The organism is Dactylosporangium sp. NPDC049140 (assembly GCF_040648435.1).
Genome location: NZ_JBEZDS010000057.1, coordinates 1 through 55,560, shown reverse-complemented (window position 1 = coordinate 55,560; position 55,560 = coordinate 1). Strand labels below are relative to the sequence as shown.

General features: G+C 74.0%; 60 protein-coding genes and 2 pseudogenes (1 of these 62 only partly in view). 38 read left to right on the top strand and 24 right to left on the bottom strand.

Annotated features, from left to right (window positions below):
• The 8 genes in view from AB0B76_RS50080 to AB0B76_RS50045 are tightly spaced (at most 29 nt apart) and all read right to left on the bottom strand, a layout consistent with a single transcriptional unit that may run on beyond the window.
• Positions 1-1,322: the 5' portion of an MCE family protein gene (locus AB0B76_RS50080; RefSeq protein ID WP_360390553.1), read on the bottom strand. It extends 70 nt beyond the left edge of the window; 1,322 of the gene's 1,392 nt are visible here — the first part of the coding sequence; it begins with the start codon at positions 1,320-1,322; its stop codon lies beyond the left edge, outside the window.
• Positions 1,323-1,351: 29 nt separating this feature from the next.
• A complete protein-coding gene (locus tag AB0B76_RS50075; RefSeq protein WP_360390550.1) occupies positions 1,352-2,509 on the bottom strand; it encodes an MCE family protein in 1,158 nt (385 codons plus the stop codon).
• A gap of 1 nt (position 2,510) precedes the next feature.
• Positions 2,511-3,482: an MCE family protein gene (locus AB0B76_RS50070; RefSeq protein WP_360390547.1), complete on the bottom strand. Its 972-nt coding sequence runs from the start codon at positions 3,480-3,482 to the stop codon at positions 2,511-2,513.
• Entirely contained in the window at positions 3,479-4,498 is a 1,020-nt protein-coding gene (locus tag AB0B76_RS50065) for an MCE family protein (RefSeq protein WP_360390544.1), read from the bottom strand. Before AB0B76_RS50065 ends, AB0B76_RS50070 begins: the two co-directional genes overlap by 4 nt.
• Positions 4,495-5,751, bottom strand: coding sequence for an MCE family protein (locus AB0B76_RS50060; protein ID WP_360390541.1), 1,257 nt, complete (start codon positions 5,749-5,751; stop codon positions 4,495-4,497). The genes AB0B76_RS50065 and AB0B76_RS50060 overlap by 4 nt, the downstream gene beginning before the upstream one ends.
• The gene (locus AB0B76_RS50055) at positions 5,748-6,551 is read right to left on the bottom strand and encodes an ABC transporter permease (protein ID WP_360390538.1); all 804 of its coding nucleotides are present in this window, start codon (positions 6,549-6,551) and stop codon (positions 5,748-5,750) included. Before AB0B76_RS50055 ends, AB0B76_RS50060 begins: the two co-directional genes overlap by 4 nt.
• A 2-nt stretch (positions 6,552-6,553) precedes the next feature.
• Complete coding sequence (locus AB0B76_RS50050) at positions 6,554-7,303, bottom strand: ABC transporter permease (protein WP_360390535.1); 750 nt, start codon at positions 7,301-7,303, stop codon at positions 6,554-6,556.
• A complete protein-coding gene (locus AB0B76_RS50045) occupies positions 7,300-8,235 on the bottom strand; it encodes an ABC transporter ATP-binding protein (RefSeq protein ID WP_360390532.1) in 936 nt (311 codons plus the stop codon). Before AB0B76_RS50045 ends, AB0B76_RS50050 begins: the two co-directional genes overlap by 4 nt.
• A gap of 112 nt (positions 8,236-8,347) precedes the next feature.
• Between AB0B76_RS50045 and shbA the strand changes: the two genes are divergently transcribed.
• From shbA to AB0B76_RS50020, 5 genes are all read left to right on the top strand, one after another.
• Complete coding sequence (shbA, locus tag AB0B76_RS50040) at positions 8,348-8,920, top strand: RNA polymerase sigma factor ShbA (protein ID WP_360390529.1); 573 nt, start codon at positions 8,348-8,350, stop codon at positions 8,918-8,920.
• Positions 8,921-8,966: 46 nt separating this feature from the next.
• A complete protein-coding gene (locus AB0B76_RS50035; RefSeq protein ID WP_360390526.1) occupies positions 8,967-9,860 on the top strand; it encodes a hypothetical protein in 894 nt (297 codons plus the stop codon).
• A gap of 71 nt (positions 9,861-9,931) precedes the next feature.
• Positions 9,932-10,690, top strand: a complete 759-nt coding sequence (locus AB0B76_RS50030) for a GNAT family N-acetyltransferase (protein ID WP_360390524.1) — start codon at positions 9,932-9,934, stop codon at positions 10,688-10,690.
• A complete protein-coding gene (locus AB0B76_RS50025) occupies positions 10,690-11,061 on the top strand; it encodes a VOC family protein (RefSeq protein WP_360390521.1) in 372 nt (123 codons plus the stop codon). Before AB0B76_RS50030 ends, AB0B76_RS50025 begins: the two co-directional genes overlap by 1 nt.
• An 87-nt stretch (positions 11,062-11,148) precedes the next feature.
• Positions 11,149-11,667, top strand: coding sequence for a GNAT family N-acetyltransferase (locus AB0B76_RS50020; protein WP_360390518.1), 519 nt, complete (start codon positions 11,149-11,151; stop codon positions 11,665-11,667).
• On the opposite strand, the gene AB0B76_RS50015 is transcribed toward AB0B76_RS50020, so the two are convergent.
• Positions 11,664-11,819: a hypothetical protein gene (locus AB0B76_RS50015; RefSeq protein WP_360390516.1), complete on the bottom strand. Its 156-nt coding sequence runs from the start codon at positions 11,817-11,819 to the stop codon at positions 11,664-11,666. The genes AB0B76_RS50020 and AB0B76_RS50015 overlap by 4 nt on opposite strands.
• A gap of 231 nt (positions 11,820-12,050) precedes the next feature.
• On the opposite strand from AB0B76_RS50015, the gene AB0B76_RS50010 reads away from it, so the two are divergent.
• Together AB0B76_RS50010 and AB0B76_RS50005 are read left to right on the top strand one after the other, a co-directional pair.
• Entirely contained in the window at positions 12,051-13,274 is a 1,224-nt protein-coding gene (locus AB0B76_RS50010) for a sensor domain-containing protein (RefSeq protein ID WP_360390513.1), read from the top strand.
• Positions 13,262-13,909: a response regulator transcription factor gene (locus AB0B76_RS50005; RefSeq protein ID WP_360390511.1), complete on the top strand. Its 648-nt coding sequence runs from the start codon at positions 13,262-13,264 to the stop codon at positions 13,907-13,909. The genes AB0B76_RS50010 and AB0B76_RS50005 overlap by 13 nt, the downstream gene beginning before the upstream one ends.
• A gap of 6 nt (positions 13,910-13,915) precedes the next feature.
• On the opposite strand, the gene AB0B76_RS50000 is transcribed toward AB0B76_RS50005, so the two are convergent.
• Positions 13,916-15,190: an ATP-binding protein gene (locus AB0B76_RS50000; protein ID WP_360390509.1), complete on the bottom strand. Its 1,275-nt coding sequence runs from the start codon at positions 15,188-15,190 to the stop codon at positions 13,916-13,918.
• 54 nt (positions 15,191-15,244) lie between these two features.
• Between AB0B76_RS50000 and AB0B76_RS49995 the strand changes: the two genes are divergently transcribed.
• From AB0B76_RS49995 to alc, 12 genes are all read left to right on the top strand, one after another.
• Positions 15,245-15,772 carry a SigE family RNA polymerase sigma factor gene (locus AB0B76_RS49995; protein ID WP_360390506.1) on the top strand — a complete coding sequence of 176 codons (528 nt, stop codon included), beginning with the start codon at positions 15,245-15,247 and terminating at the stop codon, positions 15,770-15,772.
• Positions 15,769-16,431: a hypothetical protein gene (locus AB0B76_RS49990; RefSeq protein WP_360390503.1), complete on the top strand. Its 663-nt coding sequence runs from the start codon at positions 15,769-15,771 to the stop codon at positions 16,429-16,431. Before AB0B76_RS49995 ends, AB0B76_RS49990 begins: the two co-directional genes overlap by 4 nt.
• A 129-nt stretch (positions 16,432-16,560) precedes the next feature.
• Complete coding sequence (gene uraD, locus AB0B76_RS49985) at positions 16,561-17,052, top strand: 2-oxo-4-hydroxy-4-carboxy-5-ureidoimidazoline decarboxylase (RefSeq protein ID WP_360390500.1); 492 nt, start codon at positions 16,561-16,563, stop codon at positions 17,050-17,052.
• Positions 17,053-17,131: 79 nt separating this feature from the next.
• Complete coding sequence (gene uraH, locus AB0B76_RS49980) at positions 17,132-17,434, top strand: hydroxyisourate hydrolase (RefSeq protein ID WP_360390497.1); 303 nt, start codon at positions 17,132-17,134, stop codon at positions 17,432-17,434.
• Positions 17,435-17,438: 4 nt separating this feature from the next.
• Positions 17,439-18,296 (top strand): factor-independent urate hydroxylase, encoded by an 858-nt coding sequence (gene pucL / locus AB0B76_RS49975; protein WP_360390494.1) that lies wholly within the window; start codon positions 17,439-17,441, stop codon positions 18,294-18,296.
• Positions 18,284-19,135, top strand: coding sequence for an FAD binding domain-containing protein (locus AB0B76_RS49970; RefSeq protein WP_360390491.1), 852 nt, complete (start codon positions 18,284-18,286; stop codon positions 19,133-19,135). The genes pucL and AB0B76_RS49970 overlap by 13 nt, the downstream gene beginning before the upstream one ends.
• A complete protein-coding gene (locus tag AB0B76_RS49965; protein WP_360390488.1) occupies positions 19,126-19,584 on the top strand; it encodes a (2Fe-2S)-binding protein in 459 nt (152 codons plus the stop codon). The genes AB0B76_RS49970 and AB0B76_RS49965 overlap by 10 nt, the downstream gene beginning before the upstream one ends.
• Positions 19,581-20,918, top strand: coding sequence for an 8-oxoguanine deaminase (locus tag AB0B76_RS49960; RefSeq protein WP_360390486.1), 1,338 nt, complete (start codon positions 19,581-19,583; stop codon positions 20,916-20,918). The genes AB0B76_RS49965 and AB0B76_RS49960 overlap by 4 nt, the downstream gene beginning before the upstream one ends.
• Positions 20,915-23,107 carry a molybdopterin cofactor-binding domain-containing protein gene (locus tag AB0B76_RS49955; RefSeq protein ID WP_360390483.1) on the top strand — a complete coding sequence of 731 codons (2,193 nt, stop codon included), beginning with the start codon at positions 20,915-20,917 and terminating at the stop codon, positions 23,105-23,107. Before AB0B76_RS49960 ends, AB0B76_RS49955 begins: the two co-directional genes overlap by 4 nt.
• Before the next feature lies 1 nt (position 23,108).
• Positions 23,109-24,272 (top strand): hypothetical protein, encoded by a 1,164-nt coding sequence (locus AB0B76_RS49950; RefSeq protein WP_360390480.1) that lies wholly within the window; start codon positions 23,109-23,111, stop codon positions 24,270-24,272.
• On the top strand, positions 24,269-25,576 hold the full coding sequence (gene allB, locus AB0B76_RS49945; RefSeq protein WP_360390478.1) for an allantoinase AllB: 1,308 nt from the start codon (positions 24,269-24,271) through the stop codon (positions 25,574-25,576). The genes AB0B76_RS49950 and allB overlap by 4 nt, the downstream gene beginning before the upstream one ends.
• Positions 25,573-26,526: an allantoicase gene (gene alc / locus AB0B76_RS49940; protein WP_360390476.1), complete on the top strand. Its 954-nt coding sequence runs from the start codon at positions 25,573-25,575 to the stop codon at positions 26,524-26,526. The genes allB and alc overlap by 4 nt, the downstream gene beginning before the upstream one ends.
• A 3-nt stretch (positions 26,527-26,529) precedes the next feature.
• Here the strand turns inward: alc and AB0B76_RS49935 are convergent, their stop codons facing one another.
• The 3 genes from AB0B76_RS49935 to secA2 form a co-directional block, all read right to left on the bottom strand.
• Entirely contained in the window at positions 26,530-27,018 is a 489-nt protein-coding gene (locus AB0B76_RS49935) for a flavin reductase family protein (RefSeq protein ID WP_360390474.1), read from the bottom strand.
• 9 nt (positions 27,019-27,027) lie between these two features.
• Complete coding sequence (locus tag AB0B76_RS49930) at positions 27,028-27,534, bottom strand: GNAT family N-acetyltransferase (RefSeq protein ID WP_360390471.1); 507 nt, start codon at positions 27,532-27,534, stop codon at positions 27,028-27,030.
• 86 nt (positions 27,535-27,620) lie between these two features.
• Positions 27,621-29,948, bottom strand: a complete 2,328-nt coding sequence (gene secA2 / locus AB0B76_RS49925; protein ID WP_360390468.1) for an accessory Sec system translocase SecA2 — start codon at positions 29,946-29,948, stop codon at positions 27,621-27,623.
• A 110-nt stretch (positions 29,949-30,058) separates the two neighbouring features.
• Here secA2 and AB0B76_RS49920 point away from each other — a divergent pair, with 110 nt between their 5' ends.
• Entirely contained in the window at positions 30,059-30,802 is a 744-nt protein-coding gene (locus AB0B76_RS49920) for a phytanoyl-CoA dioxygenase family protein (RefSeq protein WP_360390465.1), read from the top strand.
• A gap of 21 nt (positions 30,803-30,823) precedes the next feature.
• Positions 30,824-31,648, top strand: a complete 825-nt coding sequence (locus tag AB0B76_RS49915; protein WP_360390462.1) for an NAD-dependent protein deacetylase — start codon at positions 30,824-30,826, stop codon at positions 31,646-31,648.
• On the opposite strand, the gene AB0B76_RS49910 is transcribed toward AB0B76_RS49915, so the two are convergent.
• A complete protein-coding gene (locus AB0B76_RS49910) occupies positions 31,637-32,377 on the bottom strand; it encodes a 3-keto-5-aminohexanoate cleavage protein (protein ID WP_360390586.1) in 741 nt (246 codons plus the stop codon). The genes AB0B76_RS49915 and AB0B76_RS49910 overlap by 12 nt on opposite strands.
• A gap of 151 nt (positions 32,378-32,528) precedes the next feature.
• Entirely contained in the window at positions 32,529-32,828 is a 300-nt protein-coding gene (locus tag AB0B76_RS49905; protein WP_360390459.1) for a DUF3040 domain-containing protein, read from the bottom strand.
• A 264-nt stretch (positions 32,829-33,092) separates the two neighbouring features.
• Here AB0B76_RS49905 and AB0B76_RS49900 point away from each other — a divergent pair, with 264 nt between their 5' ends.
• Genes AB0B76_RS49900 through AB0B76_RS49880 form a run of 5 tightly spaced genes read left to right on the top strand, consistent with a single transcriptional unit; the run spans position 33,093 to position 39,241 of the window.
• Positions 33,093-34,019 (top strand): hypothetical protein, encoded by a 927-nt coding sequence (locus AB0B76_RS49900; protein WP_360390457.1) that lies wholly within the window; start codon positions 33,093-33,095, stop codon positions 34,017-34,019.
• A gap of 40 nt (positions 34,020-34,059) precedes the next feature.
• Entirely contained in the window at positions 34,060-35,364 is a 1,305-nt protein-coding gene (locus AB0B76_RS49895) for an AI-2E family transporter (protein ID WP_360390454.1), read from the top strand.
• A 12-nt stretch (positions 35,365-35,376) separates the two neighbouring features.
• The gene (locus AB0B76_RS49890) at positions 35,377-35,814 is read left to right on the top strand and encodes a nitroreductase family deazaflavin-dependent oxidoreductase (RefSeq protein ID WP_360390451.1); all 438 of its coding nucleotides are present in this window, start codon (positions 35,377-35,379) and stop codon (positions 35,812-35,814) included.
• Positions 35,811-36,680: a glycoside hydrolase family 88 protein gene (locus AB0B76_RS49885; RefSeq protein ID WP_360390449.1), complete on the top strand. Its 870-nt coding sequence runs from the start codon at positions 35,811-35,813 to the stop codon at positions 36,678-36,680. Before AB0B76_RS49890 ends, AB0B76_RS49885 begins: the two co-directional genes overlap by 4 nt.
• A 29-nt stretch (positions 36,681-36,709) precedes the next feature.
• Positions 36,710-39,241 carry an Hsp70 family protein gene (locus AB0B76_RS49880; RefSeq protein WP_360390447.1) on the top strand — a complete coding sequence of 844 codons (2,532 nt, stop codon included), beginning with the start codon at positions 36,710-36,712 and terminating at the stop codon, positions 39,239-39,241.
• Here AB0B76_RS49880 and AB0B76_RS49875 read toward each other — a convergent pair.
• Positions 39,234-39,698, bottom strand: coding sequence for a MarR family transcriptional regulator (locus AB0B76_RS49875; protein ID WP_360390445.1), 465 nt, complete (start codon positions 39,696-39,698; stop codon positions 39,234-39,236). The two genes, AB0B76_RS49880 and AB0B76_RS49875, sit on opposite strands and share 8 nt — an antisense overlap.
• A gap of 80 nt (positions 39,699-39,778) precedes the next feature.
• Between AB0B76_RS49875 and AB0B76_RS49870 the strand changes: the two genes are divergently transcribed.
• The 4 genes from AB0B76_RS49870 (at position 39,779) to AB0B76_RS49855 (ending at position 41,605) form a co-directional block, all read left to right on the top strand.
• Positions 39,779-40,576: an NAD(P)H-binding protein gene (locus AB0B76_RS49870; protein ID WP_360390442.1), complete on the top strand. Its 798-nt coding sequence runs from the start codon at positions 39,779-39,781 to the stop codon at positions 40,574-40,576.
• Between the two features lie 66 nt (positions 40,577-40,642).
• Positions 40,643-40,849: a DoxX family protein gene (locus AB0B76_RS49865; protein ID WP_360390440.1), complete on the top strand. Its 207-nt coding sequence runs from the start codon at positions 40,643-40,645 to the stop codon at positions 40,847-40,849.
• Positions 40,846-41,115: a hypothetical protein gene (locus AB0B76_RS49860; RefSeq protein ID WP_360390437.1), complete on the top strand. Its 270-nt coding sequence runs from the start codon at positions 40,846-40,848 to the stop codon at positions 41,113-41,115. The genes AB0B76_RS49865 and AB0B76_RS49860 overlap by 4 nt, the downstream gene beginning before the upstream one ends.
• A 16-nt stretch (positions 41,116-41,131) precedes the next feature.
• Complete coding sequence (locus AB0B76_RS49855; protein ID WP_360390434.1) at positions 41,132-41,605, top strand: TspO/MBR family protein; 474 nt, start codon at positions 41,132-41,134, stop codon at positions 41,603-41,605.
• A gap of 7 nt (positions 41,606-41,612) precedes the next feature.
• Here AB0B76_RS49855 and AB0B76_RS49850 read toward each other — a convergent pair whose 3' ends face one another.
• Together AB0B76_RS49850 and AB0B76_RS49845 are read right to left on the bottom strand one after the other, a co-directional pair.
• Positions 41,613-41,849: a hypothetical protein gene (locus AB0B76_RS49850; RefSeq protein ID WP_360390431.1), complete on the bottom strand. Its 237-nt coding sequence runs from the start codon at positions 41,847-41,849 to the stop codon at positions 41,613-41,615.
• 298 nt (positions 41,850-42,147) lie between these two features.
• The gene (locus AB0B76_RS49845; RefSeq protein ID WP_360390428.1) at positions 42,148-43,935 is read right to left on the bottom strand and encodes an ABC transporter ATP-binding protein; all 1,788 of its coding nucleotides are present in this window, start codon (positions 43,933-43,935) and stop codon (positions 42,148-42,150) included.
• Between the two features lie 79 nt (positions 43,936-44,014).
• Here AB0B76_RS49845 and AB0B76_RS49840 point away from each other — a divergent pair, with 79 nt between their 5' ends.
• The 4 genes and pseudogenes from AB0B76_RS49840 to AB0B76_RS49825 all read left to right on the top strand — a co-directional run.
• Entirely contained in the window at positions 44,015-44,434 is a 420-nt protein-coding gene (locus AB0B76_RS49840; RefSeq protein ID WP_360390426.1) for a MarR family transcriptional regulator, read from the top strand.
• A pseudogene (locus AB0B76_RS49835) lies at positions 44,419-45,651 on the top strand (right-handed parallel beta-helix repeat-containing protein); the annotation flags it as partial. The gene AB0B76_RS49840 and the pseudogene AB0B76_RS49835, both read left to right, overlap by 16 nt.
• A 41-nt stretch (positions 45,652-45,692) precedes the next feature.
• On the top strand, positions 45,693-46,466 hold the full coding sequence (locus AB0B76_RS49830) for a trypsin-like serine protease (RefSeq protein WP_360390423.1): 774 nt from the start codon (positions 45,693-45,695) through the stop codon (positions 46,464-46,466).
• A 294-nt stretch (positions 46,467-46,760) separates the two neighbouring features.
• Positions 46,761-47,027: pseudogene (locus AB0B76_RS49825) on the top strand (methyl-accepting chemotaxis protein); the annotation flags it as partial.
• 72 nt (positions 47,028-47,099) lie between these two features.
• On the opposite strand, the gene AB0B76_RS49820 reads toward AB0B76_RS49825, so the two are convergent.
• The 6 genes from AB0B76_RS49820 to AB0B76_RS49795 form a co-directional block, all read right to left on the bottom strand.
• Positions 47,100-48,362 (bottom strand): aldehyde dehydrogenase family protein, encoded by a 1,263-nt coding sequence (locus AB0B76_RS49820; RefSeq protein WP_360390420.1) that lies wholly within the window; start codon positions 48,360-48,362, stop codon positions 47,100-47,102.
• 16 nt (positions 48,363-48,378) lie between these two features.
• The gene (locus tag AB0B76_RS49815) at positions 48,379-49,212 is read right to left on the bottom strand and encodes a class I SAM-dependent methyltransferase (protein ID WP_360390417.1); all 834 of its coding nucleotides are present in this window, start codon (positions 49,210-49,212) and stop codon (positions 48,379-48,381) included.
• 21 nt (positions 49,213-49,233) lie between these two features.
• The gene (locus tag AB0B76_RS49810; protein WP_360390414.1) at positions 49,234-50,124 is read right to left on the bottom strand and encodes a serine/threonine-protein kinase; all 891 of its coding nucleotides are present in this window, start codon (positions 50,122-50,124) and stop codon (positions 49,234-49,236) included.
• Positions 50,125-50,153: 29 nt separating this feature from the next.
• Positions 50,154-51,389 (bottom strand): RNA polymerase sigma factor, encoded by a 1,236-nt coding sequence (locus AB0B76_RS49805; RefSeq protein WP_360390411.1) that lies wholly within the window; start codon positions 51,387-51,389, stop codon positions 50,154-50,156.
• Between the two features lie 9 nt (positions 51,390-51,398).
• Positions 51,399-51,752: a YciI family protein gene (locus tag AB0B76_RS49800; protein ID WP_360390409.1), complete on the bottom strand. Its 354-nt coding sequence runs from the start codon at positions 51,750-51,752 to the stop codon at positions 51,399-51,401.
• Positions 51,753-51,835: 83 nt separating this feature from the next.
• Positions 51,836-52,690, bottom strand: a complete 855-nt coding sequence (locus AB0B76_RS49795; protein WP_360390406.1) for an aldo/keto reductase — start codon at positions 52,688-52,690, stop codon at positions 51,836-51,838.
• A 168-nt stretch (positions 52,691-52,858) separates the two neighbouring features.
• On the opposite strand from AB0B76_RS49795, the gene AB0B76_RS49790 reads away from it, so the two are divergent.
• The 4 genes from AB0B76_RS49790 to AB0B76_RS49775 form a co-directional block, all read left to right on the top strand.
• On the top strand, positions 52,859-53,062 hold the full coding sequence (locus AB0B76_RS49790; RefSeq protein ID WP_360390404.1) for a hypothetical protein: 204 nt from the start codon (positions 52,859-52,861) through the stop codon (positions 53,060-53,062).
• Positions 53,063-53,157: 95 nt separating this feature from the next.
• The gene (locus tag AB0B76_RS49785; RefSeq protein WP_360390401.1) at positions 53,158-53,826 is read left to right on the top strand and encodes a siderophore-interacting protein; all 669 of its coding nucleotides are present in this window, start codon (positions 53,158-53,160) and stop codon (positions 53,824-53,826) included.
• A 90-nt stretch (positions 53,827-53,916) separates the two neighbouring features.
• Entirely contained in the window at positions 53,917-54,672 is a 756-nt protein-coding gene (locus AB0B76_RS49780) for an SDR family oxidoreductase (RefSeq protein ID WP_360390398.1), read from the top strand.
• The coding region (locus tag AB0B76_RS49775; protein ID WP_360390396.1) for an aldo/keto reductase at positions 54,669-55,560 on the top strand (892 nt) is incomplete at its 3' end. The genes AB0B76_RS49780 and AB0B76_RS49775, both read left to right, overlap by 4 nt.

Genomic DNA, 55,560 nt, shown 5'->3' with positions numbered 1-55,560 from the left:
GGGGGCAGCAGGCAGGCGGGGGACAGGGCGGTGCCCGGCGGCAGCAGCGTGCCGGGCGGGAAGACGGTCCCCGGCGGCACGACGCCGCCGGGCGGGATCAGGCTGCCGGCCGGCGGCTTGCTCCCGGGCGGCACGATCTGGCAGTCCTTCGGCAGCTCGCAGCCCTTGGGCGGAATCCACCCGGGCGGGAGCAGGCCGCCGATCGGCAGGCAGTTCAGCGGCAGCACGCCGATGAGGGGCGGCGGCTTCTGGGTGCCCCCGGAGCCCCCGGTCTTGGGCTGGCCCCCGGACGACCCCGAGGAGCCCGAGGTGGCCTTCGGCGCCGGGGTCGAGGCGACGGGCGGGGCGGTGTTCACCAGCAGGTTGGACAGGATCGTGGTGGCGTCGATGTCCGCGGTCGCGCCGAGGTTCACGTAGTCGCCGACGATCGCGCCGCTGACGCTGGGCGGGAACGGGAACGACAGCAGGAAGTCCAGCGACTTCGGCAGCGCGTCGCCGGCCTTGACCAGCTGCTCCAGCAGCGGCTGGAGCGCCTTGAGCGAGGCCAGCGTGTCGTCGCGGCTCTGCTCGATCACCCGGGTGCCGACCCGGCCCAGGTCGCCGAGCGCGGTCAGGGTCGCGGTGAGCTGCTCGCGCTGCTCCTCGAGCACGGTCAGGCCCGGGGCCAGGGACGACAGTGCGGTACCGATGACGTCCCGTTGCTTCGACAGCGTCACGGTGAGCCGGTCCAGGGCGTCGAGGGCCCGCACGATGTCGGCCTTCTGCGCGTCGAGCCCGCCGACGAACGCGTCGAGCTGGTGCAGCGCGTCCTTCGCGGCCGGCTCGCGGCCCTGCAGCGCGGTCCCCAGCTCGTCGTTGATGGTCTTGAGCTGGGCCAGGCCGCCGCCGTTGAGCAGCAGGCCGAGCGCGGCGAGCACCTCCTCGACCTCGGCCGAGCGCCGGGTGCGGCTCAGCGGCACGACCGAGCCGTCGCCGAGCTTCCCCTGCGGCGCCTCGGTGGCCGGGGCCTCCAGGGCCACGTACTTCTCCCCGAGAAGACTTGTCTGGCGTACCGCGGCCGTGGCGTTGGCCGGCAGGCTCACCTTCGCGTCGACGCGCAGCCGCACGCGGGCCGTCCAGCCGTCGAGCGAGATCCGTTCGACGCTGCCGACGGTCACGTCGTTGACCTTCACGGCGGCCTGCGGGACCAGGTCGAGCACGTCGGAGAACTCGGCGGTGACGTGGTACCCGGGGCCGGACGGCGCGCCGCCCGGAAGCGTGAGGCCGCAGCCGCCGGCGAGGAGGCAGACACCGACGGCCGCGGCGGCCAATGCACTTCTCACGACGACACCTCCGCTGCGCTCCGAACCGCTCACGACAGGCCTCGCAGGATGCCGCCGAGCGTGAGGTCGCGGGGGACTTCGGGCAGGGAGGGCAGTGCCGGGGCGGCCGGCGCCTTGGTGGTGTCGACGGCGGGCGGCGCCGGCTTGAGGCCGCCGATCGTCTGGCCGAGCGCCGTGCACTCCTTCGGCAGCTGCGCCACCGGCACGTTCTGCGCGATCACCGAGCAGACGTAGGTCGCGGCGTCGTAGGGGCCGAGCGCGTCGTCGCGCGTGTCGAGGGTCCCGGAGCGCGGGTTGTACGCGAGGTTGAGATTCGACAGCGCGAGCGGCGCCAGGTCGAGGATCTCGATTATCGCCTTCTGCTGCTTGGCGAGGACCCCGGTCACGTCCGCGAGCGCGTCCACGTTGGACACCAGCTCGTCCTTGTTGTCGCGGATGAACGCGGTCACCTGCGCCAGGGCGGTGGCCAACCCGTGCAGCGCCGCGGCCAGGTCGTCGCGCTCGCCGGCGAGCTGCCCGGCGACCTCGGCCAGGCGCTGGTTGAACGCGCGCACCGCGGCGTCGCTCTGCGCCAGGGCGGTGGTGAACTCCTGCAGGTTGACCAGGGTGCCGAAGAGGTCCTGGCGGCCGTCGGCCAGGGTGGTCAGCGCCTTGTCCAGCCCGTCGATGGTCGTGTGCAGGTTGTCGCCGTTGCCCCGGAGGTTGGCCTGCCCGGCCAGCACGAGCTGCTTGAGCGCGCCGTCGGCGTTGGCGCCGCCGGGGCCGAGCGCCTCGTTGAAGTCGTTGAGGGCCTTGTAGATGTCGTCGATCTCCATCGGCACGGCGGTGCGCCCGACCGGGAGGTCCGCGCGGTCGGCCAGGGCCGCGCCGCCGGTGTAGGCGGGGGTGAGCTGGATGTACCGGTCGCTGACCACGCTGGGCGGGATGATCAGGGCCTGGGCGCCGGCCGGGATCGGCCACTCGGCGTCGTAGGACATCTCGACCCGGACCGTGCGCCCCTGCGGCGTCACCGAGGTCACCTCGCCGATGCGCACGCCGAGCACGCGCACCGACGAGCCGGCGTGGATGCCGACGGTACGGGTGAAGTGGGCCACGAGGTGCCGCTGCGGATGCCCGGTGCCGGCGATGACCAGGGCCACGGCCGCGCCGGCGAGTACGGCGGCGCCGAAGGCGATGAAGCGCTTCACGTCACCGCCCTCCGCTCGGCACGTACGGCTGGAGCAGGCCGGCGAGGTAGGAGTCGAACCAGCGGCCGTTGCCGGTCACGTTGGCGAACGCGGCCACGAACGGGCCCATCCGCTGCAGGGTCAGCTCCAGGTTGTCGCGGTTGCGCTGCAGGATGCCGACGACCCCGCGCAGCTGCTGCAGGGCCGGCTCCAGGCGGTCCTTGTTGTCCGAGACGACACCGGCCAGCTGGGTGGCGAGGGCGTTGGTGCCGACGAGCAGGTCGTGGATCGCGTCGCGCCGCTTGCTCACCTCGGTCAGCAGCGCGTCGCCGTCGGCCACGAGCTTGCGGAACTCCTCGTCGCGCGCGGCCAGCACCCCGGTCACCTCATGGGCCCGGGTCAGCAGTGCCCGCAGCTCGCCGTCGCGGTCGCTCACCGTCTTCGACAGCCGCGACAGCCCGTCCAGGGACGCCTGGACGCTGCCGGGGGTGTCGGCGAAGGCCTGGGCGAGCGTGGTGAACGCGTCGGCGAGCTGGATGCTGTCGATCTGGTCGAGGGTGTCGGCGAGCCCGGTGACCGCCTGCACCACGTCGAACGGGGCGGCGGTGCGGTCGAGGGGGATCTCGGCGTTCTCGGCCAGCCGGCCGGCGCCCGCGGGCTCCAGCGCGAGGTACTTCTGCCCCAGTACCGTCTTGATGCGGATCGTCGCGCGGGTGGCGGTACCGATGCGGACACTGTCGTCCTCGAGGCGGAACGTGACGCGCACGTAGGGGCCGGGGCCGCTGCGGGCCAGCCCGACGCCGGTCACCTTGCCGACCCGCACGCCCGCGACCCGCACCTCGTTGCCCGGCGCCAGCCCGCTCGCGTCGCGGAACGCGGCCCGGTAGCTCGTGGCGGTCAGCCCGGTCAGCGCGTCCATCTTGAACGCGCCGAGCACGAGCGCGACCAGCACAACCAGGCCGGCCGTGCCGACGACGAGCGGGTTGCGTCTCACGCCGCGCCTCCTGTACTGCACCGGGCCGCCGTGGAGCTGAAGCTCGCCGGGTCGAGCCGCTGCCCGGCCAGCGTCACCTGGCCGTCGAAGTCGCAGAGGTAGAAGTTGAACCACGAGCCGTAGGAGGCGACGCGGGTCAGCTGCTCATATCGGCCCGGAAGGTTCTGCAGGGTCTTGTCGATGACCCCCGCGTTGGCGTTCAGCGTGCCCGACAGCGTGCCGAGCTGGTCGATGTCGGCCTGCAGGGAGGGCCGGGCGTCCTGCAGCAGCGCGGCGGTGGCCCCGGTGAGCGCGCCCACGTTGGCCAGCGCGTCGCCGATCGCGGCCCGGTCGCCGGCGAGGCCGGAGACGAACTGCTGCAGCCGCGCGATCGTGGTGTCGAGGTCACCGCGATGGTCATCCAATGTGGACAGTACGGCGTTGAGGTTGGTGACCACCCGGCCGATCACCGCGTCCCGGTCGGCGAGCGTGCCGGTCAGCGACGCGGTGCTGCGCAGCAGGCTCGCGACCGTCCCGCCCTCGCCCTGCAGCACCTGGATGATCTCGTACGCGAGCTGGTTGACGGCCTGCGGGGTGAGCGCGGTGAACAGCGGCCGGAAGCCGTTGAACAGCACCGTGAGGTCCAGCGCCGGGGTGGTCCGCGACTCGGGGATGGTCTGCCCGGCGCTCAGCGGCCGCCCGTCGCCCGGGCCCTCGTTCAGCGCGACGTAACGCTGGCCGACGAGGTTGCGGTACCGGATGGTCGCCCGCACGTCCGTGGTGAGCGGGATGGCGTCGTCGACGGTGAAGGCGACCTCGGCGACCCGGTTGTCGGCGACGCGGATGGCCCCGACCTCCCCGACCTTCACCCCGGCGATGCGCACGTCGTCCCCGGCGAGCAGGCCGGTCACGTCGGTGAAGCGGGCCTTGTACCGCGTGCCGCCGCCGCCGAACGCGCCGAGGGTATGCGCGAGCAGGCCGGTCAGCAGTACCGTCACCGCGGCGAAGAGCGTGAGCTTGAACAGGTCCTTCTTCACTTCGCGTTCACCACCACTCCGCGCAGCAGCGGGCCCCACAGCAGTACCGCGATGTCGGGCACCTCGGCCGGCAGCACGCCCTCGGCCGCGCCGATCAGCGGGTCGAGCAGCTTCTGCTCGTCGGCCGAGCCGGCCTCGCTGGAGGGCGGCGACACGACCGTGCCCACCGGGAGCCTGGCGGGGCCCGGGCGGTTCGCGCCGTAGTCGTAGCCGTCGTTTATCGCCGCGCCGGGCCCGGGCACCTGGGGGCTCGGCAGGCCGCGGCAGTCGGGGCCGTTGCGGGCGCCGTAGACGGGCTGGTCGCCGTTGACGTACTTGCCGTTGTCCCGCGTGATCTCCAGCGTGATGTGCATCCGGCCGCCGGAGAAGACCTGATCGACCCGCGGCTGCAGCGCGACCAGGCCCTGCATCAGGCAGGGGTACTCCGGCGCGTACGCGGCGAGCAGCTCCAGCACCGGCCGGCTCACGTCGCCGACCCGGATGAGCTGGTCGCCGTGGCGCTGCAGGAAGTACTTCGTGCTGTCCGCCGCCGCCGTGGTGTCCGCGTAGAAGCCGGCCAGCTGCTCGCGCTGCTCGACCACCGTGTCCGCGGTGACCGAGACGTCGCGCAGCAGGCCGAGCAGGTCCGGCAGGACGCCGTCGTACACGTCGAGCACCGCGGCGAGCCGCCGCACGTCCTCGGCGATGAGCGGCATGTCCTGGTTGAGCGCCCGCAGGTAGCTGTCGAGGTTCGTCACGTCGCGGCCGACCTGGTCGCCCTTGCCCTCCAGGGCCGTCGCCAGCGCGCCAAGCGTCGCGGCGAGCTTGTCCGGCTGGATCGCCTGCAGCAGCGGCAGGGCGTCGTCGAGGACCCGTTCGAGCTCGAGGGCGCTCGCCGAGCGGTCCTGGCCGATGACGTCGCCGTCGCGGATGGCCCGGCCGCCCGGTCCGGGGACGAGCGCGACGTAGCGCTCCCCGAACAGCGTCTTGGGCAGCAGCCGGGCGCTGACCGTCGCCGGGATCTGGGTCGCCGGTGCGGGGTCGAGGGCCAGGCGCAGCCGCGCGCCCGAGCCGTCGCTGTCCACGCTGCGCACCTCGCCGACGACGACGCCGTAGTACTTGACCTCGGCGCCCGGGCTCAGCTGCATGCCGGTGTGCGCGGCCTTCAGGGTCACCCACGTGACAGGGGTGAAGGCCTTGTCGTACTGCAGCACGGCCAGCCCGAGCGCGGCGCTCAGCAGCACGATGAAGGCGAGGCCCAGGAGTCTTCTCATCCGGCGATCCGCACGGTCGTCGTCGCGCCCCAGATGGCCAGCGACAGGAAGAAGTCCACGACGTTCACCGCGACGATGGCCAGGCGCACCGCGCGCCCCACGGCGACGCCGACCCCGGCCGGGCCGCCGCTCGCGGTGTACCCGTAGTAGCAGTGCACCAGCACGACGATGACGCTGAACACGACCACCTTGACGAACGACCACAGCACGTCGACCGGCGGCAGGAACAGGTGGAAGTAGTAGTCGTACGTGCCCGCGGACTGTCCGAAGTAGACGATGGCCATGGTCCGGGTGGCGAGGTAGCTCGACAGCAGCCCGACCACGTAGAGCGGCACGACCGCGATCAGCCCGGCGATCATCCGCGTGGTGACCAGGAACGGCAGCGACGGTACCGCCATCACCTCGAGCGCGTCGACCTCCTCGGAGATGCGCATCGCGCCGAGCCGCGCGGTGAACCCGCAGCCGACCGTCGCCGAGAGGGCCAGCGCGGCGACGAGCGGGGAGATCTCGCGGGTGTTGAAGTAGGCCGAGACGAACCCGGTGAACGCGCTGGAGCCGATCTGGTCCAGCGCCTGGTAGCCCTGCAGCCCCACCTCGGTGCCGGTGAAGAACGTCATGAAGCAGATGACGCCCACGGTGCCGCCGGCCACGGCGAGCGCGCCGCCGCCGAAGCTGACCTCGGCGAGCAGCCGGACGATCTCGCGCTTGTACCGCCGGACCGTCCGCGGTGCCCACGCGAACGCGCGCAGGTAGAAGGTCAGCTGACCGCCGAGATCGTCGAGCCGGTTCAGGATGGCCATGCTCAGCTCCCCTTCTGCGGCACGATCTGGAAGTACACGGCCGTGATGACGAAGTTGAGCGCGAACAGCAGCATGAAGGTGATGACCACGCTGTGGTTCACCGCGTCCCCGACGCCCTTGGGGCCGCCCTTCGCGGTCATGCCCTTGTACGAGGCCACGAGCGCCGCCACCGCGCCGAACACGAGCGCCTTGATCTCGCCGACGACGAGGTCCGGCAGCTGCCCGAGGGCCTGGAAGCTGGCCAGGTACGCCCCCGGGGTGCCGTGCTGCAGCACCACGTTGAAGAAGTAGCCGCCGGCCACCCCGACCACGCTCACCAGGCCGTTGAGCAGCACCGCGACAAGCATCGTGGCCGCGATCCGGGGCGCGACCAGCCGGTGCAGCGGGTCGATGCCCAGCACCTCCATCGCGTCGAGCTCCTCGCGGATCTTGCGCGCGCCCAGGTCGGCGCAGATCGCCGAGCCGCCGGCGCCGGCGATGATGAGCGCGGTGACGATCGGGCCGGCCTCGCGCACGACCGCGAGCACCGACGCCGCCCCGGTGAACGACTGCGCGCCGAGCTGGCGCACCAGCGAGCCGAGCTGCAGCGCGATGACCGCGCCGAACGGCACCGAGACCAGCGCGGCCGGCATGATCGACACCGAGCTGACGAACCAGGCCTGCTGCACGAACTCGCGCAGCTGCCACGGTCTCCTGAACAGCCCGCGCAGGGCGTCGAGCGAGAAGATGAAGAACAGCCCGACCGCCGTCATGACCGGAACGACCCTTCGGGCGGGGCGATGTTGTTGGCCGCGCACCACTGGCCCGGCGGGCGCTCCGCCCTTCGCGGCTCTCTGTTGGAGGGCGGCAGCTGCAACGGGATCGGCGGCAGCGGCGGCGGCTCGACCCCCGCGTCGGCCTCGGCCTGCAGCTCGTCGGCGTCCTTCTCCTCGGCCATGCCGATCGGGCCGACCCGCTGGGCGTTGAGGAACTGCCGCACGACCGGCTCGGTGCTGGACAACAGCATCTCGCGCGGGCCGAACATGGCCAGGTGCCCGTGGTAGATCAGGCCGATGTTGTCCGGAACCGTGCGCGCGGTGTTGATGTCGTGCGTGACGATCAGGAACGTGGCGTCGATCTGCTGGTTGAGGTCGATGATGAGCTGGTTGAGGTACGCCGTGCGGACCGGGTCGAGACCCGAGTCCGGCTCGTCGAAGAGCACGATCTCCGGGTCGAGCACGAGTGCCCGGGCCAGCCCGGCGCGCTTGCGCATGCCGCCGGAGATCTCGCCGGGCAGCTTGCCCTCGGCACCGTTCAGCCCCACCATGTCGAGCTTCTCGGAGACGATCGCGCGCACCTCGCGCTCCGGCTTGCGGGTGTGCTCGCGCAGCGGGAACGCCACGTTGTCGTAGATGTTCATCGACCCGAACAGCGCGCCGTCCTGGAAGAGCACGCCGAAGAGCTTGCGCACCTCGTACAGCTCCCGCTCGCGCAGTCGCGTGAGGTCGTGCTCGCCGATGAGAATGGCGCCGCGGTCGGGCTTGAGCAGCCCGACGAGCGTCTTGAGGAACACCGACTTGCCCGTGCCGGACGGGCCCAGCAGCACCGAGATCTCCCCGGCGGGCAGGGTCAGCGTGACGTCGGACCACACGGGCTGGGCGCCGAAGGACTTCGTCAGCCCCTCCACGTGCACCTCGACGCCCATATGGTCCTCCCTTCATGGGTGAGATCGCGAACTCCCGGCCGGGCGTAACAGCTTCTCCGGGAAATTTCTCCGGGTGGTGGTTCCGGCCGCAGGCGGTTACCGTGCGTTCACGATGACGGCGACATTCGATCCGGGGCTCGTCGACCGCGCCGTACGGTCCGAGCCGGAGGCCACGGCGGCCCTGCTGGAACAGCTGCGGCCGGGCGTGGTGCGCTACTGCCGCGCCAAGCTCGGGCGCGTCGGCGGGGCCTACACGACCGCGGACGACGTGGCCCAGGAGGTGTGCCTCGCGCTGCTGCGGGCCCTGCCGCGGTACCGCGACCAGGGCCGCCCGTTCACCGCGTTCGTCTACACGATCGCCGCGCACAAGGTCGCCGACGCCCAGCGCGCCGCGGTCCGCGGCCCGGGCCCGACCCCGACGTTCCCCGATCGGCCGGACGCGGCGCCGGGGCCCGAGCAGCAGGCGGTGAGCACCGACCTGGCCCGCCGCCTCTCGGTGCTGCTGGCCCAGCTCCCCGAGCAGCAGCGCGAGATCGTCCTCCTGCGGGTCGCGGCCGGGCTGTCGGCGGAGGAGACCGGCGTGATCGTCGGCCTGTCGGCGGCGGTCGTGCGGGTGTACCAGTCGCGCGCCCTGGCCCGCCTGCGCACCCTGGCCGGCGACTCCCTGGGCGAGGTGGCGGCGTGACCTCTCTGCTGCTCCGCGCGTTTACGCTGGTGTTCGTGGTGGCGCGATGACGGATCGAGGTGAGACCGTGCCGGACAGCCGCGGCGAGACGCCGGTCGACCTGGCCACGTTGCACGCCGACGACGCTCTGCTGGACGCCCTGGCACGGGGCGAGCGCCCCGGCGCCCCGGCGGGCGACGCCTTGACCGACCTGTTCGCCGATTGGCACGCGGACCTGTCGGCCGACCTGCCGGACCTGGACCTGGACCCGGACTCTCTGCCGGACCGGCCCGAGCTGCGAGATGCCGCCCCGGAGCCGGACACCATCGTTTCCGACATTTCGGAAAAGCGGCGCCGGCGGCGGCCCGGGGCGGGACTGCGCCGCACGTTCGCCGCGGTGGCGGCCGCCCTCGTGATCCTCGCCGGCCTCGCCGTGGGCGCCGAACGCTCGGGCCCGAACGGTCCTCTGTGGCCGCTCACCCAGGTGTTGTACCCGGAGCAGGCCCACGCCCGCGCCGCCGAGCAGGCCATCGCCGAGGCCGCCGACGCCATCGCCGCCGGCCGGTATGACGACGCGCGCCGCCTCCTGGACACCGCCGCGAACGAGGCGGCCCAGGTCGACAACCCGGGCACCCGCCAGCGCCTGCTCGACCGCATCGCCGACCTGCGGTCCCAGCTTCCGCCGCCCACCCCGGCCGCCGCCGCCCCGTCCGCGACGAGCGCGCCGCCCCCGACCACCGAGGCCGTCCCGGCCACCCCGACCCCGGCCCCGGGCGCGACGACCGCGGGCGGAGACCCGGGCGGCGGCGGGGGCGCGACGAACACGCCGGGCAACGGGGGAGGCGGCCAGATCATCCCGGGCCTGCCGACCCAGATCGTCCCGACCGGCCCGGTCCTGCCCCTGCCGACCCAGATCCTCCCGTCGGTACCGGGCCTGCCCCTCCCGACATTGCTCGGCTGACGACGGGGCGCGCCGCGGCGTGATCGCAGAAATGGGTTGCGCACGAGACCGGCCCGGTATCGGGTGGAGACATGGACGTCAACGAGATCCTCGCGCAATTCGACCGGGACATCCGGCAGCGGCCGCAGGAGGGGCCCGGCGCCGTGGTCGAGCGCGAGCCGGGCGTGGTGCGCGTGGTCGGCGCGGCCGACGGGTGGACCGGCATCACCTGGTCCGGGCTCGGCGGGCTGGACGCCGACGCGGTCATCGCGGCGCAGATCCGCCGCTTCGCCGACGCCGGCCTGCCGTGGGAGTGGAAGTTGTACTCGCACGACGAGCCGGCCGACCTGGCCGACCGCCTCCTGGACGCCGGCTTCGAGCCCGGGCCGGCCGAGGCGCTGCTCGTCGCCGAGGTGGGCGTGCTGCCCCAGGACGCCGCGCCGCCCGACGGGGTACGCCTGGTGCCCGTCACCGACGCCGACGGCGCCGAGCTCGTGGTCCGCATCCACGACGAGGTCTTCGGCGGCGACCACTCCGCCATCGGGCGGACCCTGCTCGCCCAGCCCGACGAGGTGAAGGCCGTCGTCGCCCTGGCCGGCGACCGCCCGATCTGCGCCGGGCGGGTCGAGCTGCACCGCGGTACCGAGTTCGCCAGTCTCTGGGGCGGCGGCACCGCGCCGGAGTGGCGGGGCCGCGGGGTGTTCCGGGCCGTCGTGGCCTACCGGGCCGCCCAGGCCGCCGCGGCCGGCTTCCGCTACCTGCAGGTCGACGCGACCGACGACAGCAGCCCGATCCTGCAGCGGCTCGGCTTCCGCCGGCTGGCCACCACGACACCGTTCGTGCACGGCTGATGCACCGCTCGCGACTCTTCGCCGTCGTCATCGACGTCGCCGCGCCCGAACGCCCGGCCGCGGAGTCGTTCTGGGCCGGCGCCCTCGGGGCCGAGGCGGCCGTCGAACCGCACGAGCCGCAGTTCACCAGCCTGGCCGGCGGCCTGATCTACGCGGCCCTGCAGGAGATCGAGGGCGAGGCGCGGTACCACCTCGACTTCGAGACGGACGACCTCGACGCCGAGGTGGCCCGCCTGACCGCGCTCGGCGCCGAGCCCGTGCGCCGCTGGCTGGACTGCCACGTGCTGCGCGCCCCGGGCGGCCACCTGCTGTGCGTGATCCCGGTCCACGACCACGCCGCCTTCGAGGCGGGCGCGCGCACCTGGCACTAGGCCCTGTCCCGTGGATCTTTGGTGAGGTCTACCGCACCGCCTGCCCTGCACCGGAGCGGCACGCCGGACAACCGCAAGGATGAGGACATGGACGAGGTGACGATCCGCGACCGGGAACCACGCGACCTGCAGCTGTGCGTCGACCTGCTCGCCGACGTGCATCGCCTCGATGGCTACCCGCTGAACTGGCCGGACGATCCGCACCGATGGCTTTGCCCGCCCGGCATGTTGCACGCATCGATCGCCACGACGGGCGGCGCCGCCGTGGTAGGACACGTCGCTGTACACGCCGCTCCCGTCCCGTCGGGAGACCACGGTCCAACACCGCCGTCCGCCGAGCTCGGCCGCCTGTTCGTCGCGCCCGCATTCCGCCGGGACCACGTCGCGACCAGGCTGCTGCAGCAGGCGCGACGATGGGCCGCCGACCACCACACCGATCTGACGCTGGAGGTCGTCGCAAGCCAACGGTCGGCGGCCATCGCACTGTACGAGAGCACCGGTTGGCAGCACCTTCACACCACGACGGCGAACTGGACCACCCCGGACGGCAGCCCTGTCATGCTACGCCGTTACACGCTCCACCAAGATCCACGAGACGGGGCCTAGGACCGCCGGTAGTGGCGCAGGATCAGGGTGCCCGCGCACGCGAGCACCACGACGCCGAAGCCGGCGCCGAGGAACGGGTTCACGGTGGACAGCGCGGCATTGAGCACAGCCGCGACAGCGAGGGTCAGCCAGAGCATCCGGTTCTTCGTCATGCCGACGACGCTATGGCCGTGCCGGCACCGGGTCGATGCCGTGCACTGGACGACCGGGGTACAGCAGGCTGTACTGATCGACCGGGCCGGATCGGCGACCGGCAAGATCTCAGCGACGGGTGTCGCTCTCGCCTGCTTGTTCATGCTCGGGCGCGGCGCCGTAGATTCTGAGGGGGTGTGGGTGGAGTGGAGCTCCCCCACCGCGAGCGCAGCGAGCTAGGAGGACAGCACGTGGCTCAACCGCGGCGGCTTCGCGTTGCGCTCGACGCGCTCGAGCGGCTCGTCGGCGGGCTCGGCACCGCGTTCCTGGCGCTCATCGCGCTCGTGACCACCGCGGTCACGGTGCTCGCCTGTGTTGCCGGTGTCGGGCTGGTGCTGCTGCCGTTCGCGCTGCGGCTGCTGCGCGTCGTCGCCGACCGCGAGCGCGACCGGCTCTCCAGGACCGGGCCGGAACTGCTGGGCCACCTGCCCGCGCCGACCCGGCTGCGCGACGCCGTCGCCGACCGCGCGGTGCGGCGCGAGGTGGCCTGGGCCGCGGTACACGGGACGGCCGGGCTCTTTCTCGGTGTCTTCGCCATCGCGCTGCCGGTCAACGTGCTGCGCGACGGCTCGTTCCCGCTGTGGTGGCGGCTCCTCCCGCCCGACGGGGCCACCTCCTCGATCGGCTTCCCGCTGGTCCACGACAACCGCGGGGCCCTGGTCGTGTCCGCCCTCGCGCTCGTGTGGCTGTTCCTGGTCTTCTACGCCACGCCGCTGATGGCCCGCCTCCAGGAGGCGCCCGGGCGCCTGCTGCTCGCCCCCGCGCCCGGCACCGACCTGATGCTGCGCGTCGCCGAACTGACCGCGACCCGGGCCGCCGCCCTCGACGCCCACGCCACCGAGCTGCGCCGCATCGAGCGCGCCCTGCACGACGGCACCCAGAACCGCATCGTGGCCGTCAACGTGCTGCTCGGCGCGGCCCGGCGGGCGGTGGCCAAGAACCCGGAGCGCGCCGACGAGATCCTGGAGCGGGCCCAGGGCGCGGCCGAGGCGGCCCTGGCCGACCTGCGCGCCGTGGTCCGCACGATCCTGCCGCCGGTGCTCACCGACCGCAGCCTGCCCGACGCGCTGCGCTCCCTCGCCGCCAACTGCGCCGTGCCGGTCGACGTCGACGCGGAGCTGCCGGTGCGCTGCGCGGCTTCGGTGGAGGCGACGGCGTACTTCGTCGCCGCCGAGGCCCTCACCAACGTCGCCAAGCACAGCGGGGCCGAGCACGCCACGCTGCGCCTGCGCCGCACCGGCGACCGCCTGCACCTGACCATCGCCGACGACGGGCACGGCGGGGCGGACGAGCAGGGCGGCTCCGGCCTGACCGGCATCCGCCAGCGCGCCGCGGCCCACGACGGCACCGTGGAACTGACCAGCCCGACGGGCGGCCCGACCATCCTGAAAGTGAGCATCCCGTGCGGATCGTGATCGCCGAGGACGACGCGTTGCTCCGGGAGGGGCTCGCGATGCTGCTGCGCGCGGAGGACCTCGACGTCGTCGCCACCACCGACAACCCGACCACCTTCCTCGCCGCCGTCGACGAGCACGCGCCCGACGTGGCAATCGTGGACGTGCGCATGCCCCCGACCCACACGGACGAGGGCATCGTGGCCGCGGTCGAGGCGCGCCGCCGCCGGCCGGACCTCGCGGTGCTGGTGCTGTCGGCGTACGTCGAGCAGGCCTTCGCCACCGATCTGCTCGCGGTCGGCGGTTCGCGCCTGGGGTACCTGCTCAAGGAGCGCGTCGGCCGTGTCGAGGAGTTCCTGACCGCCCTGCACCGCGTCGCCGGCGGCGGCACCGCGATCGACCCGGACGTCGTCGCCCAGCTGCTCAGCCGCAGCCGCCCCGGCGCGCGCCTGGAGCGGCTCAGCGCCCGCGAGCGCGAGGTCCTCGCCCTGATGGCGGAGGGCCTCGGCAACACCGCCATCGCCGAGCGCCTCTTCGTCACCGAGGGCGCCGTGCACAAGCACATCCGCAGCATCTTCGCCAAGCTCGAGCTGGCGCCGGACGACCGCACCGACCGCCGCGTGGCCGCCGTCCTGCACTACCTCGAGGCCGCCTGAGGAGCCCTACGTCAGGCGCCGGATCGCGGCGTGCAGCTCGGCCTGGGTGATCGGGCCGGCCTCGCCGCCCCGGGCCTCGCTCATCGCCTTGTCGAGCTGGGCGCGGCGCAGGGCCTCCTTGAGGTCGGCGCCGGTCAGCCCGGCCGCCGCGGCCGCGAGCTCGTCGAGGTTCACGTCGTCGGCGAACATGCGGAATCCGGGCGTCTCGTGCCGCGCGATCAGGGCCCGGATCTGCCGGCCGAGGATCGCCGCCCGCGCCCGCGCGCCCGGGGCGGGCACCGAGAGCTTCAGGTCGAAACGCCCGGAGCGCACCAGCGAGGCGTCGACGCGGTCGGGGAAGTTCGTCGTCGCCACCACGATGACGTTCGGGTTGGCCTCGATGAGCGTGTTCATCTCCTGCTTGAAGATGCCGGCCACCGCGTTGATCATCTGGCCGGCGGCGTCGAAGGCGGCGCCCGTGTAGCTGATGATCGAGTCGAACTCGTCGAACAGCAGGATCGTCGGGCGGCGCAGGCCGCGGGCCTCGGTGAAGATCCGCTGGATGTTCTTCTCCGAGTTGCCGACCCACTTGTCGAGGATCTCCGGCGTGCGGATCTCGCGCAGGTCGGCGCCGATCTCGTTGGCCAGGGCCTGGGCGAGCATGGTCTTGCCGGTGCCGGGCGGGCCGTAGAGGAGGATGCCCTGCGGCCGGGTGGCGCCCCAGCGGGCCATCACCTCCGGGTGGCGGAACGACACGGCGACGTCGCGGAACTGCGCCACCACGTCCTCGAGGCCGCCCACGTCGTCGAGGCGTACGCCCTCGGGACCGGCGCCGGACCCGGCCGCGGGGCTCACGGTCACCGGCCCGTCGGCGCCGGTGAGCTGCATGATCGCGAGGACGAGGGCGGCCAGCGAGGCGGAGCGCAGGACCAGGTCGGGGCCGTCCTCCAGCACGCTGACCTGCGGATCGTCGACGTCGGCGGGGCGGGCCGGCCGGTTGCTGCGCGCGATCCCGACCGCGATGATCGTGCCCAGCACCGCCCCGGGCAGCCCGAGCAGGCGGAACAGGGCCCCGCCGGCCGCGCCGCCCGCGAACACCTTCGCGAAGGCGGGCAGGCTGAACGCCCCGCGCACCCAGCGGGCGCGGAACCCGTCACCCTCGACGACGATCTCGACCCCGCGGTTGGGCAGGTCGTGCCCGACCACGTCACCCGCGGTGAGCAGGTGCGCGTCGATGATGCGCACCACCCGCCCGCCGGCGTCGACGACCTCCACCGCGGGCCGCAGCTCCATATCGACCATGTGTTCGAGTCTGCCACGGCCCACCTGAACTGGCTCGTTAACGTTTCGCTGGCCGTGGAGCGTTCCAACGGCATGGATGACTTCGCCGAGTTCGTCACGGCCCGGTCGGCGGCGCTGCTGCGCACCGCGTGGCTGCTGACCGGCGACGACCGCGCGGCCGAGGACCTCCTCCAGACCGCGCTCGCGGCGGCGTGGCGGCGCTGGCGCCGGGTCGCGGCGGGGTCCAACCCGGAGGCGTACGTGCGCAAGATCCTGCTCACCACGTATCTGAGCTGGCGCCGGCGCCGCTGGCGGGCCGAGGTGCCGACCGCCGAGCTGCCGGAGCCGGCGGCGCGCGGCGACCACGCGGCCTCGGTTAGCGACCGGGACGCGGTCCGGCGGGCCCTGGCTCGGCTGAGCCGCCAGCAGCGCGCGGTGGTCGTCCTGCGGTACGCCCACGACTGCTCGGTCACGGCGACGGCGGCGCTGGTGGGCTGCTCCGAGGCCACGGTCCGGGTCCAGTCCCACCGGGCGCTGGCCGCCCTGCGCGCCGACGCCGATCTCCGGCTGGACCAGCCCGAACGAAGGGAGCCGATCCGATGAGTGACCTGACCCCGCCGGAGCGCGCGCTGCGCGACCGCCTGCAGTCCGCGGTACCCGAGCTGCCGACGCCCCCCGACCGCCTGGCCGCGGTGCGCACCCGGGTCCGCCGCACCCGCTACCTGACGACGGCGGCCGCGGCGGCCACGCTGGCGGTCATCCTGCTTGCGGCCGCGGCTGCCCGGTCGAAGACGACGACGCCCGACGTGCCGGCCGGGCCCGATGCGGGCCCGTGCGCGGCGGTGCCCACGCCGGTGCGCCGGAGCCCGCACCCGGACCTCCCGGGCGACCTCGTGCCGGTCGGCGCGGTCTCGGTGACCCGCTGCGAGACGCGCGGGTCCGCCGACCCGACCCCGACCCGCGGCGGGGCCCGCACGCTCGCGGAGCCGCGCACCCTGACGGCGGGCGTGGACCAGGTGGTGCGCGAGGCGAACGCCCTGCCGCCGGCCCCGGCCGACGCACGCTGCCGGCTGATCGGCTACCCGACGGACGTGACCCTGGTGTTCGGCTACCCGGACGGCCACACCGTCGTGGTGCTCGTCGACCGCAACTGCGAAACGCTGTCGACGAACGAGCGGACGCGGGCCGGCCTGCGCCCCCTGGACGTCTTCGAGGCGCGGTGGCGGCTGCACGTCGTCATGCCCGGCCTGGCGCCGAGCTGACACGATTCCGGCTACACCCTCGCCGGACCGGACAAAACGCGGATACTGGACATGATCGCGGAAGCCGTTCGAATGGTCTGGACATGAAACATCCCCGGAGTACTGTCCCGGGGATACGAGAGGGGTGTCATGCTCGATCGGTTCAACGGCCTCGCGCCCGAGGCCGCCGAGGAGGCCCTGCTCGCCTGCTGCGCGTCGCCCGGGTGGGCCGCCCGCGTGGCCGCCGCGCGGCCCTATCAGACGCCCGCCGACCTGGTCGTGTGCGGCGTGACGGCATTCGACGAGCTCGGCTGGGCCGAGTTGCAGCGCGTCCTGGCCGCGCATCCGCGGATCGGGCAGCGACCCTCCGGCGGCGGTACCGACGCCGAGTGGTCCCGCCGTGAGCAGTCCGGGGTCGAGGGCGCCGACGAGGATCTGGCCCGGGCCAACGACGCCTACGAGCGCCGCTTCGGGCACCTGTTCCTGATCTTCGCCACCGGCAAGTCGGCCGCCGAGGTGCTCGCGGACGCGCGCGGGCGGCTGGGCAACGACGAGGAGACCGAGCGCGTGGTCGTCCGCGGCGAGCTGCGCAAGATCGTCGAGCTCCGCCTGGAACGCTTGGCGGAATCGGTGGCTGCATGAGCGGCCCGGAGCGAAGCGGAGGGGCCGCTCACCAGAGGCGCAGGTTCGGCTCAGGCGGCCGGAGCGAAGCGGAGGCTGCATGAGCTTATCGACCCACGTGCTCGACACCGCCCGTGGCATTCCCGCCGCGGGCGTGCCCATCCGGCTGGAGACGGCCGGGCACATCCTCGTCGGCGACGGGCTCACCGACGCCGACGGGCGGCTGCGCTGGGAGGACGTCGGCCCGGGCCGCTACCGGCTGGTCATCGACACCGCCGCCTACCTCGGCCCCGACGCCTTCTTTCCCGAGGTGTCGATCGTGTTCACCGTCGCCGAACCGCGCCACCACCACGTGCCGCTGCTGCTGAGCCCGTTCGGGTACTCGACCTACCGGGGGAGCTGAGCGCGTGCCGACCTTCGAGCTGGGCCCGAACCAGTACGGCAAGGCCGAGACGCGCCTGGTGCGCGTCGAGCGCGGCGCCGACGGCGACCGGCTGACCGACCTCAACGTGAGCGTGGCCCTGCGCGGCGACCTCGCCGCCAGCCACCTGACCGGCGACAACGCGGCCGTGCTGCCGACCGACACGCAGAAGAACACGGTCTACGCCTTCGCCCGCGAGTTCGGCGTCGCGAGCATCGAGGCGTTCGCCGCCCGGCTCGCCGAGCACTTCGTCGCCTCGCAGCCGTCGATCCACGCGGCCCGGGTCGCCATCCAGCAGTACCCCTGGCAGAGCGTCGACGGCCGGCACTCCTTCCGTCGCGAGGGGGGCGAGGTCCGCACCGCCACCGTCCACCATGGACCCCACGGCACCCAGGTCGTCTCCGGCATCGGCGGGCTCGTGCTGCTCAAGACCACCGACTCGGAGTTCCACGGGTACGTCAAGGACCGCTACACCACGCTGCCCGAGACCCGCGACCGCATCCTCGCCACCTCCGTCGACGCCACCTGGCGGTGCGCCGAGGGGTTCACGGATCCCCGGCCCGCCCGGGAGGCCCTGGTCGAGGCGTTCGCCGACACCTACAGCTACGCGCTGCAGCAGACCCTGTTCGCGATGGGCTCACGGGTGCTGGAGCGCTGCCCGGACGTCGTCGAGGTGAAGCTCTCGCTGCCCAACCGGCACCACTTCCTGGTCGACCTGGCGCCGTTCGGCCTGGACAACCCGAACGAGGTCTACTACGCGGCCGACCGGCCCTACGGGCTCATCGAGGGCGTCGTGCGCCGCGACGGCGCCGCGGTGCCGCAGGAGGTCGCATGGACTTTCTGAGGCCGTCGACCTGGGACGAGGCGCTCGCGGCCAAGGCCGAGCACCCCGGCGCGGTGCCGATCGCGGGCGGCACCGACGTGATGGTCGAGCTGAACTTCGACCGCCGCCGCCCGCCCGCGCTGCTGGACCTGACCCGCGTCGGCGCGCTGGCCGAGTGGGGCGCCGACGGGGGCGTGCTGCGGATCGGGGCCGGGGTGACGTACCGCCGCATCATCGACGAGCTCGGCGGGCGCCTGCCGGGTCTGGCCATGGCTGCCCGCACGGTGGGCTCCCCGCAGATCCGCAACCGGGGCACGGTCGGCGGCAACCTCGGCTCGGCCTCCCCGGCCGGCGACGCCCACCCGCCGCTGCTCGCCACCGGCGCCGAGATCGAGGTCGCCTCGGTGCGCGGCGCCCGGCGCATCCCCGCGGCCGAGTTCTTCGCCGGCCCCAAGCGCAGCGCCCTGGCCCCCGACGAGCTCATCGCCGCGTTCCGCGTGCCGCCCGCGGCCGGCGCGCAGCAGTTCGCCAAGGTCGGCACCCGCAACGCGATGGTGATCGCGGTGTGCTCGTTCGCCCTGGCCCTGGACCCGCAGCGGCGTACCGCGGGGACCGGGATCGGCTCGGCCGGCCCGACCCCGCTGCGGGCCGCCGCGGCGGAGGAGTTCGCGGCCGAGCTGCCGTGGGAGTCGCGCGGGCCGCTGCCGGAGCCGATGGTGGCGCGCTTCGGCGAGCTCGTCGCGGCCGCGGCCCGCCCGATCGACGACGTGCGGGGCAGCGCCGCGTACCGCCGGCACGCCCTGTCGGTCCTGGGCGGACGGACGCTGCGGTGGGCATGGGAGGAGTACCGATGCGGCTGAACGTGTCCGTGAACGGCGAGGAACGCACCGCCGACGACGTCTGGCCGGGCGAGAGCCTGCTGTACGTGCTGCGCGAGCGGCTCGGCCTGCCCGGCGCCAAGAACGCCTGCGAGCAGGGGGAGTGCGGGTCCTGCACGGTGTACCTCGACGGCACCCCGGTCTGCGCCTGCCTGGTCGCCGCCGGGCAGGCCGAGGGGCGGGCGGTGCGCACCGTCGAGGGCCTCGCCGGGGGCGACGCGCTGCACCCGATCCAGCAGGCGTTCCTCGCCGCCGGCGCGGTCCAGTGCGGGTTCTGCACCCCCGGGCTCATCGTGGCCGTCCACGACCTGCTGGAGCGCAACCCGCACCCGAGCGACCCGGACATCCGCGAGGCGCTGGCCGGCAACCTGTGCCGCTGCACCGGGTACGAGCACATCGTCGCGGCGGTGCGCACGGCGGCCGGGCAATGATCGTCATCGAGGGCTGCGCGGTCGCGACAGTCGACGCGGCCGGCACCGAGCACGCCGACGGGCACGTCGTCGTGGACGGCGACCGGATCGTGGCGGTGGGGGCCGGCCCCTACCGGGGCGACGCGAGCGCGACGCGGGTCGACGGCCGCGGCTGCCTGGCCACCCCGGGGCTGGTCAACACCCACCACCACCTCTACCAGTGGGCCACCCGCGGCTACGCGCAGCAGGAGATCCTCTTCGGCTGGCTCAAGGAGCTGTACCCCGTCTGGGCCCGCATCGACGCCGGCACCGTGCACGCCGCCGCGGCCGCGGGCCTGGCCCAGCTGGCCCTCACCGGGTGCACGACGAGCACCGACCACCATTACGTGTTCCCGCGCGGCGCCGGCGACCTGCTCGCGGCCGAGATCGAGGCGGCCGCCGCCGTCGGGCTGCGCTTCCACCCGTGCCGCGGCTCCATGGACCTCTCGGAGAAGGACGGCGGCCTGCCGCCCGACTCGGTCGTGGAGGACACCGACGCCGCGCTCGCCGCCACCAAGGAGGCGATCGACCGGTACCACGACCCGGCGCCCGGGGCCATGGTGCGCATCGCGGTCGCGCCGTGCAGCCCGTTCTCGGTCACCCCGCGGCTGATGCGGGAGGCGGCCGACCTGGCCCGGTCCGAGGGCGTGCGGCTGCACACCCACCTCGCCGAGACGGTCGAGGAGGAGCGGTACTGCCAGGAGGTCCACGGGTGCACGCCGGTGCAGTACGCCGAGGACCTCGGCTGGCTCGGCGACGACGTCTGGCTCGCCCACGCCGTACACCTCGACGCCGCCGCGATCGCCCGGCTCGCCGCGACCGGCACCGGCGTCGCCCACTGCCCGAGCTCCAACGGGCGCCTCGGGGCCGGCATCGCCCCGGTCCGCGACCTGCTCGACGCCCGGGTGCCGGTCGGCCTCGGCGTCGACGGCGCCGCCTCCCAGGAGGCCGGCGAGCTCGGCGCGGAGCTGCGCCAGGCGCTGTACCTGGCCCGGCTGCGCGGCGGCCCGGCCGCCCTGACCGCGCGGGAGTCCCTCGCGCTGGGCACCATCGGCGGGGCCCGCTGCCTCGGCCGGGACGGCGAGCTCGGCTCGCTCGAGCCGGGCAAGCTCGCCGACATCGCGCTGTGGCGCCTCGACGGGCTCGGCCACGCCGGCATCGAGGACCCCGTCGCCGCCCTCGTCTTCGGCCCGGCCGCCCCGCTGCGCCTGCTGCTGGTCGGCGGCCGCGCGGTCGTGCAGGACGGTGCGCTGTCCACAGTGGACGCGACGGTACTGGCCGCCGGCCTGGCCCGGGCGGCGAGGAGGCTGCGGTGACCGTATCCACGAAGGCCACGAGCGGTATCGGTACCTCACCGGCCCGGCCCGACGGCACGCTCAAGGTCACCGGCGAGTTCGCGTTCTCATCCGACCTCTGGGCCGACCGGATGCTGTGGGGCGCGACGCTGCGCAGCCCCCACCCGCGCGCCCGGATCGCCGCGATCGACATCACCGGGGCCCTGACGCTGCCGGGCGTGCACGCCGTGCTCACCGCCGGCGACGTGCCCGGGGCCAAGCACTACGGGCTGGAGCACCGCGACCAGCCGGTGCTCGCCATCGGCCAGGTCCGCTACGCCGGCGAGCCGGTCGCCATCGTCGCCGCCGACCACCCCGAGACCGCCCGGCGGGCCGCGGCGCGCATCGCGGTCGAGTACGAGGTGCTGGCGCCCGTCGTGGACAGCGAGGCCGCCCTCGACCCGGCGACCGAGCGCGTGCACGAGGCCGGCAACCTGCTGCGGCACGTGCCGATCCGCAAGGGCCCGCAGGACGTCACCGCGCCGGTCGTGGTCACCGGCGAGTACGAGGTCGGCATGCAGGACCAGGCGTTCCTCGGCCCCGAGTCAGGCCTCGCGATCCCGGCCGAGGACGGCGGCGTCGACCTGTTCATCGCGACCCAGTGGCTGCACGGCGACCTCGCCCAGGTCGCCGACTGCCTCGGCCTGCCGCACGACAAGGTCCGGCTCAGCCTGGCCGGGGTCGGCGGCGCGTTCGGCGGCCGCGAGGACGTCTCCATGCAGGTCCACGCGTGCATGCTGGCCCTGCACACCGGCCGGCCGGTGAAGATGGTGTACTCCCGCGAGGAGTCGTTCTTCGGCCACGTGCACCGGCACCCGGCCCGCCTCGCCTACGAGCACGGCGCCGACGAGACCGGCCGGCTCCTCTACGTGCGGGCCCGCATCGTGCTCGACGGCGGCGCCTACGCGTCCACGTCGATGGCCGTCGTCGCCAACGCCAGCACGCTCGGCGTCGGGCCCTACCGGGTGCCCAGCGTCACCGTGGACGGGTACGCGGTCTACACCAACAACCCGCCGTGCGGCGCGATGCGGGGCTTCGGGGCGGTCCAGGCCTGCTTCGCGTACGAGTCCCAGATGGACAAGCTCGCCGCCGCCCTCGGCCTCGACCCGGTGGAGCTGCGCGCCCGCAACGCCCTCGAGCCCGGCGACACCATGCCCACCGGCCAGGTCGTCACCGGCCCCGCGCCCGTCGCCGACCTGCTGCGCCGGGTCCGCGACCGCCCGGCGCCGGAACCGGCGCGCGACGACCTGCGCGAGCGGCCCGGCGGCGTCGCCAACACCACCCACGGCGAGGGCGTGCGCCGGGGCGTCGGCTACGGCATCGGCATCAAGAACGTCGGCTTCTCCGAGGGCTTCGACGACTACTCCACCGCCCGCGTGCGCCTGGAGGTGGTCGGCGGCGAGCCGGCCGCGGTCGTGCACACCGCCGCCGCCGAGGTCGGCCAGGGGCTGGTGACGGTGCTGGCGCAGATCGTGCGGACCGAGCTCGGGGTGGACCGGGTGACCGTGGCCACCGCGGACACGACGATCGGCAGCGCCGGATCGTCGTCGGCGTCGCGGCAGACGTACGTCACCGGCGGCGCGGTCAAGGCGGCCTGCGAGGCGGTGCGCCGCGAGCTGGAGCGCCGCGACGCCGACATCCTCGTGGCCCTGGACGCCGGCCCGATCGACGAGACCGTCGAGTGGCGGCACAAGCCCACCTTCCCGCTCGACCCGCACACCGGGCAGGGCCACGCCCACGTCCAGTACGCCTTCGCCGCGCACCGGGCCACCGTCGACGTCGACGTGGAGCTCGGGCTGGTGCGGGTGGTGGAGATCGCCACCGCCCAGGACGTCGGCCGGGCGCTGCACCCGCAGTCGGTGCGCGGCCAGATCGCCGGCGGCACCGCGCAGGGCCTCGGGCTCGCGGTGATGGAGGAGATCCAGGTCGTGGACGGGCTCATCCGCAACCCGTCGTTCACCGACTACCTGATCCCCACCATCCTGGACGTGCCGCCGATGCTCATCGACGTGCTGGAGCTGGGCGACCCCGAGGCGCCGTACGGGCTGCGCGGCGTCGGCGAGCCCCCGACCATCTCGTCCACCCCGGCGATCGTCGCCGCGATCCGCGCCGCCACCGGCCTGCCGCTGGTGCGGGTGCCGGTGCGGCCCGAACACCTGACGGGCACCTGAGATGGCGCTCTCGGAGCGGGACCTCGACGAGCTGCGGGCGCGGGCCGAGCACCTGGACCGGCTCCTGCTGCCCGGCCAGGTGGAGGAGCCGCCGGCCCGGCAGCCCGTGCACACCGTCTACGTGCCCGCCTCGTCGTTCACGGCCGGGACCCTGGTCGACTGGGGCAACGAGGCCCGGATCCTGGTCCGCGACCACGGGCGCCCGCCGTTCCCGGACGACGTCGTGGAGCTGGTGCTGGCCAAGCTCATGACCGAGCCGATCGAGGACCTGCGGGTCGACTTCGAGGACGGGTACGGCCGCCGCGGCGACGACGAGGAGGACGCTGACGCGACCGGGGCCGGGGCCGCCCTGCGCGCGGACCCGCCGGCGTTCTCCGGCCTGCGGTCCAAGAGCCTCGAGCCGGATACGGTACTGCGGGCCGCCCGCACGATCGACCGGTTCCTGGAGGCGCTGGGCCCCCCGCCGGACAACTTCGTCATCACGTTCCCGAAGGCCACCTCGGCCGCGTACGCCGACGCCGCCGTGCTGCTGTGCCGGCAGCTGGAGCACGCGCACGGCCTGGCCGAGGGCACGCTGCGCTTCGAGCTGCAGGTCGAGACCCCGCAGGTCATCATCGGCGCCGACGGCCGCAGCCCGCTGCCGGAGATGATCGTCCGTTCCCAGGGGCGGCTCGCCGGCCTGCACTACGGCACCTACGACTACAGCACCGCGCTCGGGATCGCCCCGACGTACCAGAGCCTCGAGCACCCGGTCGCCGACCACGCCAAGTCCGTCATGCAGGCGGCCGCGGCCGGCACCGGGGTACACGTCGCCGACGGCTCCACCAACGTCCTGCCCACCGGCACCACCCAGGAGGTGCACCGCGCCTGGGCCCTGCACGCCCGGCTGGTGCGCCGGAGCCTGGAGCGCGGCATCTACCAGGGCTGGGACCTGCACCCCGGGCACCTGGTGACCCGCTGGGGAGCCACGTTCGAGTTCTTCCGCGACGGCGTCGACGAGGCCGTCCACCGCCTCGCCCACTACCTGGGCCGCCGCACGCGCGGGCACCTCGACGAGCCGGCGACCGCGCGGGCCATGGCCCGGTTCCTGCTGCGCGGCCTGCACTGCGGCGCCCTGCGCCCCGGCGACGTGCGCCACCCCGTCGAGGTGCTGGAGGCCCTGTGACCTTCTCGCTGCGCTCCCGCCAGGTCTACCTGCCCGGCGGCCCGCGGGCCGCGACCGTGACCGTCCACGATGGACGGATCGCCGCGGTCGGGGACCACGGGTCCGAGGTGGACGGGCCCGTGATCGACCTGGAGGGGCTGGCGCTGCTGCCCGGCCTGGTCGACACGCACGTGCACGTCAACGAGCCCGGCCGCACCGAGTGGGAGGGGTTCGCCACCGCGACCCGGGCGGCCGCCGCCGGCGGGGTGACCACGATCGTCGACATGCCGCTGAACTCGCTGCCGCCGACCACGACGGTCGCGGCCCTGCGCGAGAAGCAGGCCGCCGCGCGGGGCCGGTGCCACGTCGACGTGGGCTTCTGGGGCGGCGCGGTGCCCGGCAACGCCGCCGACCTCGTCCCGCTGCACGAGGCCGGCGTCCTGGGCTTCAAGAGCTTCCTCGCCGACTCCGGCGTGCCCGAGTTCCCGCCGCTGGACCGGGCCGGGCTGGCCGAGGCGTTCGCCGCGGTCGACGCGCTGTTCATCGTCCACGCCGAGGACCCGGCCCGCCTGCATGCCGCCCGCCCGTCGCGCGCCTACGCCGACTTCCTCGCCTCCCGCCCGGCCGCGGCCGAGGTGTCGGCGGTCGACACGGCCCTGGACACCGCCCGCGCGACCGGCCGCCGGGTCCACATCCTGCACCTGTCGGCCGCCGACGCGCTCGGGTCGCTGCGCCGCGCCCGCGCCGAGGGCGTCCGCGCCACCGCCGAGACGTGCCCGCACTACCTCACCCTCGACGCCGGGGCGGTCCCGGACGGGGCGACGGAGTTCAAGTGCTGCCCGCCGATCCGCGACACCGGCAACCAGGACCGGCTGTGGGGCGGGCTCGCCGACGGCACCATCGGCATCATCGTGTCCGACCACTCGCCGTCGACGCCCGAGCTCAAGCGCCGCGACTCCGGCGACTTCGCCGCGGCCTGGGGCGGGATCGCGTCGCTGCAGCTGGGCCTGCCGGCGGTCTGGACGGCCGCCCGCGAGCGCGGCTTCACCCTGGCCGACGTGGTCCGCTGGATGTCCGCGGGCCCGGCCGACCTGGTCGGGCTGCGCCGCAAGGGCCGCATCGCGCCCGGCGCCGACGCGGACCTGGTGGCGTTCGACCCGACGGCGACCTTCGTGGTCGACCCGGCCGCCCTGCACCACCGCCACCCCGTGACCCCGTACGCCACTCGCGAGCTGATCGGCGCCGTCCGCACGACCTGGCTGCGCGGGGAGCCGGTCGGGGCGGAAGCGAACGGCCGTTTCCTGCTCCGGGAGGATGCCCAGTGACGTTCACCGACCTCACCGACCTGGCCTCGCGCGCGCTCGGCGGCGGCGTGGTGGCCGCCAACGACGAGTTCTTCGCGGCGATGGACAACCTCGTCAACCCCGAGCCGTCCGAGTTCGAGACGTGGACCTACGGGCCGAAGGGCAAGGTCTACGACGGCTGGGAGACGCGCCGGCGCCGCTCGCCCGGCCACGACTGGGCCGTCGTCCGCCTGGGCGCGCCCGGCCGCATCCACGGCGTGGTGGTCGACACCGCGCACTTCACCGGCAACTACCCGCCGTTCGTCGCCGTCGAGGCCGCGGAGGTGCCCGGCCACCCGTCCCCGGCCGAGTTGGAGGCGGCGGCCTGGACCGGGCTGGTGCCCCGGTCCCCGGTGCGCGGCGACCACCGCAACCACTTCCCGGTCGCCGACGAGGCCCGCTACACCCACGTGCGCCTGAACATCTACCCCGACGGCGGCGTCGCCCGGCTCCGCGTGCACGGCGAGGTGCGGCCCGACCCGGCCCTGCTGCACGGCCTGACCGTGAACCTGGCCGCGCTGGAGCTCGGCGCGGTGGTCGCCGGCTGCAGCGACATGTTCTACGGCTCGCCCGGCAACCTGCTGCTGCCGGACCGCTCGCGGCAGATGAGCGAGGGCTGGGAGACCGCGCGCCGCCGCGAGCCCGGCAACGAGTGGGTGCTGGTCCGCCTGGCCGCCGCGGGGTGCATCCGCCTGGCCGAGCTGGACACCACCCACTTCAAGGGCAACGCCCCCGGCGAGGCTTCGCTGCGGGCCACGGACGACCCGGCGAGCGAGGCGGCGTGGTTCGACCTCCTGCCGCGCACCCCCACGCAGCCGGACACCCGCCACCACTTCCGGCTGGACTCGCCGCGGCCGGCGACCCACGTGCGGCTGGACATCTACCCGGACGGCGGCATGTCCCGGCTGCGCCTGTGGGGCGAGACCGCCTGAGGGCTACAGGCCGGTGTAGACGCCGTCGTGGTACACCAGCGGCGTCGCCTCGGCGTCGTCGTGGTGCTCGGCGTGCACGGGCGCGGCGATGACGATGACGTGGTCGCCGGCCTCGACCTGCTTGACCACCCGGCAGATGAGCACGGCCAGGGGAGCGCCCAGCAGCGGCACGCCGCCGGGCCCCGCGCGCCACGGGCCGGTGCGCTCGTAGGCGGCGAACCGGTCGATGCCGGGCGTGGCGAAGATGCGGGCCACCGGCTCCTGGTCGGCGGTCAGCACGTGCACGGCGACGGCCGGGGCGGCACTGATGGCCGGGCGCGCGGACGCCGCCTTGGCCACGCAGAACGACACCAGCGGCGGGTCGAGCGACACGGAGGTGAACGACGTCGCCGTGAACCCGACCGGCCCGGCCGCGGTCACCACGACTACGGCGGCCGCGTGCCGCCGCAGCACCCGGCGGAACAGACCCGAGTCGATGGCGGCGGTGGTCACGCCTCCACCCTACCCACCGGTAGGGGCGTCAATCCGGGGGAGCCGCAGCCGCAGGGACGGGTGGGCGTGGCGGGCGAAGCCCATCCGCTCGTACATCGGCCGGCCGTCGGGGGAGGCGACCAGGTGCACCATCGACACGGCGCGGAGCTCGAACCAGGCCAGCAGGGCGTCCAGGCAGGCGGCGGAGAGGCCCCGGCGGCGGTACGCCGCGTCGGTGGCCACGTTGAAGACGTAACCGACGCGACCGTCCGGGTTGCCCGGCGCGCCCAGCCGCTCCTCGATGGTGCCCACCGCGCACGCGGCCAGGCCGGGGCCGTCGGGCCGGTCGGCCACGAACGCGGCCAGGGTGGCGTCCGGGTCGGGCACCGGCAGGCGGCGGCGGAGCGCGGCCGCGGAGCGCTCCGACCACTCGCCGGGCGGGGTGGGCACGCCGTCCATCGCCTCCAGCATCACGATCCGCAGCCGGACGAGCTCGTCGGTGTCCGCGGGGCCGGCCCGCCGCACGTTGATCTCCACGGGCCGAAGGTACCGCCGGTTGGGCCGCCGCCCGCGCGGTACCCGGGGAGTGCGTGAGGCGAGGGGGCCCGGCGGGCCCCCTGCGCTCAGCTCTTCTTGACGCCCTTGCCGCTGCGGAACAGCTTCACCATGCCGGCGAAGAACCGCTCCATCTCCGAGCCGAACGGGTTGTCGCTCACCACGTAGGTCCAGGTCGCGCTCGGCCGGACCAGGCCCGCGTCCTCCGGCTCCCAGTCCGGGCCGTCGATCTCGATCTCCTCGAACTCGGCGACCGTGCGGTTGTCGATCTCGGCCAGCAGGCCGCGGAACGCCGGGATCGCCTCGCGGTGGAACTCGTCCAGCGGGTCCTGCGAGCCCAGCACCCGCAGGTGGATGCCCTCGCGCAGCTCGCTCATGTCGGCCAGGTGCTCCGACCAGGCCTGGTCGGCGTGGAACAGGGCGATCACGCGGGCGATGCGCAGCAGCGTCTCCTCGCCGTGCTCCTCCGCGAGCTCGTTGTACTTGTCCGGCGACCGCTCGGCGAGCAGCTCGCCGGCCGAGTCGGTGGTGAGCAGCTCCTCGCGCCGCTTGCCGTGCAGCTGGCGGTGCTGGTCGAGCAGGTAGTTGTACCGCCACGTGTTGCGGTGGATCTCCAGGTTGACGGTCTCGGCGACCCGCTGGGCGGAGCCGATGGCCCAGCGCACGTCCTCGTCCTCGATCGCGCCCTCGGCGTCAGCCTGCCCCATCGGCATCGGCTCGGGGCCGTACCGCTGGACCAGCTCGTCCTCGAGCGAGACGAAGAACATCGACTCGCCCGGGTCGCCCTGCCGGCCGGCGCGGCCGCGCAGCTGGTCGTCGATGCGGCGGGAGTCGTTGCGGGCCGTGCCGATGACGAACAGCCCGCCGAGCTCGGCGACCCGCTCGCGCTCCTTCTCGTCGCTGCCGCCGAGGCGGATGTCGACGCCGCGGCCGGTCATCTGCGTGGAGACCGTCACCGCGCCGGCCGCGCCGGCCTCGGCCACGATCGCCGCCTCCGCCTCGTCGTTCTTGGCGTTGAGGACCACGCACTCCACGCCCTCCTCGCCGAGGGTGGCGGCGAGGCGCTCCGACTCGGCGACGCTCAGCGTGCCGATCAGCACCGGGCGGCCGGTGGCGTGCATCGCGACGATCTCGGCGACCACGGCGATGTCGCGCTCCTCGGCCGAGGCGTAGACGCGGTCGGGCCAGTCCTTGCGGATGTTGGGCAGGTGCGGCGGGATGACCGCGACCTCGAGCTTGTAGAACTCCCGCAGCTGGTCGCCGACCGGGATGGCCGTGCCCGTCATGCCGCAGATCCGCTTGTACTGCGTCAGGAAGGCCTGGACCGTGATGGTCTGCAGCACCGTGCCGCCGCCGCTGGAGCGGATCTTCTCCTTGGCCTCGACCGCGGCCTGCAGCCCGTCGGGCCAGCGCCGCCGCTGGGCCACGCGGCCGCGGAACTCGTCGATGAGCTCGACCCGCTCGTCGCGCACGATGTAGTCGACGTCGCGGGCCAGCAGCGCCTCGGCGTGCAGCGCCAGGTTGACCGCGGTCAGGGTGTCGACGTTGTCCTCGGCGTAGAGGTCGAGGTCGAGGGCGGACTCGACCTTCGCCAGGCCCTGCGTGGTCAGGTGGGCGGTGCGGCCCTCGTCGACGACCTCGTAGTCCCGGTCGCGGTGCAGCCCGCCGATGATCTCGGCGAGCGCGATCGGCTGCTCCTCGCCGGCGATGGTGGACCCGGCCAGCACCAGCGGCACCCGGGCCTCGTCGATCAGGATCGAGTCGGCCTCGTCGACGATGACCGTGGCGAACTCGCGGTGCACGCGGTCCTCGGTGTTCGTGACGATCGAGTCGCGCAGCAGGTCGAAGCCGGCCTCGCTGACCGAGACGTAGGTGATGTCCTGCGCGTAGGCCGTGCGCCGCTCGTCGGGCGTCGAGGACTCGTTGACCCACCCGACGGTGAGGTCGAGCAGCTCGTAGACCGGGCGCATCCACTCGGCGTCGCGGCGAGCCAGGTAGTCGTTGACGGTGATGACGTGCACCGGCCCCTGGGCGGCGTAGCCGGCGGCGGCGATCGCGGCGGTCAGGGTCTTGCCCTCACCGGTGGCCATCTCGACGACGTGCCCGGCCAGCAGCACCTGGGCGCCGAGCAGCTGCACGTCGTAGGGCCGCTCGTCCAGGGCCCGCTTGGCCGCCTCACGGCCGAGCGCGCACGCCTCGACGAAGTCCTGGGGATCGTCGCGCTGGTGCAGAGCCGTGCTGGCGGCACGAAGCTCGTCGTCGGTGAGCTCTGACAGCTCGGCCTCGCGCTTCTCGATCTCCGGCAGCAGGGCGCGCATCGGCTCGAGGTCGATCGTGGTGCCCACCTGCTCCTGCAGCTTGCGGCGCCACGTGTTGAATTTGCTCACCAAACCCATGCCGAACACGATACGTCGCCCGCGGCCGGGACTGTGCGCCCCATCACGCCCCATCTCGAGACCGGTAGAAATCGGTTGAAAGTTTCGGCGCCAGCGGCACGATGGTGGGCATGCTGAGCGTTGACGTCGATCGGTTCGTGCGGGACGGGTTCGTCAAGATCGATGCGGCGGTACCGGCGGAGGTCGCCCGGCAGTGCACCGAGCTGCTCTGGGCCGAGATCGACGCCGAGCCGGACGACCCCGCGACCTGGACGAGGCCGGTGTACTGGGTCGGCGGCATGGCGCAGGAGCCGTTCCGGGCGGCCGCGAACCAGCCGGTGCTGCTCGACGCCTTCGACGCGCTCGTCGGCCCGGGCCGGTGGCACCCGCGCGACTCGATCGGGTCATTCCCGCTGCGCTTCCCGCACGACGAGGAGCCCGACGACGCCGGGTGGCACATCGAGGGCAGCTTCACGCCGCCCGGCGAGTCCGGGTTCTGGGCCAACGTGCACTCGCGGGACCGGGCGCTGCTCCTGCTGTTCCTGTTCACCGACGTCGACGAGCGCAACGCCCCGACGCGGGTGCGGGTCGGCTCGCACATGGACATGCCGCCGCTGCTGGCCCCGTTCGGGGAGCGCGGCGCGCCGATCATGGAGATCGGGGCGCGGATCGACGCCGCGTCCGCGCACCGGGAGCAGGTGCTGGCGACCGGGACGGCCGGCGACGTGTACCTCTGCCACCCCTTCCTCGTCCACGCGGCCCAGCCCCACCACGGCGACCGGCCCCGGTTCCTGGCCCAGCCGCCGCTGCTCCCGGCGGAGCCCTACCCGACCGCGGGCCCGGTCGCGGAGACCATCCGGGCCGCGCTGCGCTGAGCGCGAGGCAGTATTGATTCCGTGGAACAGTCAGTCGCGGCGCTGAGCGCGCTCGTCGGCAAGGGCGGGGTGCTCGTGCTCAGCGGCGCGGGCCTGTCGACGGAGTCGGGCATCCCCGACTACCGGGGCCCGAGCGGGGCGCGGCGCAACGCCCAGCCGATGACCTACCAGACGTTCACCCGCGACCCGATCGCGCGGCGGCGGTACTGGGCCCGCAGCCACCTCGGCTGGCGCACCATCGCGCGGGCCGCGCCCAACGCCGGGCACCACGCCGTCGGGCGGCTGCAGGGGCTGGGCCTGCTCACCGGCGTCATCACGCAGAACGTCGACGGGCTGCACCAGGCCGGCGGCGCGGACGGCGTCGTCGAGCTGCACGGCGCCCTCGACCGCGTGGTCTGCCTCGGCTGCGGCGAGCTCTCCGCGCGGGCCGAGCTCGACGCCCGCCTCGGCGCGGCCAACGCCGGCTACGCGGCGGTCGCGGGCGGCGTCAACCCCGACGGCGACGTCGACCTCACCGACGAGCAGGCGGCCGGCTTCGTGGTCGTGGACTGCACGGGCTGCGGCGGGATGCTCAAGCCCGACGTCGTGTTCTTCGGCGAGAGCGTGCCGGCGCCGCGGGTGCAGGCCTGCTTCGAGCTCGTCGAGCGCTCGGCCGCGCTGGTCGTGCTCGGCTCCTCGCTGACCGTGATGTCGGGCCGCCGGTTCGTGGTGCGCGCGGCGAAGCTCGGCCTGCCGGTCGCCATCGTCAACCAGGGTCCGACGCGCGGCGACACGCTCGCCGGGCTCCTGCTCGACGCGCCGCTCGGCGCGGTCCTGTCGCGGGTGGCCTGGGACCTACGCAACTGAGCGGGCGGCCGACCAGACCGACAGCGCCAGCCGCACCAGCTCCGCGTTGCCGGCCACGGGCGCCCCGTCCGGGCCGGTGAGGGTGTCCTCGAGCCCGATCCGCGTCGGCAGCCCGAGCCGCCCGGCCAGCTCCACCATCGGCCAGCACAGCGCCCCCTCGCCGTGCAGCAGCCGCTCGGCGGTCACCCCGGCCTCGTCCAGCCGGGCCAGGACCGCGAGCGGGTCCACGCCGGGCCGCATGATCTCCACGAGCACCCGCGGCACCTCGTCCGCGATCGACAGCGCCCCGGCGTCCTCGGGGGTCCAGACCCCGGCCTCGACCGCGACGCCGAGCTCGCCCAGCGTGGCGGCGAGCGCGGTGAACCCGGGCTCGGAGACGTTCACCGAGGCAAAATCCGGGAGTTGGTACCGCGGCAGCCCCGCCCACGCCGCGACCGCCGCCTGCCGCGCGGTCGCGTCCCGCCCGGTGATCCACAGCCCCGTGGTGACCCCGACCGGCGTGGCGGGGCAGGTCCGGCACACCGCCGCGACCGCCGCGCCCACGTCGGCCGCCGCGAGCGACTCGGCGCCGGTGTCGTCGCGCGGGTGCAGGTGCACGGCCTCGGCCCCGGCCGCGACCGAGCGCTGCGCGGCCCCGGCGAGCTCGGCGGGGGAGCAGGGCAGGGCCGGGTGCTCGCCGGGCGCACGGCCGCCGTTCAGCGCCGCCTTGAGCCTGGCGATTGGGGACATCACCGGACAACTGTGGCGCTTCGGGCGGTCGCCCGCAAGATCGGCACACCGGGTGTCAGCCCGACGGAACCGGGGAAACGGCCGCAGACATGCAGTTCCCCGGCGCCTGGGGCAGGGCCGGGGAACGCGGGGACCGCAGTGTGCGAGGGTGTCAGAGTTCGAGATCGAGTTCGGTCTGCGTGGTGACCGGCTCGGAGTGGGCCGGCCGATAGGTCCAGACGCCGCCCGCGACGCCGAGGGCGCAGATCGCCAGCACCGTCCCGAAGACGCTGTGGGCGGCCAGGCCGATGACGGCGCCGACGATTGCCGCTATGGCGATGGCCACCGAGGTCACGCGGCGGGGCGTGATCCGGCGAGTCATGGCCCGGTTGAATCCGTTGACGAAGCGCGTGTCGCTGCGCAACGCGGCTTCGATGTCTGCGAGCCGCTTCTGCTCGCTCTCGCTGAGCATGACGCCCAACCTCCTCCGACGGGCCTGCCCGGTGCGCGACGTGTACCCGTTGCGCTCGATCGTCACACACAAAGCGCCGCTGTGGGTTGGCCAGTTGACGCCAAGTGGAATTTCGCAGGTCAGCGCCGTGGCGTTATGCGGCATTTGTCGGAAAGGGCGACCTGCGAAAGATGTCGGCGTATGCCATTCTCGACGGCGAATGGCGCGCAATGCGTGCGTGAACTTTGGATGGCTCGTGCAGTGGCATGGGGGAGGACAGGGACCGTGGACCCGAGCAGGCAGTGGCAGCAGCCCGATCCGAGCGGCGGTGGCTATGGCCAGCCCCAGCCGGGCGGTTACCCGCAGCAGCCACCGCCGTACGGGCCGCCCCAGCCTCAGGCGCAGCCGCCGTACGGGCCGCCGCAGCCGCAGTACCCGCCCCAGCCGCAGTACCCGCCCCAGCAGTACCCCCAGCAACAGCCTCCGGCCGCCCAGCCCTACTCCGCGGTGCCCTACGCGTCGCAGCAGTACAGCGCCCCGCCGGCCTACCAGCCGCCGCCGGCGTACCCGCAGCAGCCGGCCTACCCGACGTCCGCGCCGCCCCTGCCGGACGGCGGCTCCGGGCGGCGCAACCGGTTCTTCCCCGCCCTCATCATCAGCTCGGTGCTGCTCGTGGTCGTCGTGGTCGCCATCGTCGTGGTCGCGCTGAACCGCAAGCCCGACACCCCGAGCACCCCGCAGGCAGGCGCCTCCCAGACCGGCCCGGTCGACAAGTGCCTCGTCGGCAAGTGGAAGCAGACCTCCTACCAGAAGGTCGTCGATCTCAGCGGGACCGACACCGCCAAGCGCGGGAACCTGTCCAAGGTCAAGATGAGCGGCGGCGGCAAGATCTGGGAGATCAAGGACGACGGCAGCGCCATCGAGGACGACACCAGCACGGTGTACAGCGGCAAGACCGACGACGGCCGGACCGTCACCGCCACCTGGGCCGGCCGCACCGAGTGGAAGGTCTCCACGAAGGACGGCGTGCTGTCCTACGCCGGCGGCGAGGCCACCACGGTCGTGACGGTCAGCGTCGACGGCGTCCAGGCCGGCCGCATCCAGCTCGAGCCCAACCTCGACCCCACGACGTACACCTGCAACGCCGACATCTGGCGGACGTCGAGCAAGGACAACCCGGACGACTTCTCGCGCTACGACAGGCAGAAGTAAGAACCGGTTGATCTCCCCCCATCGGGGGTACTGCCGTGGCATGGCGCAGTGGATAACGCAAGTCGGTGAGCGTGCGCGGACGCGGCTGAGCACGGCGCGGCAGATCCCGCCGTTCGCCGGGCCCGTGGAGGTGCGGCCGGCGTCCACTGTGGAGGACGGCATCCCCCGCGGCATCAAGGTCGCGGGGGCCTGGGCCTGGCGGATCGTGCTGTTCATCCTGGCCGCGTACCTGCTGCTGCGCCTCGTCGCCGCGCTGCGCCTGATGGTCATCCCGGTCGTCGTGGCGATCCTGCTCGCCGCGCTGCTCGAGCCCGTGGCCGGCGGGCTGCGCCGGCGGGGGGTGCACCGGTCGCTGGCCGCCGCGATCGTGCTGGTCGGCGGCCTCATCGTGGTCTTCGGCGGCCTGGGCGGGATCGTCTACACGTTCATCGCCCAGTTCGACAACCTCTCCGGCCGGGTGGGCGAGGGCCTCGGCGAGATCCAGCGCTGGCTCGCCAATGGGCCCCTGCACATCTCCGAGAAGCAGCTCAGCGACATGATGAGCTCGCTGCAGAAGCAGTTCACGTCCAACCGCGGCACGCTGACCTCCGGCGCCCTGAGCACCGCGACCACCCTCGGCGAGGTGCTCACCGGCTTCTTCCTGGTGCTGTTCACGCTGTTCTTCTTCCTGCGCGACGGCGGGCAGATCTGGTCGTTCCTGTGCCGGCTGCTGCCCCGCCAGGCCCAGCTGCCGCTCGCGCGGGCCGGGCACTACTCCTGGTACACCCTCGTCTCCTATGTCCGGGCCACGGTGCTCGTCGCGTTCGTCGACGCGCTCGGCATCGGCATCGGCCTCACCGTGCTGCGCGTCCCCCTCGCGCTGCCGCTGGCCGCCCTGGTCTTCCTCGGCGCGTTCATCCCGGTCGTCGGGGCCACGCTGTCCGGGGCGGTCGCGATCCTCGTCGCGCTCGTGACCAACGGGCCGGTCAGCGCGCTGCTCGTGCTCGCCGTCGTCATCGCGGTACAGCAGCTGGAGGGCCACGTCCTGCAGCCGCTGATCATGGGGCGGGCCGTCGCCCTGCACCCGCTGGCGGTGATCCTCGCGATCACGACGGGCGTGGTGGCGGCCGGGATCGTCGGCGGCCTCGTCGCGGTCCCGCTGCTCGCGGTCGGCAACACCGCCGTCCGGTACCTCGCCGAGCACCCCCGGGGCGAGCCCGCCGACGAGGACGGGCCGCCCGGCACCGAGTCGACGGATGAGGATGAGCAGCGGCGGGAGAAGGCGGAGGAGAACGCGGAACACGCGTCCGACCCGTCCGATCCCACGGCGGCGAGTAGCGTCGAAGCGGAGATCGAGAATCAGTGAGGAGCGAGCACCATGCCGTTGTCCGGTGAGTACGAGCCGAGCCCGTCCGACTGGTCCCGCGAGCAGGTCGAGCTGTTCGAGCGCACGAACGGGGCCGAGGGCAACACCATGCGGGGGCGGCCCGTCATCGTGCTGACGTCGCTCGGCGCCAAGTCGGGCAAGGTCCGCAAGACGCCGCTCATGCGGGTGGAGCACGACGGGGAGTACGCCGTGGTCGCCTCGCTCGGCGGCGCGGCCAAGCACCCGGTCTGGTACCACAACCTCGTCGCCCACCCGCACGTCGAGCTGCAGGACGGGCCGGTCAAGCGCGACTACACCGCCCGCGAGGTGACCGGCGAGGAGAAGGAGCTGTGGTGGAAGCGCGCCACGGAGACCTGGCCGGACTACGCGGAGTACCAGAAGAAGACCGATCGGCAGATCCCCGTCTTCGTGCTGGCCCCGCAGTCTTGACCGACCATCCGGTCCTGCTGACGCTGCTGGCGATGCAGCGGCAGAACTGGGAGCAGGGCGTGGCGATCCACGCCCTGCTCGACCGCGGCGAGACCGGGCTGGCCGCGCGCCTGGCCCGCGACGCGGCCGTGCACCAGAGCCCCGACGGCCGCCTGGGCACCATCGGCGGCGAGCGCGGCTCGGTCAACTCGGCCGCCATCTACGAGGGTGCGGTGCTCCTGGACTCGCCCGACGCCGCTCGCCGCCAGCTGGACTGGATCGTCGAGCGGGCCCCGCGCGCCGCCGACGGCACCCTCTACCACCTGCTGGACGCGCCCGAGTGCTGGGCCGACTCGGTCTACATGCTCGTGCCGATGCTCGCCTTCGCGGGCCGGCCCGACCTGGCGCTGGCGCAGGCCGAGGGCCACCGCGCCCGGCTGTGCCGCGACGGGCTCTACGCCGCCGCCGACACCCGCCCGCAGCTCTGGGGCACCGGCAGCGGCTGGGTCGCCGCCGGGCTCGCGCGGGCCATCCGGCACGCGCCCGAGCTGGCCGCGCCGCTGGCCGGGCACGCCCGCGAGGTCATCGACGCCTGCCTGCGGTACCGGCGCCGCGACGGCCTGTTCGGCGACGTTCTCGACGACCCGGACTCCTTCCGCGAGGCGAACCTGGCGCAGATGCTCGCCTACGCGGCCTTCACCGGCGTTGCCGGCGGCTGGCTGCCGGACTCCTACGCGGCCGTGGCCGGCTCCCTGCGCGCGGCCGTCGAGCCCCTCGTGGTCGACGGGCTCGTCACCTCGGTCTGCGGCGCCCCCACCTTCGACCGCCCCGGCACCTCGGCCGAGGCGCAGGCGTTCTACCTGCTCGCGGAGGCCGCGGCCGGCTGAGGTTTGGCGCCGGCTCGTACAGTGTGCGGGTGGCATACCGGCTCGGCATCGACCTGGGCACCTCGACCACGGTGGCCGTGCTGGCGTTCCCGGGCGCGACCCGCCCGCTGCTGTTCGACGCCTCGCCGCTGCTGTCCTCGGCCGTCTTCGCCGGCTCCGGCCCCGACCTGCTGACCGGGCTCGACGCCGAGCGGGCCGCGACCGCCCAGCCGGCCGGCCTGGAGGCCAACCCCAAGCGCCGCATCGACGACGGCACCGTGTGGCTGGGCGAGCGCGAGTACCCGGTCGCCGAGGTCCTCGCCGCGATCCTGCGCCGCGTGGGCGACGAGGCGCGGCGGGTCGCCGGCGGCCCGATCGCCGAGGTCGTGCTCACCCACCCCGCGGCCTGGGGCCGCACCCGGCTGAGCCTGCTCGCCGACGCCGCGCGCCGCGCCGGGCTGGGCGAGGTCGGGCTGGTCTCCGAGCCGGTGGCGGCCGCGGCCTACTTCGGCACGGTGCGCGAGCTCAAGCCCGGGCAGACGGTCGTCGTGTACGACCTCGGGGCCGGCACGTTCGACGTGAGCGTCGTGCGCCGCACGGACGCCGGGGGATTCGACGTGCTGGCGGCCGACGGCCTTCGACGCGGCGGCGACGGCTGGTCGGGCCTTCCGGCCGCCGATGTGCCGCACGCCGCGCGCGGGGCGTTCGAGGTGCTGGCGGCCGACGGGCTGTCGGACATCGGCGGCCTGGACCTCGACGCGGCCGTGGTCGCGCACGCCCGCTCGCTCACGCCGACGGCCGCCGACGAGTGGGGGCGCCTCGACTGGCCCCAGACCCCGGCCGACCAGCAGGCCCGCCGGGCGCTGTGGACCGGTGCCCGCGCGACCAAGGAGCAGCTCACCCGGCACGCGACCGCCGACCTGCACCTGCCCCTGCTCGAGCGGGACGTACACCTGACCCGCGCGGAGTTCGAGGCGGCGGCCCGGCCGCACCTGGACCGTACGGTCGCCCTGACCGTCCGCGTACTGCGCGACGCGGGCGCGGTCCCGGAACGCATCGCCGGCGTCTTCCTCGTCGGCGGCTCGTCGCGCATCCCCCTGGCGGCGACGCTGCTGCACCGCGCGTTGCGCATCGCCCCGGCGATCGTCGACCAGCCGGAGCTCGTGGTCGCGGAGGGCAGCCTGCTGGCCCCGGTCACCACCTGGGAGGTGGCGCTGCCGACGGAGGACCTGACCCCGGTGCTGGCCGTGCCCGCGCACGCCACGATCCCCGCGCCCGCCACGATCCCCGCGCCCACCGTTCCCACGCCCCCATCACCCGTCACGGCCACCGCGCCCGCGCCGGCGCCTGCCCCGGCTCCCGCGCCCACCTCTCCCGCGCCCACCTCTCCCGCGCCCACCTCTCCCGCGCCCACCTCTCCCGCGCCCGCGGCTTCCGCACCCACCTCTCCCGCGCCCGCGCCCCCCACCCTTGCCGCAGTCACCAGCACCCCCGCCGCGGCGTCGGCGTCCACTGTGGAGGCCGCCTCGGCGTCCGTCGCCCCGTCGAAGCCGGGGGCGGTTCCGCCCGAACCCGCGGCCGGGCCGGCCCCGCGGTGGCTGCGGCGGCGGCACGTCGTCGGTGCGATCGTGACGATCGCGGTGGTGGCCGGGATCCTCGGCGTTCGGGCCTGGCTCCGCGGCCCGGTCGTGGCCGAGCTGCGCGGGGCCGTCGGCGCCGTACGGGCCGTCGCGTTCAGCCCGGGCGGCGACCTGCTCGCGGCCGTCGGCGACGACAAGACCCTGCGGCTGTGGGACGTCGGCGCCGGAAAGGCCACGACCCTCACCACGGCGGCGGCACCCCGCGCGGTCGCGTTCAGCCCCGACGGGAAGCTGCTCGCCGCGGGCGGCGACGACGGGCGCGTGCACCTGTGGGAGGTCGCCACCCACAAGGAGCGCGGCGAGGGCATCATCCCCAGCCGCCCGTTCTCGCTCACCGCCCTCGCCTTCGACCGTACCGGCACGCTGCTCGTGCTGGGGGCCGACACCGGCTTCGCGGTCGTGCACGAGGTCGCGACCGGCCGGCAGCGCGTCGAGTTCGACGCGTTCAACCCCGGCGCGGTCGCGGCGGTCGCCTGGAACCCGGGTGCCGGGAGCGCCACCGAGGTCGCGCTGGGCGGGGCCGCGACGGCGCCGGCGGTGTACAGCAGCGCGGACGGCGCCCGGCAGCCCCTGGACGCCTCGGTCGCGCACGCCGACACGATCCGCGCCGTGGCGTACAACCCGGCGGGCACCCTGCTGGCCACGGCCGGGGCCGACGGCGGCGTCCTGCTGTGGACGGGCGAGGCGGGCGTGGTGGCCGCGCGGCTGTCCGGCGGCAAGACGCCGATCAACGCCGTCGCCTTCGACCGGGACGGGTCGGTTCTGGCGGCGGCCGGGGACGATCAGGCGGTACACCTGTGGGATCCCGATTCGCGCAAGACGATCCGGACCTTCGAGCAGGCGCACAGCCCCATCGACGCGCTCGCCTTCAGCCCCCGGGAGACCGGCCGGCTCGCCACGGGCTCCCGCGACGGCGTGGTGCGGGTCTGGGACGTCAGCTGAACTCGTCCGCGGCGGTCCGGCCGGCCTCGGTGACCCGCTCCAGGAACGAGGCCAGCAGGGCCAGCTCGGCGTCGTCGTAGCCGGCGCACACCTCGTCCATCCGGCCGTTCATGCCGGCGAAGAGCGCGTAGATCTCGGCGTTGCGCTCGCGGCGCGCCCGGATCACCACGGCGCGCCGGTCCTCCGGGTCGCGGTCGCGGACGACCCAGCCGCCGCGTTCGAGCCGGTCCAGTACGCCGGTCATCGTCGCCGGGTGCAGGCCCGCGCGCCGGGCCAGGGCGCTCGGGCTCAGCGGACCGTGGCGGTTGATCAGGTCGAGGCAGTCGAAGTCGGCGTCCTTGACCTCCAGGCGGGCCCCGACGCGGTGGTTGAGCAGCGAAAGCTGGGTGCTGAGCGCGCGCAGCGACTCCTTTATCGCGTTGGTCGCCCGGCGCCGCGAAGGTGATACGGAACTCATATGACTTACTTCCCGATCCATATATTATGGAACTCGTAAGATACTGGTCTCGGATACACCATATCGAATGAGGAGCCATCATGATCCTGGTCACGGGCGCCACCGGTCTGGTCGGGCGCCATCTCGTCGCGGCGCTGGAGGGCCGCGGGGCCGCGGTGCTGGGGGTCAGCCGCTCGGCCGGCCCGACGGCCGAGGAGGCGCTGCGCGCGGGCGGCGTCGAGGCGCTGTTCCTGCACCCGCGGGCGGTGGGGGAGGGGGCCGCCGGGCTCGTCGCCCTCGCCCGCGAGCACGGGGTACGCCGGGTCGTCGCGCTCTCCGCGATCAACGTCGACGAGCCGGCCGAGCACCAGCCGTCGCGCTTCGCCGGCGACCGCAACCGGGAGGCCGAGCAGGCCGCGGCCGGCAGCGGGCTGCCCTGGGTCGCCCTGCGCGCGAGCTCGTTCGCGGCGAACACGGTCCGCGCGTTCGGGCCGCAGCTGCGGGGCGGGGACGTCGTGCGGTACGCCTACCGGGCCTTCCAGGAGGCGCTCGTCGACGAGCGGGACCTCGCCGAGGTCGCGGCGCGGGCGCTGACCGGGGACGGCGACGGCGTGCTCGAGCTCACCGGGCCGCAGTCGCTCAGCCACGGCGAGCAGGTGGCGATCCTCGGCGCCGTGCTCGGCCGGCCGCTGCGGTTCGAGGAGGTCCCGCCGGAGGCCGCGGCCCGGGGGATGGCCGCGGGCGGGCTGCCGGCGCCGTTCGTCGAGGCGCTGATGGCCCGGTACCGCCGCCACCTCGAAAGCCCGCAGCACCGGCCGACGAACGGGGTGGAGTCGATCCTCGGCCGCCCGGCGCGCACCTTCGCCGAGTACGCCGCCGACCACCGCGGCGCCTACTGAGATGTCCGCCCACGTCGTGCTGGCCCTGGTCACGGCCGCGGCCAACCTGTTCTCGGCACCTGCGCGGTGCTGCACTTCCGGCCGATCCTGCCCGGGATGACCCGCGCCGGGGTACCCGAGTCGTGGCTGACGTTCCCGGTCGGCACGCTGAAGCTGGCCGGGGCGTTCGGGCTGCTGGCCGGGCTCGCGGTGCCGCGGGTGGGCTCGCTCGCCGCGTTCGGCCTGGCGGGCGGGTTTCTCGCGCTGGCCGCGTGTGCTTGGCTGGTGCGGTGACGGGACTGCTGCTGGTCGCGCTGGTCGAGCTGGTGTCCGAGGCCTCCGCCGTGTACGAGGACGAGGTGCTCGCGCTGCTGCCCCGGCACGGCGGGAGCCTCGAGCGCCGGCTCACCGACGGCCGCGAGGAGGTGCAGGTCATCCACTTCGCGGCGCGGGAGGGCCTGCAGGCCTTCCTGGACGACCCGGACCGGCTCGCGCTGCGCGAGCGGTACGGCGCGGCCGTACCCGCGACCCGCGTACTGGAGGTGACGCCGCGCGAGTGATGGGTACCAGGCGGGTATGCGCGTTCCCACATGGCTCAAGACGACCGCCGCCGTGACCGTGGCGGCCGGGATCGGGTCGCTCGCGACGAGGCCGGGCGACCCGTGGTACCGCCGCCTCGACAAGCCCGCCTGGCAGCCTCCGCGGCAGGCGTTCCCGCTGGTGTGGACGCCGCTGTACGGCCTGATCGCCTTCGCCGGCGCCCGCGCCCTGGACGCGGGCAAGGGGCGGGAGCGGCGCGACTTCGCCGTCGCCTACGGGGCCAACCTGGCGCTCAACGCGGGCTGGACGGCGGTCTTCTTCGGGGCGCGCCGTCCCCGCGCCGCGCTGGCCGAGATCGCGCTGCTCAACGCGTCGAACCTCGACCTGCTGCGGCGTGCGTGGAAGGCGGACCGGGCGGCCGGGGCCGCCCTGGCGCCCTATGTGGCCTGGACCGGCTTCGCGACAGCGCTCAACGCGGCGATCGCCTGCCGGAACCCCGTAGGGGCCTGAACAGGCGTCAGCGGTTGCGCTGCTTCCACGTCGCCAGGCCCGCCTCGATGCGGCGCTGGTTGCGGGAGCTGCCCAGACCGCGCTTGGCCTTGCCGTACAGCCAGATGCCGCCGCCTACCACGAGCGCGCCGACGATGAGGTAGCCGAGCGTGCTGAGCAGGGCGTGGAACACCCAAACGGCGATCGCGCCGACCACGAAGAGGCCCACGACGACCGCGATGGCACCAACCAGGAAACGACCCATACCCCAAGCATGCTCCTGCCACGCCACCGCCGTCATCGGGGACTTCCCGGACCTCCGCACGCTCCGGCGCCGGCGCGAGAACACTGTGCCCCTGGTGAGCGGCCCCTCCGCTGCGCTCCGGATCGCTCACGCCGCCGCCTCCGCACGCTCCGGCGCCGGCGCGAGAACACTGTGCCCCTGGTGAGCGGCCCCTCCGCTGCGCTCCGGACCGCTCACGCCGCCGCCTCCGCACGCTCCGGCGCCGGCGCGAGAACACTGTGCCCCTGGTGAGCGGCCCCTCCGCTGCGCTCCGGACCGCTCACGCCGCCAGGGTGGCGTAGGCCCCGGCGGCCGTGAGGAGGGTGTGGTGCGTGCCGCGCTCGACGATCCGGCCGTGGTCGAGGACCGCGATCTGGTCCGCGTCGCGGATGGTGGAGAGCCGGTGCGCGATCGTGATCGTGGTCCGGCCGCGGGCCAGGGCGTCGAAGGCACGCTGCACGGCCCGCTCGGTCTCGTTGTCCAGCGCGCTCGTGGCCTCGTCCAGCACCAGGATGCGCGGGTCGCGCAGGAGCGTCCGGGCGATCGCGATGCGCTGCTGCTCGCCTCCGGAGAAGCGGTACCCGCGCGAGCCCACGACGGTGTCGTACCCCTCCGGCAGCGACGCGATGAGATCGTGGATCCGGGCCGCCTCGGCCGCGGTCTCGATCTCGGCGTCGGTCGCGTCGGGCTTGGCGTAGCGCAGGTTCTCCCGGACCGTGGTGTGCAGCAGGTAGGTCTCCTGGCTCACCACCCCGACGATCGCCGCGAGGTCGTCGAGGCGCAGGTCGCGCAGGTCGACGCCGTCGATGGTGATCCGCCCGGCGCCCGGGTCGTGCAGCCGGGCGATGAGCGCGGCGATCGTGCTCTTGCCCGAGCCCGTCTCGCCGACGATCGCCAGCGACGTCCCGGCCGGCACGTCGAGCGAGACGCCCGCCACCGCGGCCGCGTCGCTGCCCGGATAGGTGAACGTGACGTCCTCGAAGCGCAGGTGACCGCGGGGCGCGGGCAGCCGCTTCGGGTGGGCGGGCTCGGCGACCTCGACGGGCAGGTCGAGGTACTCGAAGATCCGCGCGAACAGCGCCAGCGAGCTGGTCAGCTGCACGCCGACCCCGAGCAGGCCCATGAGCGGCCGGAACAGCCCCGCCTGCAGCGAGGTGAACGCCACCAGCGTGCCGATGCTCAGCGTGCCCGCGGTCATCGGCAGCCCGGCGCTGAGGTAGATGATCGCCGGGATCGCCGCGAAAATGATGCTCATCGAGGCCATCCGCCAGCGTCCGGCCAGTTCGGAGCGCAGCTCCAGGTCGATCAGCCGTCCGGACGACTCGGTGAACCGGCGCACGACCGCCCCGCCGGCGCCCATCGTCTTGGACAGGCGCACGCCGCTGACGGACAGGCCCTCCTCGATTGTCACGTTGAGGTCGGCCAGCTCGCGCTGGCGCTGGGCGGTGATCTCGCGGCGCATGCTCGCGACCCGGCGGGTCAGGTAGATCGCGGGCGGCAGCACGACGAGCGACACCAGGGACAGCCGCCAGGACAGCGCCGCCATTGCGACGGCGGTGGCGATCGCGGTGGTCAGGTTGGAGGCGATGGACGTGGCGGTGTTGGTGACGACCGCCTCCATCCCGCCGATGTCGTTGGTGATGCGGGACTGCACCTCGCCGGTGCGGGTGCGTGTGAAGAAGCCGACCGACTGCCGCTGCAGGTGCGTGAACACGTCGACGCGCAGGCGGTGCATGACCAGCTGGCCGACCTTCGTCGACTGCCAGGTCTGGACCACGCCGAGCGCGGAGGTCACGGCGGCGACGGCGACCATGCCGAGGACCAGCCAGACCAGCAGGCGGGTGTCGCGGGCGGGCAGCGCGCGGTCGATGACCTCGCGCAGCAGAAACGGGGAGGCCATCGCCAGCACGGACGAGGCCACGATGATGAGCACGACGCCGGCCAGGCGGCCGCGGTGCGCGGTGAAGAGCCGCCCGATGCGGGCCAGCGAAACCTGCTTGGCCTGCTCTTTCTCGGCGGCGGAGGGCTTACGGCTCCCGCGGGCGCGGGTGGGGGGATTGGGCTCCAAGGGGAACACCTTCCTGTCGGGATATGCTGAGGGTACCTCACTATGAGGCAACAACACAAACCCCTGGTACCTTGTTCCCGTGGAGGATGAGAACCTCTCCGAGCTGTTCTGGAGCGTCGCCCGGCAGCTGCGGCACCGGTCCCACGAGTCCCTGCAGCCGTTCGGGATCACGCCCGGGCAGGGGCGGGCCTTCATGGTGCTCGTCCGGCACGGCACCATGCGGCTCAGCGAGCTGGCCGACCACCTGCGCATCGCCCCGCGCTCGACCACCGAGGTCGTCGACGGGCTGCAGGAGCGCGGGCTGGTGGAGCGGCTCCCGGACCCGGCCGACCGTCGGGCCACCCTGGTGCGGCTGACCCCGGCCGGCGCCGACGCCGCCGAGCGGATCCGGGCCGAGCGCGGCGCCCAGGCCGAGCGGTTCTTCGCCGCGCTGCCCGAGCGGGATCGGGCCGAGCTCGCACGCATACTCGGAGCCCTGCGGGTATCCGACCCCACGTGATCAACGCGCTCGACCACGGCCTCACCGGCGACGGCGTCACCAACGACCAGCCGGCCCTGCAGAAGCTGGTCGACTCGTGCCCGCCGGGCGAGGTCATCCACTGCCCCGCGGCGACCTACGCGATCCACGACGCCGGCACCGTCTGGCGCACCGGCGTCTCGCTGATCGGCGACGGTCCGGGCGCCACCCGGTTCGTGCTGTCCAACCCGGGCGCGCCGAGCACCCCGGTGCCGCTGGCGTTCTGGACCACCCTGCAGCACGGCGCCGCGCCCGATCGCCCGATCGCCGACGTCACCTTCGCCGGTTTCGAGATCGACGGCTCGCAGATCGCGCTGCCGGCGTACGACGTGCTCGCCAAGGGCCTCGGGCTGCAGTACGTCGTCCGCGCCTCCTTCCGCGACCTGTACATCCACGACACCCCGGCGACCGGCTTCGGCTGCGACTTCCTGCAGGACTGCACCGTGGAGCGCGTGATCGCGGTGCACTGCGGCCGGCTCGACGCCGGCTGGGAGAAGGGCGGCGCGGGGATCGGCATCGGCGTGGGCGGCTGGGGACCGGTCGAGCGCCTGACCGTGTCCGAGTGCGTGACCCGGCGCAACGGGACCAACGGCATCTTCGTCGAGCTCCAGGACGCCGCCTGGACGCCGCCGCGGGGCATCCGCATCATCGGCTGCCACGCGGAGGACAACGAGTACGGCATCTCCGACTGGGGCGCCGACGGCCTGCTGGTCTCGGGCTGCACCATGATCGGCAACCACACCGCGGGCTTCGACGTGTCCGGCCAGGGCACCACGCACGTGGCCGGCCGCTACGGCGTGCTGAGCGGCTGCGTGGTGGACGACAACCCGGGCGACGGCGTGAGCATCGGCAACACCCCGGGCGGCTACACCGTGAGCGCGACGCGCATCAGCCGCAACCGCGGGCACGGGTACCGCCAGCACAACCTCCCGGGCGCGATCTCGGTCCCGGCCAGCGACATGGTCCTGGACGGCAACGACATCTGGGACAACGGCGGCGACGGCATCCGCCTCGACGGCGAGCTGATCGACCCGTTCCTGGTGAGCAACCGCATCCGAGGCAACGGGACCGCAGGGCATCCGGCCGCGGGGATCTGCGTGAACGCCCGGGTGCGCTCGGCGACGATCCGCAACCAGCGCATCTGGGACCGCCGCACCCCGCCGACGCAGGTCTCGTCGCTGCGCATCACGGGGGAGGGCGAGCTGACGGACCCGGTCTTCACCGACATGTCCGCCACTCTGTGACGGGCCCGTTGTCACGGCTGGCCCGCTCGATCGCCTTCACCGCCGTGGTGGCCGCGGCCGCGACGAGCCTCGCCACGCCCGCCGGCGCCGTCGCGAACGGAGGTCCGGTGCCCGAGGGGCGGTACCGGTTCGCGGTACAGCTGACCATGACCGGCATCCCGAAGCCCGGCGGCACCGGCTACGGCAGCGCCTGTTCGGCGGCCCTGCTGTCCCCCTGGTGGATCATCACCGCCGGGCACTGCTTCCACGATCCGCGGCGCAACCCGGTGTCGGGGGCGGTGCCGTACGAGACCACCGCGACGATCGGGCGCGCGGACCTGTCGCACCGGACCGGCCACGTGGCGAAGGTCGTCTCCGTGCGCCAGGCCCCGAGCGGCGACATCGCGCTGGCCAAGCTCGACCGGCCGGTGCACGACGTCGTGCCGCTGCGCGTGGCGGAGAAGGCGCCCCGGACCGGCGCCGTACTGCGCATCACCGGGTGGGGCAAGCTCGCGGCCGCGGACCCGGCCCCGTCCCGGCAGCTGCGGACCGGCCAGGTCCGGGTGTCCTCGGTCGCCCCGGTCACGGTCGGGGTGAAGGGGTACCGCCCCGCGCTCGACACGAGCGCGTGCGAGTACGACTCGGGCGCCCCCTACTTCGCCGAGCCCGGCCGGTCCCCGGTGCTGGTCTCGGTGGAGAGCACGGGGGCCTCGTGCCCGCACGACCAGGAGGAGACCACCACCCGGGTGGACCCCCTGCACGACTGGATCCGCGAAACATTGCTCACATAGTCGGACATCCGGCCGATTAGCCGGACATGGTGCGGAATCTACCGATCGCCGTGAAGCCGGCTTCGCCTGATGTACAGCGACAACCTCCAGGACATCGCCGACCTCGACGACGTCGGGGTGTTTTTCAAGACGGTCCAGGCCGAGGTCTCGAACATGGCCCTCGCCATGACGCCCGCCGACATCGCGGCCGCGCTGCAGAACGTGCAGGCGGCGAACACGGGGCTGGACCAGGCGTGGAGCGAGTTCATCGCGCTGCCCGTGGCCGGGGAGACGAGCGACCGCGCCGCCCTCGAGATCGCCGAGCAGACCAACCTGCTGGCGCTCAACGCCACGATCGAGGCCGCCCGCGCCCGCGCCGGCGCCGCCGGCAAGGGCTTCGCGGTCGTGGCGACCGAGGCGAAGGACCTGGCCCAGGAGACCGCCCGCGCCACCGGGGACATCGCCCAGCGCGTCGAGGCCATCCAGCGCGACTCGGCCGCCGCGGGGCAGGCGATCGAGCCGACCGGCGAGGTCATCACGACCATCCGCGACGCCCAGACGGCGATCGCGGCCGCGGTCGAAGGGCACGGCCGCCACGGCCGAGGAGCTGGGCGACATCGCCGGCGACCTGCGCCGGGCGGTGGCCGTGTTCCGTTACTGAAAGAGGTCGGCCAGCCGGTTGGCCGGCACCACCGCGTACTGCCGCAGCGACAGGTCCCGGAACGTCACCGGCCCCCGCGGCCCCGGCACCCGGTCGATGTTGATCCCCGTCTCGGGCACGTTGAGCAGCTTGAACCCGTCCAGCAGCCGGGTCGTCGCGTTCCAGAACGCCCCGGTCCCGGCGTAGGCGCCGAGGAACTCCCGGGCCGCCGCGGCGTCCTCGGTCACGATGCCCGCGGCCAGCCCCGACGTCTCGTCGTTGGCCAGGCGCGCCGCGGCGAGCGGGGAGTCGACGGGCGCCACGGTGATGGTCGCCTCGCGGTCGGAGTCCAGCGCCCACTCGTAGCCCAGCGCGTGCGCGTGCGGCGGCGCCGAGACCGCGATCCGGGGCCCCACGGCGGCGCTCACCCGCGGCACGAGCTCGTCGTACCGCGAGCGGTGGATGAGCAGCAGGTTGAGCCGGTTGCACACGCCGAGGCGGTCGAGGCCGGCGTCGACCAGCGCGAAGGCCTTGTCCAGGTCGGCCGCGGCGTCGATGTAGAGCACGCCCCCGCCGTCGGCGTGGGCCAGCGTGCGCACGCCCTGCAGCGCCGCCTTCTCGGCCAGGGTGCGGGTGCTCTCGCCGCTGCCGCGCAGGATCACCAGCGGGATCAGGCCGGGCTGGGCGACGAGGGCGTCGGCGGTCGCGCGGCCCCGGGCCCGGATGAGCTGCACCGCGGCCGGGTCGAGGCCGGCTTCGGCCAGGGCCGGCGCGACGATCTCGTCCATGAGGGCGGTCGCCGAGGCCAGGGCGGCCGAGCCGGTGCGCAGCACCCCGCCGTTCTGGCTCTTGATCAGCTGCGAGGCGACGTCCACCGTCACGTTGGGGCGGGCCTCGTAGTTGGCGCCGATGACGCCGACCGGGCGGCGCCACTCCTGCAGCACCAGGCCGCCGCCGAGCTCGCGGACGGTGCGCCGGGCCGGCTCGGGCTCCACGTCGGCGAGGATGTTCAGCTGCTCGGCCATGCCGGCGAGGCGGGCCTCGTCGAGGCGCAGCCGGTCGAGCAGGCCGCCGCTCATCCCGCCGGCCTCGGCCGCGGCCACGTCGGCGCGGTTCGCCTCGAGGATCGGGGCGGGGCCGGCGGCGAGGCGGCGGGCCATCCCGCGCAGCGCCTCGTCGATGGTCTTGGCCGGCGCCGCGGCGAGCGGGGCGGCCGCGGCCCGGGCGGCCCGGGCGGCCTCGGCCACGACCCGATTGACGTCCTGCTCCTCGCCCACGGCTCGGCCTCCCACACTATGAGAACGACGGTCTACGCGCCTGAAGAGTGTATGTAAGCGGCAACCGCTCGCGCCCCTCGGCCAGCCGGTGCTCCCCGTCCGGGCCCTCGACGGTACGGCCGGGGTAGAAGTCCCAGGGGCAGCTGTCGTGCTCCTCCAGCATGGTCAGCTCGAGCCCGGCCCCGAGCAGCGCGCCCACGATCTCGCCCAGCCCGTGGTTCCACGAGTGGGTGACGGTGTGCTGGAACGCGGCGCCGTCGGTGTCGACGTAGGACTCGGCCTCGTCCCACACGAGCGGATCCGGCGTCTCGAAGTACGGGAAACCGACGACGAGCAGGCCGTCCTTGCGGGTCTCGTCGATCGACCACATCATGGGATGGCCCTCGCGGATGAACAGCCGGCCGCCGGGGCGCAGCAGGGCCGCGACGACGCCGGCCCACCGGCGGACGTCGGGCAGCCAGCACAGGGCGCCGACCCCGGTGTACACCAGGTCGAACGCGCCGGCCTCGAGCACGTCGGGGGCGCCGTAGAGGTCCGACTCGACGTAGCCGATGTCCGCCCCCGCGCGCTCGGCCAGGGCGCGGGCCTCGGCCAGCGAGGCGGGGGAGAAGTCGAGGCCGGTGACCCGGGCGCCGAGCCGGTGCAGGGAGAGCGTGTCGGTGCCGATGTGGCACTGCAGGTGCACGGCCCGCAGGCCGCGCACGTCGCCGAGGCGGGGCCGGTCGAAGCGGACGACGTTGCTCAGGTGCTCCGGATCGTCGAAACCCCGGAGGTTGTACCCACGCGAGGCCGCATGCGCCGGCGCGCGCTCGTCCCACTGGGCGCGGTTGATCCCCAGATAGTCGCTCACACCGTGACAATTACACGGCGGTCAAACGGATATCGCCTCGGTCGTCGCGTGCCTCGACGGCGACATGGCGTGCGGGCGGAGCACGGGCGGCACGTGTACCGGCACGTCGACCGCGGCCGACAGGAGCAGCGCGAGCGCCACGCTGGTCGGCCGCGCCTCCGGCAGCTTGTCCAGGCTCGCCGTGCAGACCTCGGCGAGCTCCTCGGGCAGCCCGGCGATCTCGGGCAGCGGCGCGGGCGGGGTGTGCCGGTGCGCGTGCAGCACCTGCGCATCGGTGTCGGCCGGCCACGGCAGGCGGCCGGTCAGGCACTGGTAGAGCAGCACCCCGACCGCGTACACGTCGGCCGGCGGGGCCGCCGCGCCCCGCTCCAGCCGCTCCGGCGCCAGGTACGACGGCGTGCCGAGCAGCGTCCCGTCCGGCAGATGGTCCGGCTGCCCGGTGCGCGCGGCCACGCCGAAGTCGAGGATCTTGGCTCCGGCCGGGGTGAGCACCACGTTGGCCGGCTTGATGTCGCGGTGCACGATGCCGTGCCCGTGCGCCGCGGCCAGGCCCGCCCCGATCTCGGCGCACACCCGCCCGGCGACCCGCCAGTCGAGCGGGCCCTCGCTCATGACGGCGTCCAGCGGCTGGCCCTCGACCAGCTCCATGACCAGGTACGCGGTGCCCCGTCCGGCGCGCCGCGAGGTGCCGAAGTCGTACACCGACACCACGTTCGGGTGGGCGAAGCGGGCCCCGGAGCGGGCCTCGTTGCGGGCCCGGTCGAACGCCTCCCGGTCGGCGGTGTGCTCGGGGGTCAGCAGCTTGACGGCCACCTCACGGTCCAGCACCTCGTCGTGCGCCGCCCAGACGCTGGCCATCCCGCCCTCGCCCAGCTTGCGTCGTAGCCGGTACCGTCCGCCCAGAAACCGCACATCGTCCTCTTTCCCACCGCGAGGGCGGTTCAAAAGGCGCGGTTGCGGAACAACTCGCGTTCGGCCTCGTTCCGGGTCAGCGCGGCCGCCTCCGCGAACGCCGTCCGGGCCTCGTCGAGGCGTCCGAGGCGCTCCAGGAGCTCGCCCCGGGCGGCCGGGAGATGGGGGTACCCGACCAGCCGCCGCGCCGCGCTGAGCTCGTCGAGCAGCGCCAGCCCCGCGGCCGGGCCCTCGGACATCCCGACCGCGACGGCCCGGTTCAGCTCGACCACCGCCGACTTCGTGACGTGGGACAGCAGCTGGTACAGGGCCGCGATGCGCCCCCAGTCCGTCCGTTCGAAGGTCGTCGCCCGGGCGTGGCACGCCGCGATCGCCGCCTGCAGGCCGTACGGGCCCAGGACGCCCAGGCGCTCGGCGCGCTCCAGTGCCTCCAGGCCCCGTCTGATCAGCAGGCGGTCCCAGCGCAGGCGGTCCTGGTCCTTCAGCAGCACCGGGCGGCCCTCGTGATCGTTGCGGGCCGGGAGCCGCGAGGCCTGGAGCTCCATCAGCGCGGTCAGGCCGTGGACCTCCGGCGCGTTCGGCAGCAGGCCGCTCAGGACCCGGCCCAGGCGCAGGGCCTCCTCGCACAGCTGGGGGCGGGACCAGTCGTCGCCCGCGGTGGCCGCGTAGCCCTCGTTGAAGATCAGGTAGACGGTGCCCAGTACCGCCGACAGCCGGGCCGGGAGCTCGCCCGGCGGCGGCAGCTCGAACGCGACGCCGTGCAGGGCCTTCTTCGCTCGCAGGATGCGCTGGGAGACCGTCGCCTCCGTGGTCAGGAAGCCGCGCGCGATCTCGTCCGTGCGCAGGCCGCCGAGCATGCGCAGGGTCAGCGCGACCTGGGACTCCGTCGTCAGGTTCGGGTGGCAGGCCGTGAAGATCAGGCGCAGCGTGTCGTCGCCGATGTGGTCGTCCAGGGCGTCGACGATCTCCGACTCCTCGTCGACCTCGTCGTCGGCGCCCACCACGGCCAGCTTCCGGCGGTACGTCTCCTGGCGGCGCAGGTAGTCGACCGCCCGGTGCTTCGCCGTGGCCATGAGCCAGGGGCCCGGGGCGTCGGGCACGCCCCGGGCCGGCCACTGCTCCAGCGCGATCACGAGCGCGTCCTGGGCCAGCTCCTCGGCGACCCCGACGTCCCGGACCAGCCGGGCCAGGGCGCCGATGATGTGGGCGGACTCGATGCGGTAGACCGCCTCCACCACGCGGCTCACGTCCGGCTGGTCCGGCATCTCAGCGGCTCAGAATTCCATGACCTGCAGGAGGCGGCAGGTGCCCGCCCATTCCGGCCACAGGTCGCGGTGGACCTTCATGAACCGGGAGCACCACTCGACGGCCTCCTCCTTGGAGCGCACCGAGTACAGCGCGTAGCTGATCAGCTCCTTGGTCTCCGCGAACGGGCCGTCGGTCACGGTCAGGTCGCCGCCGGTGACGGTGATCTTCGCGCCGGCCGCGCTGGGCAGCAGGCCGGCGTTGTCCAGCAGCGCCCCGGCCACCGTCGCCTCCTCGCCGAGCTTCATGATCGCCTCCATGAGCCCGGCGGGCGGCGGCGTCGACGGCTGGTGGGTCGCCTCGAGCAGCATCACGTAACGCATGTCGTCTCCCTTGTTCGAGTAGGTCCTTCATCCCCTCCTCGAAGGGGAGGGCCCGGATCCGACATCGCGCCCGAGATTCTTTTTTACGCGTTGCGGGTGATGTCCGAGACCTCTTGCGGTGACAGTTCGATGCCGGCGGCCGCGATGTTGTCCTCGAGGTGGCCGACGGAGCCGGTGCCGGGGATCGGCAGCACCGCCGAGGAGCGTGCCAGCAGCCAGGCGAGCACGATCTGGCGGGGCGTGACCTCGTACTTCTTCGCGACCGCCTCGATCGCGGCGTTGCCGTCGAGGTTCTGGATCGGCGCCCACGGCAGGAAGACGATCGACTCCTGCTCGCACAGGTCGACAAGCGACTCCGAGCCGCGGTCGTCGACGTTGTAGCGGTTCTGGATGGACACCACCGGGGTGATCCGCTGCGCGGCCCGCAGCTGCTCCTCGGTGAAGTTCGATACGCCGATGTGGCGGATCTTGCCCTCGGCCTTGAGCTCGGCGATCGCTCCGACCGAGTCCTCGAGCGGGACGCGGGGATCGACGCGGTGGAACTGGTACAGCGGAATCGTGTCGACCTTCAGCTTGCGCAGGCTGCCCTCGAGCGCCGCGCGCAGGTGCTCGGGCCGCCCGTCGGCGTCCCAGCTGTTCGGGCCCGGCCGCACCAGGCCGCCCTTCGTGGCGATGACCAGGTCGTCGGCGTAGGGGTGCAGCGCCTCGGCGATCAGCTCCTCGCTGACGTCGGGGCCGTAGGAGTCGGCAGTGTCGATGAAGTTCACGCCCAGCTCGACGGCCCGGCGCAGGACCCGCTTGGCCTCCTCGCGGTCGCGGGGCGGACCCCAGATCCCGTCGCCGGTGATGCGCATCGCGCCGAAGCCGAGCCGGTTGACGGTCAGGTCGCCGCCGACGTCGATCGTGCCCGCGTTCGCCGCGCTGCTCTGTGCTGACATGCGTCAGGTCTCCTTCGAGTCGCAGATTGCTCTCGCCTCGAATCTATCCACGCGACGGCGGTGCTGTGAGAATCCGGAGCATCACGTCTCTGGATTAGCGCAGTTCACCCTGGGTACTGTGTCCCGACCCGCCCGTCCCCGCATCGCCGAGCACTGGGAGTGAGCAGCATGAACGCGCATGACCCGACCGGAATCGACCCGAACAGCCCCGAGGCGGCGGCCCGCGAGGCGGCGCGCTTCGAGGCCGAGCGCAAGCAGAGCCTCGAGCACCAGCTGGCCCGCGGCGGCCTCGTGGACGAGGGCGCCGTCGACTCGACCGGCCGCAGCATCCGCGACCCGCGCCGCGGCACGCAGCTGGACGAGGACATCTAGCAACTTCCATGGCCGGAACCCTCGTCCGGTGCATTGCAACAATGCACCAGGCGAAGGTTCCGATATATCGCCGATAAGCTGTAGCGTCCCGCGGCATGAAGCTGTGGGAGAGGCTGTTCGTGCGCGCCGCGGTCGTCGAGGCCGAGATCACCGGGCGGTTCCGCCGCCTGCGCCTCCGGGCCGGCGCGCTGCGTGACGCCGAGTGGCGGCCCGGCCAGCAGGTGCGCGTCGACGTCGGTCCGAAGGGCGCCTTCGGGCCGCTACTGCGCACCTACTCCGTGTGGAGCCGCGAGGCCGACACCATCGAGCTGCAGGCGTTGCTGCACGGCGACGGCCCGGGCGCGCGCTGGATGGCCGCGGCCGAGCCCGGCGACGAGGTGCTGCTGAGCCGGCCCAAGGGCGACTTCGTGACGCGCCCGGCGCGCTACCACCTCTTCGTCGGCGAGGAGACCGCGTCGGTCGCGTTCGGCCCCATGCTGCGGGCGCTGCCGGCCGCCGAGCGCGCCGCGAGCCGGGTCGTGGTCGAGGCCGGGCCCGCGGACCGGCTCGCCCTCGACGGCAACGTCACGTGGGCGCCCCGGGACGGCCTCATCGATGCGGTACGGCTGCTGGATCTTCCGCCGGAACCCGGGCAGGCTTATGTCGCCGGGGAGGCGCGCGCCGTGCAGGCCGTGCGGCAGCACCTCGTCCGCGACCGGGGCTGGCCGCGGCGCTCGGTGCTGACCAAGCCGTTCTGGACGCCGGGGAAGCGCGGTATGGAGTAACGAACATCCTATCTATAGACCCTCGCCAACCCCTTGCGGCGGGCAGTCTCCGGCTGGTAGACAGCAATCCTCCGATGTTTGGGAGAGTTCGTGACTGGAGAGTTCGACGGTCTCGCCGCCGTCGTCACCGGGGCCGCGTCCGGGATCGGCTTGGCCACCGCCCGCCATCTCGCCGGGCTGGGCGCCCGCGTGGCCGGCCTCGACCTGCGCACCGACGGCATCCCGGAGGGCGTCGCCGGCTTCGTCGCCGACGTCACCGACGACGCCGCCGTGCGCGCGGGCGTCGCCGCCGCGGCCGAGCACCTCGGCGGCATCGACATCCTCGTCAACAATGCCGGCGTCGGCGCGATCGGCACCGTGGAGGCCAACGCCGACGAGGAGTGGCACCGCGTCTACGACGTCAACGTCGTCGGCCTGGTCCGGGTCACCCGCGCCGCGCTGCCGCACCTGCGCCGCTCGGCGCACGCCGCGATCGTCAACACCTGCTCGATCGTGGCGCACACGGGACTGCCGGACCGGGCCCTCTACAGCGCGACCAAGGGCGCCGTGCAGTCGCTTACCGCCGCCATGGCCGCCGACCACGTGCGCGAGGGCATCCGGGTCAACTGCGTCAACCCGGGCACCGCCGACACCCCGTGGGTGCGGCGGCTGCTCGACCAGGCCGCCGACCCCGCCGCCGAGCTCGCCGCGCTGCAGGCCCGCCAGCCCACCGGCCGGCTGGTCTCGGCCGACGAGGTCGCGCACGCCATCGCCTACCTGGCCAGCCCGCTGGCCAGCGCGACCACCGGCGCCGTGCTCTCCGTCGACGGCGGCATGCACGGCCTGCGAGTCAGGCCCCCGGCGTGACGGCGCTCGGCCTCGGCTGCGCCCAGCTGGGCAACCTCTGGCGCGAGCGCTCCGACGCCGACGCCCGCGCCATCGTCGACGCGGCCTGGGACTGCGGCGTCCGGTACTTCGACACCGCGCCCCACTACGGCCTCGGCCTCTCGGAGCGGCGGCTCGGGGCGGCGCTCGCGGGCCGGCCGCGCGGCGAATACACGGTGAGCACCAAGGTCGGGCGGCTCCTCGAGCCCACCGCCGACGGCGGCGACGACCTCGCCGACGGCTTCGCGGTCCCGCGCACGCACCGCCGGGTGTGGGACTTCAGCCGCGACGGGGTGCGCCGCTCGCTGGAGGAGAGCCTGGGCCGGCTCGGCCTCGACCGCGTCGACGTGGCGCTGCTGCACGATCCGGAGTTCGCGCCGGAGGCGGCGCTGCGCCACGGCTTCCCGGCCCTCGCCGAGCTGCGCGCCGAGGGGGTGGTGGGCGCCGTCGGGGCCGGTTCCAAGGACGCGGGTGTACTCGCGCGGCTCGTGGCCGAGTGCGCGCCCGACGTCGTCATGGTCGCCGGGCGGTACACCCTCCTCGAACAGCCGGCCGGCGAGACCCTGCTGCCGGCCTGTGCCGCGGCCGGCGTCGCCGTGCTCGCGGCCGGGGTCTTCAACAGCGGCCTGCTGGCCGAGGACGTGCCGCGGGCCGGACTGCACTACGAGTACGGCGACGCGCCCCCGGACCTGATCCGGCGCGCGGCCGACCTGGCCGAGGCCTGTCGCGAGTTCGGCACGACGCTGCCGGCCGCCGCGCTCTCGTTCCCCGGGCGCCACCCGGCGGTGACCGCGGTCGTCGTCATCGCCGTGAGCAACCAGCTCGGGCTCGACGCGGGCCTGCGGGCCGGCTGGCAGGACGTGCTCAACA

Bases quoted from the DNA above. Each gene is read 5' to 3' on its own strand.
- AB0B76_RS50060 (WP_360390541.1), bottom strand. From the start codon at position 5,751: ATGAGAAGACTCCTGGGCCTCGCCTTCATCGTGCTGCTGAGCGCCGCG.
- AB0B76_RS50055 (WP_360390538.1), bottom strand. From the start codon at position 6,551: ATGGCCATCCTGAACCGGCTCGACGATCTCGGCGGTCAGCTGACCTTC.
- AB0B76_RS50050 (WP_360390535.1), bottom strand. From the start codon at position 7,303: ATGACGGCGGTCGGGCTGTTCTTCATCTTCTCGCTCGACGCCCTGCGC.
- AB0B76_RS50045 (WP_360390532.1), bottom strand. From the start codon at position 8,235: ATGGGCGTCGAGGTGCACGTGGAGGGGCTGACGAAGTCCTTCGGCGCC.
- shbA (WP_360390529.1), top strand. From the start codon at position 8,348: ATGACGGCGACATTCGATCCGGGGCTCGTCGACCGCGCCGTACGGTCC.
- AB0B76_RS50035 (WP_360390526.1), top strand. From the start codon at position 8,967: ATGACGGATCGAGGTGAGACCGTGCCGGACAGCCGCGGCGAGACGCCG.
- AB0B76_RS50030 (WP_360390524.1), top strand. From the start codon at position 9,932: ATGGACGTCAACGAGATCCTCGCGCAATTCGACCGGGACATCCGGCAG.
- AB0B76_RS50025 (WP_360390521.1), top strand. From the start codon at position 10,690: ATGCACCGCTCGCGACTCTTCGCCGTCGTCATCGACGTCGCCGCGCCC.
- AB0B76_RS50020 (WP_360390518.1), top strand. From the start codon at position 11,149: ATGGACGAGGTGACGATCCGCGACCGGGAACCACGCGACCTGCAGCTG.
- AB0B76_RS50015 (WP_360390516.1), bottom strand. From the start codon at position 11,819: ATGACGAAGAACCGGATGCTCTGGCTGACCCTCGCTGTCGCGGCTGTG.
- AB0B76_RS50000 (WP_360390509.1), bottom strand. From the start codon at position 15,190: ATGGTCGATATGGAGCTGCGGCCCGCGGTGGAGGTCGTCGACGCCGGC.
- AB0B76_RS49990 (WP_360390503.1), top strand. From the start codon at position 15,769: ATGAGTGACCTGACCCCGCCGGAGCGCGCGCTGCGCGACCGCCTGCAG.
- uraD (WP_360390500.1), top strand. From the start codon at position 16,561: ATGCTCGATCGGTTCAACGGCCTCGCGCCCGAGGCCGCCGAGGAGGCC.
- uraH (WP_360390497.1), top strand. From the start codon at position 17,132: ATGAGCTTATCGACCCACGTGCTCGACACCGCCCGTGGCATTCCCGCC.
- AB0B76_RS49970 (WP_360390491.1), top strand. From the start codon at position 18,284: ATGGACTTTCTGAGGCCGTCGACCTGGGACGAGGCGCTCGCGGCCAAG.
- AB0B76_RS49965 (WP_360390488.1), top strand. From the start codon at position 19,126: ATGCGGCTGAACGTGTCCGTGAACGGCGAGGAACGCACCGCCGACGAC.
- AB0B76_RS49960 (WP_360390486.1), top strand. From the start codon at position 19,581: ATGATCGTCATCGAGGGCTGCGCGGTCGCGACAGTCGACGCGGCCGGC.
- AB0B76_RS49950 (WP_360390480.1), top strand. From the start codon at position 23,109: ATGGCGCTCTCGGAGCGGGACCTCGACGAGCTGCGGGCGCGGGCCGAG.
- secA2 (WP_360390468.1), bottom strand. From the start codon at position 29,948: ATGGGTTTGGTGAGCAAATTCAACACGTGGCGCCGCAAGCTGCAGGAG.
- AB0B76_RS49920 (WP_360390465.1), top strand. From the start codon at position 30,059: ATGCTGAGCGTTGACGTCGATCGGTTCGTGCGGGACGGGTTCGTCAAG.
- AB0B76_RS49910 (WP_360390586.1), bottom strand. From the start codon at position 32,377: ATGTCCCCAATCGCCAGGCTCAAGGCGGCGCTGAACGGCGGCCGTGCG.
- AB0B76_RS49905 (WP_360390459.1), bottom strand. From the start codon at position 32,828: ATGCTCAGCGAGAGCGAGCAGAAGCGGCTCGCAGACATCGAAGCCGCG.
- AB0B76_RS49895 (WP_360390454.1), top strand. From the start codon at position 34,060: ATGGCGCAGTGGATAACGCAAGTCGGTGAGCGTGCGCGGACGCGGCTG.
- AB0B76_RS49890 (WP_360390451.1), top strand. From the start codon at position 35,377: ATGCCGTTGTCCGGTGAGTACGAGCCGAGCCCGTCCGACTGGTCCCGC.
- AB0B76_RS49875 (WP_360390445.1), bottom strand. From the start codon at position 39,698: ATGAGTTCCGTATCACCTTCGCGGCGCCGGGCGACCAACGCGATAAAG.
- AB0B76_RS49870 (WP_360390442.1), top strand. From the start codon at position 39,779: ATGATCCTGGTCACGGGCGCCACCGGTCTGGTCGGGCGCCATCTCGTC.
- AB0B76_RS49855 (WP_360390434.1), top strand. From the start codon at position 41,132: ATGCGCGTTCCCACATGGCTCAAGACGACCGCCGCCGTGACCGTGGCG.
- AB0B76_RS49850 (WP_360390431.1), bottom strand. From the start codon at position 41,849: ATGGGTCGTTTCCTGGTTGGTGCCATCGCGGTCGTCGTGGGCCTCTTC.
- AB0B76_RS49805 (WP_360390411.1), bottom strand. From the start codon at position 51,389: ATGCCGGACCAGCCGGACGTGAGCCGCGTGGTGGAGGCGGTCTACCGC.
- AB0B76_RS49800 (WP_360390409.1), bottom strand. From the start codon at position 51,752: ATGCGTTACGTGATGCTGCTCGAGGCGACCCACCAGCCGTCGACGCCG.
- AB0B76_RS49795 (WP_360390406.1), bottom strand. From the start codon at position 52,690: ATGTCAGCACAGAGCAGCGCGGCGAACGCGGGCACGATCGACGTCGGC.
- AB0B76_RS49790 (WP_360390404.1), top strand. From the start codon at position 52,859: ATGAACGCGCATGACCCGACCGGAATCGACCCGAACAGCCCCGAGGCG.
- AB0B76_RS49785 (WP_360390401.1), top strand. From the start codon at position 53,158: ATGAAGCTGTGGGAGAGGCTGTTCGTGCGCGCCGCGGTCGTCGAGGCC.